Source organism: Streptomyces sp. NPDC052109 (assembly GCF_040680195.1).
In the GTDB taxonomy this organism is placed as follows: Bacteria; Actinomycetota; Actinomycetes; order Streptomycetales; family Streptomycetaceae; genus Streptomyces.
Genome location: NZ_JBFAWF010000007.1, coordinates 219492 through 277162, shown reverse-complemented (window position 1 = coordinate 277162; position 57671 = coordinate 219492). Strand labels below are relative to the sequence as shown.

The following is a 57671-nucleotide window of genomic DNA, read 5'->3' as shown; positions in this document are numbered from 1 at the left end:
CGCGTACAGCATGCCGTCCGGGCCGAACGCGATCCGGCCGCCGTTGTGGATGACGCCCTTCGGTATGCCCTTGAACACCGTGTCCGGCGCGCCCAGTTGCTCACCGGCCGGCTTGTGCTCGTCGTAGAGCACGCGGACGATGCGGTTGTCCGAGGCGGAGGTGAAGTAGGCGTAGATCATGTGGTCCGAGGCGTAGCCGGGAGAGAGGGCGATGCCCAGCAGACCGCCCTCGCCGGCCGGGAGGACCCCGGAGACCTTGCCCAGCACGGTCTTGCGGCCCGTCTTCCCGTCGATCCGGACGATCGTGCCGTCGTCGCGGGAGGAGACCAGCAGACCCCCGCCGGGCAGCGGCGCCAGCCCCCACGGTGTCTTCAGGCCCTCGGCCACGGTGCGCAGCACCGTCACCGATCCCCTGGCAGGCGGGGCCGGCTCGGTGGCCCGGCCGGCGGGGGCCGTGCCCGGCGCCGCCCCCGTGGACGTCCCGATGCCGCTCGGGGATCCGCCTCCCTCGGCGGAGCAGCCGGCCGTCAGCAGGAGGGCGGCCGCGGCCAACACGGCCGACACAGCTCGTCGTTGCACGATCATGATCCCTTCGAAGCGGCGATCCACCGGCATGTGCTACTTCTCCCCACACCGCCCGTCCCGCCCGGGTTCCCGATCCGCCGGAACCGACCCGGAAACCCCTCGGTCCCGCCGTCCCGGGCCGTCGGTCCGGTGCCGCTCCGCCGTCGGTCGGACCGTCCGGACGCCGCGCGACGTCAGTCCCACGACCCCTGCGCCGCCGGCAGCCCGGCCACCTCCGCCAGGTCCTGCTCGGTCAGCCGCAGGCCGGCCGCCGCAGCGTTCTCCACGGCCCAGCGTTGCCGCTTCGTGCCCGGGAGGGCGACGACATGGCGGCCCTGGGCCAGGACCCAGGCCAGCGCCACCTGGGCCGGGGTGACGTGCTCTCCGTGGCGGCGCGCGATCCGGCGCAGGCCCGCGACGATCGGTTGGTTGGCCGCCATCATCTCCGCCGTGAAGCGGGGGTGGCGGGCCCGGACGTCGTCCGGTTCGAAGCCTTCGCCCGGAGTCTGCGTGCCGGTCAGGAAGCCGTTGCCCAGCGGCATCGCCGCGAGGAAACCCACGCCCCGCGCCGCGCACCACGGCAGCAGCGCCCGCTGTGCCTCCGGCGACCACACCGACAGCTCGGCCTCCACCGCGGCCACCGGGAACACCTGCTGCACCCGCTGCAGCTGGCGCAGGGTCCCGTCGTGCAGTCCGGCCCCGGATCGGCGGCCGCCGCGCGCCCCCACCGCGCACAGGCCCAGCGCCCGCACCTTGCCGGCCTGCACCAGCTCCGCCATCGCGCCCCAGGTCTCCTCGACGGGGACCTCGGGGTCGGCGCGGTGCAGTTGGTAGAGGTCGATCACATCCGTCTGCAGGCGCCGCAGCGACGCGTCGCAGGCCCGCCTCACGTACCCGGGACGGCCGTTGGCCACGATGTGCTGCTCGCCCACCAGAAGCCCCACCTTCGTGGACACGAAGGCGTCCGCGCGCCGTTCCTTCAGCACCCGGCCCAGCAGCAGCTCGTTGGTGAAGGGGCCGTACATGTCCGCCGTGTCCAGGAGGTCGGAGCCCAGGTCCAGCGCCCGGTGCACGGTCCTGAGCGACTCGTCGCCCCGCTGCCGCGACCCGCTGTACGCCCAGCTCATCGGCATGCACCCGAGTCCGACGGCCCCCACCGCGAGCGCCCCCGCGCCGATCGTCCTGCGCTCCACCTGCTCGTGAACCTCCCTCTGCCCGGCCCCCAACCTAACCTCTGCACGCGCGCGTACCTGACATAGCCTCCATGCCATGAGTACTGATGTGTGGCTTCCCGTAGCGCCGGAAGAGATCGAAGGGCTGCCCGAGGGGCCCCGGTACCTGTTCTGGGACGGGGGCGAGGACGGTGACCAGCCCTTTCCCGGCGACCCGGCGGACTGCGTCGTGTACGTGGTGCCGTACATGAAGCCCCTGCCGGTGCGGGTGCGTCCGCTGGAGCAGCTGACCGGCGTTCAGGTCATCCAGACCCTCACGGCCGGCGTCGACGACGTCACGGCGCGGCTGTCCGACATCAGGCCGGGCGTGCGGCTGTGCAACGCGCGCGGGGTGCACGAGGCGAGCACGGCCGAGCTCGCGCTCACCCTGACCCTCGCCTCCCTGCGCGGTGTCCCCGGGTTCGTCCGCGCCCAGCAGCAGGAGCGCTGGCAGAGCGCGTTCCATCCCGCCCTCGCCGACAAGTCCGTCCTCATCGTCGGCTACGGCTCCATCGGCGCCGCCATCGAAGACCGGCTCGCGCCCTTCGAGGTTGCGCGGGTGGCGCGCGTCGCGCGCTCTGAGCGCACCACGGCGCGCGGTCCGGTGCACCCGCTCACCGAATTGCCCTCTCTGCTTCCGCACGCGGATGTCGTGATCCTCTCCACGCCTTTGACGGAGCAGACGCGGGGCCTGGTGGACGCCGAATTCCTGGCGCGGATGAGGGACGGGGCGCTGCTCGTGAACGTGGCGCGCGGGCCCGTGGTGGACACCAAGGCGCTGCTCGCGGAGCTGGAGAGCGGCCGGCTCGCCGCGGCCCTGGACGTCACCGATCCCGAGCCGCTGCCGCCCGGACACCCGCTCTGGCAGGCCCCCGGCGTGCTCATCAGCCCCCATGTGGGCGGGCCGAGCTCGGCCTTCCTGCCGCGCGCGAAGCGGCTGCTGGTCGACCAGCTGACCCGGTTCGTGAACCAGGAGCCCCTGCGCAACGTGATCCTGACGACGGGGGCGTGACCCTCCCCCGGCACCCTCCGCAACCCCCCGGACGCGGCGCGTATCCCCACCCCCGCCGCTCGTCACGGAGCGTAGAGAAGCTATGTCCCTGAGTGACGATCCTGGTGTATCGTCCCGACAGGGGCTGCGCCGCCGACCCGTTCGGCGCCGGGGATGGACATTTCAGATTTGTGAGGGGGGCGACGGGCGATGCACGGCCTATGGACGAACGATCCGACGCGGCGGAGCCGCCGACGGCGACCCTGGCGCACGGCCGCGCGCAGACGCGGCCACCACACCAGCCACCACAACCACCACCAGCGCAGGCACAGCGGCCGCAGGAGGCATGCACACCCAGCGCACCGGGACCGTCGGGACCCGGGAGCGACGCAGTCCGGGAGGCCCCGGTGAGTGCGCCGCCCTCGGTGACGACCGCCCTCGACGGAGCGGTGCGCGCACCGCATCCGCAGCAGGTGCCGCCGCCCCGTCGGCGGGCCGCCGGAGAGGGCACCCGCACGATGGAGCAACTCGTCCTCGCCCTGGTCTGCGCGGCCTACGCCGTCGGAGCCGCGTTCGACTGGGGTGCGAACGAAGTGGCGCTGTTCATGGGGGACTTCGGGCTGAGCGCCGCGGCGGGCGCCGCCGCCGTCTCCTGTTTCCTGTACGCCCGCAGTCCCTGCGTCCGCTTCCGCTCCGCATGGCTGCTGTTCGCCCTCTCCTCGGCGATGGCGGCACTCGGCAACGCGGTCTGGGGGTGGTACGAGGTGGTCCTCGGACGGCCCGTGCCCAGCCCCTCCTACGCCGACCTGTTCTTCCTGTGCTTCGCGCCACCCGCCATCGTGGGCCTGCTCGTGCTCGCCAAACGTCCCGTGACCAAGGCCGGCTGGATCTGTCTGGCGCTGGACGCCTGGCTGATCGGCGGCTCGCTGCTGACCCTGTCGTGGAGTCTCGCGCTCGCCCAGGCGGCCCGGTTCGACGGACCGAGCGTGGCGCACACCGCGCTGTCGCTGGCGTACCCGCTGCTCGACATCGCGCTCGTCAGCATGGTGCTCGCGCTGCACTTCCGCCGCACTCCGGGCAACCGCACCGCGGTGAACACGGCGATCGGCGCGCTCGCGCTCACCGTGATGTGCGACGCGCTGTTCACCTCGCCGCTGCTGCACAGCAGCTACCGGTCCGGCCAGCTGCTGGACGCCGGCTGGTTCGCCGGTTCGCTGCTGCTCGCCTACGCCCCCTGGGCCGCACCCCGGCGCAAGGGCGCGCAGGAGGCGCACGTACCCGACGGGCACACGCGCGTGGTCCACGAGCACCTGCCCGGACAGCGCGGCGCGAGCCATCACCACGTGCCCGTACCCGCCCCCGCGGGTGAGCACAGCCGGTACCCGGCCGGCCGGCCGCTCACCGGCTCCCTCGCCGCCCTCACCCCGTACCTCGCCGCCGCCGTGTGCACCCTGGGCATCCTGTACAACGTCCTCAACGGCCGCCGACCCGACCACGTCGTGCTGATCACCGCGGGCGCCGTCGTGCTCGCGCTCGTCATCCGCCAGGGCATCATGCTGCTGGACAACATCACCCTCACCCAGGAGCTGGCGCAGAAGGAGAACCACTTCCGCTCCCTGGTGCAGGGCTCCAGCGACGTGATCATGATCGCCGCGCCCAACGGCGTCCTGCGGTACGTCTCCCCGGCCGCCGCCGGGGTCTACGGCCGGCCCGCCGAGGACCTGGTGGGCAGCGAACTGGCCGGCCTCATCCACCCGGAGGACCTGGGCTGCGTGGTGCACGAGGTGCGCCGTTTCCTCGCCGCCAGCCCCCTGGAGGAACCCACCACCCGCATCGAGTGCCGCTTCCGCTCCGGCGGCGGCGGTTGGCTCAACGTGGAGTCGACCGTCAACCGTCACCACGGCGGCCTGATCTTCAACAGCCGGGACGTGACCGAGCGGGTGCGCCTGCAGGCGCAGCTGCAGCACAACGCCGAGCACGACCCGCTGACCGACCTGCCCAACCGCGCGCTGTTCACCCGGCGCGTGCAGCAGGCCCTCTCCGGCCGCCGCGCCACCGACCGGGGCGCCGCCCTGCTGGGCACGGCCGTGCTCTTCATCGACCTGGACGGCTTCAAGGCCGTCAACGACACGATCGGGCACCAGGCCGGGGACGAGCTGCTCGTCCAGGCCGCCCGCAGACTCCAGGACGCGGTCCGGCAGTCGGACACCGCGTCCCGGCTGGGCGGCGACGAGTTCGCGGCCCTGATCGTCGGGGACGGCACGCGCGACCGTGCCGCCCGGGAGCGGAACATCCTGGAGCTCGCCGACCGCCTCAGGGTGACCCTCTCCCAGCCGTACGCCATCGACGGCAGCGACGTCCGGGTCAACGCCTCCATCGGCGTCGCCTTCGCCGATCCGGGCCTCGGTGCGGGCGAGCTGCTGCGCAACGCCGACCTAGCCATGTACCGCGCGAAGGCGGCGGGCAAGGGCCGCGTCGAGCTGTACAAGCCGCAGATGCAGCAGGACGTCGTACGCAAGGCGGAGCTGGCCACCCGGCTGCGTGCCGCCCTGCACGACGGCGAGTTCGCGCTGCTGCACCAGCCGGTGGTGTCCCTGGACGGCGGCCGGATCACGGCGGTGTCGGCGCAGGCGCGCTGGCGCTCCTCGCAGGGGGTGCTGTTCACCCCGGCCGAGTTCCTGCGGATGGCCGAGGACGGCGACAAGACCGCCGAGCTGGACCGCTGGATCCTGCAGGAGGCCGTCCAGCAGGCCGCCGAGCGGGCCGCGACCGGGACCGTCGTGCCGGTGGCGGTGCGAATCGGCGCTCGTCGACTTCTGGACCGCTCGATGCCGCTCGGCCCGGTGGAGGCGCTGCTGACCCGGCACGGGCTGCCGCCCGGCGGGCTGGTCCTGGAGCTGTCCGACACCGATCCGCGGATCTCCCTGGACGAGCTGGAGCGGCGGCTGACCGCCCTGAGCCGGCTCGGGGTGCGCATCGCGCTGGACGGCTTCGGCAGCGGCTACGCGGCCATCACGGCGCTCAGACGGCTCCCCGTGGACATCCTGAAGCTCGACCGCACCCTGGTCGAGGGCGTCGTGGAGTCCGCGCGGCTGCACAAGATCACCAGCGGTCTGCTGCGGATCGCCGGCGATCTCGGGCTGCAGTCCGTGGCCGAGGGCGTGGACCTGCCGGAGCAGGTCGTCGCGCTGCGCGCGATGGGCTGCACGCACGGGCAGGGCATGGCGTTCGCGGGGGCGCTGGACGAGTACCGGCTGCGCCGGGCCCTCGGATCCGGCCACTACCCGGTGCCGCACGCCCCCGCCGAACCGGCGTTCGCGGGGAGTGTGAGCGAGTCCCAGGGGCGCTCAGGGGTGTACACAGGGGGTGTTACGGCTGTCTTCGGAGGCGGCGGTGCCCTTCGTTCACATTCTGAGACTCCCGTCCCACCTACTTGACACGTGGTGCGCGTCGGGGGGAGGGTCAGTGCCATGCGCACCCGAATTCTCGTACTTGGACAGCGCGTCGGCTGAGCTGGGACCCACCGGAGGAGATCCGGAATCCCCAGCGACCTCACCGGCGCGCTCCCCTCGCTTGCCTTGCGGCACGAGGGGTTTTTTGTTGCACGAGCGCCTTTCGTGCAGCGCTCGAACTCCGTACAAACCTCGCAAAAACCCTCAGCATCGAGAAGAGAATGCCGATGACCGAGCAGGCCACCGGGGCCCATCCGCAGCCGCGGCCCCGATCCGGAGGACAGCAGTCCGCCCCCGTCGAGCACGTCACGGGTGCGCAGTCCCTCATCCGCTCCCTCGAGGAGGTCGGCGCTGACACGGTATTCGGCATTCCCGGCGGCGCGATCCTGCCGGCGTACGACCCCCTGATGGACTCCACCCGGGTGCGCCACGTCCTCGTCCGGCACGAGCAGGGCGCCGGCCACGCGGCCACCGGCTACGCGCAGGCCACCGGCAAGGTCGGCGTCTGCATGGCGACGAGCGGCCCCGGTGCGACGAACCTGGTCACGCCGATCGCCGACGCGCACATGGACTCGGTGCCGCTGGTCGCGATCACCGGCCAGGTGGCCTCCAAGGCGATCGGCACGGACGCCTTCCAGGAGGCGGACATCGTCGGCATCACCATGCCGGTCACCAAGCACAACTTCCTGGTCACCAAGGCCGAGGACATCCCGCGGGTCATCGCGCAGGCGTTCCACATCGCCTCCACCGGCCGCCCGGGTCCGGTCCTGGTCGACATCGCCAAGGACGCGCTGCAGGCCAGGACGACCTTCACCTGGCCGCCCACCATGGACCTGCCGGGCTACCGCCCGGTGACCAAGCCGCACGCCAAGCAGATCCGCGAGGCGGCCAAGCTGATCACCTCCGCCAGGCGTCCCGTCCTCTACGTCGGCGGCGGCGTCATCAAGGCCGGGGCCACCGCCGAGCTGAAGGTCCTCGCCGAACTCACCGGAGCGCCCGTCACCACCACCCTGATGGCGCTCGGCGCGTTCCCCGACAGCCACCCGCTGCACGTGGGAATGCCGGGCATGCACGGTGCGGTCACCGCCGTCACCGCGCTGCAGAAGGCCGACCTGATCGTCGCCCTCGGAGCCCGTTTCGACGACCGAGTCACCGGCAAGCTGGACAGCTTCGCCCCGTACGCCAAGATCGTCCACGCCGACATCGACCCGGCCGAGATCGGCAAGAACCGCGCCGCCGACGTCCCGATCGTCGGCGACGCCCGCGAGGTCATCGCCGACCTGGTCCAGGCCGTGCAGAAGGAGCACAGCGAGGGTCACAAGGGCGACTACACCGCCTGGTGGAGCGACCTCAACCGCTGGCGCGAGACCTACCCGCTCGGCTACGACCTGCCGGACGACGGCTCGCTCTCCCCGCAGCAGGTCATCGAGCGCGTCGGTCAACTCGCGCCCGAGGGCACGATCTTCGCGGCGGGCGTCGGCCAGCACCAGATGTGGTCCGCGCACTTCATCCAGTACGAGAAGCCGGCCACCTGGCTGAACTCCGGCGGCGCCGGGACGATGGGCTACGCGGTCCCGGCCGCGATGGGCGCCAAGGCCGGCCGGCCGGACCGCACGGTCTGGGCGATCGACGGCGACGGCTGCTTCCAGATGACCAATCAGGAGCTCACCACCTGTGCCCTGAACAACATCCCGATCAAGGTCGCCATCATCAACAACGGCGCCCTCGGGATGGTCCGCCAGTGGCAGACCCTGTTCTACAACCAGCGCTACTCCAACACCGTGCTGCACAGCGGCCCGGACGACATCAACCCGGAGGCGAAGGGCACGCGCGTGCCGGACTTCGTGAAGCTCTCCGAGGCGATGGGCTGCGTGGGCCTGCGCTGCGAGCGCCCGGAGGACCTGGACAAGGTCATCGAAGAGGCGAACTCCATCAACGACCGCCCGGTCGTCGTCGACTTCATCGTCCACGAGGACGCGATGGTGTGGCCGATGGTCGCCGCCGGCACCTCCAACGACGAGATCATGGCCGCCCGGGACGTCCGCCCCGACTTCGGCGACAGCGAAGACGACTGAGCGAGGAAGAGCAGAGAAACATGTCCAAGCACACGCTCTCCGTCCTGGTGGAGAACACTCCGGGCATCCTGGCCCGGATCGCCGCCCTCTTCTCGCGGCGCGGCTTCAACATCGACTCCCTCGCGGTCGGTGTCACCGAGCACCCCGACATCTCCCGCATCACCATCGTGGTGGGCGTCGAGGACCTGCCGCTGGAACAGGTGACCAAGCAGCTCAACAAGCTCGTCAACGTGCTGAAGATCGTCGAGCTGGAGCCCGGCCAGGCCGTGCAGCGCGAACTCGTCCTGGTGAAGGTCCGCGCCGACAACGAGACCCGCTCCCAGATCGTGGAGATCGTCCAGCTCTTCCGGGCCAAGACCGTCGACGTCTCTCCCGAGGCCGTGACCATCGAGGCCACCGGATCCGGCGAGAAGCTGTCCGCCATGCTCAAGATGCTGGAGCCGTTCGGCATCAAGGAGCTGGTGCAGTCCGGCACGATCGCGATCGGCCGTGGCGCCCGTTCGATCACCGACCGTTCGCTGCGCGCTCTCGACCGATCCGCGTAAAGCTGAAGTGCGGCTGAATCCGGGCGGTCGGCGACACACCGTCCGCCCGGATGCCGAGACCCCGAGACTTCCCTTCCCCTCACCGGCATACGGTGGGACGCACAACCTGCACACCAAGGAGAGAACCCAAAGTGGCCGAGCTGTTCTACGACGCTGACGCCGACCTGTCCATCATCCAGGGCCGCAAGGTCGCGGTCATCGGCTACGGCAGCCAGGGCCACGCCCACGCGCTGTCGCTGCGCGACTCCGGTGTCGACGTCCGCGTCGGTCTGCACGAGGGCTCCAAGTCCAAGGCCAAGGCCGAGGAGCAGGGCCTGCGCGTGGTGACGCCGGCGGAGGCCGCCGCCGAGGCCGACGTCATCATGATCCTGGTCCCGGACCCGATCCAGGCCCAGGTCTACGAGGAGTCCATCGCCCCGAACCTGAAGGACGGCGACGCGCTGTTCTTCGGCCACGGCTTCAACATCCGCTTCGGCTTCATCAAGCCCCCGGCCGGCGTGGACGTCTGCATGGTCGCCCCGAAGGGCCCGGGCCACCTGGTCCGCCGCCAGTACGAGGAGGGCCGCGGCGTTCCGTGCATCGTCGCCGTCGAGCAGGACGCCTCCGGCAACGCCTTCGCGCTCGCGCTGTCCTACGCCAAGGGCATCGGCGGCACCCGCGCCGGCGTCATCAAGACGACCTTCACCGAGGAGACCGAGACCGACCTGTTCGGTGAGCAGGCCGTCCTCTGCGGTGGCACCGCCGCGCTGGTCAAGGCGGGCTTCGAGACCCTGACCGAGGCCGGTTACCAGCCGGAGATCGCCTACTTCGAGTGCCTGCACGAGCTGAAGCTGATCGTGGACCTCATGTACGAGGGCGGCCTGGAGAAGATGCGCTGGTCCATCTCCGAGACCGCCGAGTGGGGCGACTACGTCACCGGCCCGCGCATCATCACCGACGCCACCAAGGCCGAGATGAAGAAGGTCCTCGCCGAGATCCAGGACGGCTCCTTCGCCCAGAACTGGATGGACGAGTACCACGGCGGCCTGAAGAAGTACAACGAGTACAAGAAGCAGGACTCCGAGCACCTGCTGGAGACCACCGGCAAGCAGCTCCGCAAGCTGATGAGCTGGGTGAACGAGGAGGCGTAAGCCTCACGTCAGGGGGTCGGGGCAGGCTGCTCCGGCCCCCGTCGTCCATTTCGCGGGAAGCCTCCATACAAAATGGAGTTTCCCGTCCGGGTGATCCTTCCGCGGAGGCGCATGACGCCCTCCGTCTCGCCACTAGACTGCTGCACAACACGCGTCAGGCCCACAGCGTCGTGCGTCTTCCGCGGCTAGCCCCCTCCACCGCCTGCGGCCGTCGGGACGGCCGTCCGCATTGGACTTGTGAGGACTCACGTGAGCTCGAAACCCGTCGTACTCATCGCTGAAGAGCTGTCGCCCGCGACCGTCGACGCGCTCGGCCCGGACTTCGAGATCCGGCACACCAACGGAGCCGACCGAGCAGAACTGCTCCCCGCCATCGCCGACGTCGACGCGATCCTGATCCGCTCCGCCACCAAGGTCGACGCCGAGGCCATCGCCGCGGCCAGGAAGCTCAAGGTCGTCGCGCGCGCCGGCGTCGGCCTGGACAACGTCGACGTCTCCGCCGCCACCAAGGCCGGCGTGATGGTCGTCAACGCCCCGACCTCCAACATCGTGACCGCCGCCGAGCTGGCCTGCGGTCTGATCCTCGCCTCAGCCCGCAACATCCCGCAGGCCAACGCCGCGCTGAAGAACGGCGAGTGGAAGCGCAGCAAGTACACGGGTGTCGAGCTGGCCGAGAAGACCCTCGGCGTCGTCGGCCTCGGCCGCATCGGCGCCCTGGTCGCCCAGCGCATGTCCGCCTTCGGCATGAAGGTCGTCGCCTACGACCCCTACGTCCAGCCCGCCCGGGCCGCGCAGATGGGCGTCAAGGTGCTGTCCCTGGACGAGCTGCTGGAGGTCTCCGACTTCATCACCGTCCACCTGCCCAAGACCCCCGAGACCCTCGGCCTCATCGGCGACGAGGCGCTGCGCAAGGTGAAGCCGAGCGTGCGCATCGTCAACGCCGCGCGCGGCGGCATCGTGGACGAGGCGGCGCTGTACGCGGCGCTGAAGGAGGGCCGGGTCGCCGGCGCCGGCCTCGACGTGTACGCCAAGGAGCCGTGCACCGACTCGCCGCTGTTCGAGCTGGACCAGGTCGTGTGCACCCCGCACCTCGGCGCCTCCACGGACGAGGCCCAGGAGAAGGCGGGCATCGCGGTCGCCAAGTCGGTGCGCCTCGCGCTCGCCGGCGAGCTGGTGCCGGACGCGGTGAACGTCCAGGGCGGTGTCATCGCCGAGGACGTCAAGCCCGGTCTGCCGCTCGCCGAGCGCCTCGGCCGGATCTTCACCGCACTCGCCGGCGAGGTCGCGCACCGCCTCGACGTCGAGGTCTACGGCGAGATCACCCAGCACGACGTGAAGGTGCTGGAGCTGTCCGCGCTCAAGGGCGTCTTCGAGGACGTCGTCGACGAGACCGTGTCGTACGTCAACGCGCCGCTGTTCGCGCAGGAGCGTGGCGTCGAGGTCCGGCTGACCACCAGCTCCGAGTCGGCCGAGCACCGCAACGTCGTCACCGTGCGCGGCACGCTCGCGGACGGCGAGGAGGTGTCGGTCTCCGGCACGCTGGCCGGTCCGAAGCACGTCCAGAAGATCGTCGCGGTCGGCGACTACGACGTCGACCTCGCGCTCGCCGATCACATGGTCGTCCTGCGCTACGAGGACCGTCCCGGTGTCGTCGGCACCGTCGGCCGCATCCTCGGCGAGGCGGGCATCAACATCGCCGGCATGCAGGTCGCTCGCGCGGCGCAGGGCGGCGAGGCGCTGGCGGTGCTGACCGTCGACGACACGGTGACCGCCGGCGTGCTGGCCGAGGTGGCCGCCGAGATCGGGGCGACGTCCGCCCGCTCGGTGAACCTGGTCTGAGAACATCCGGGAACGCCGGACGGGCCGACGAAAGTCGGCCCGTCCGGCGTTCTTCGTGCTGCCCTACTTCTCGTCCGTGACCTCGATCTTCCGCAGGCTCACCGCCGCGCCCACCGCCGCCAGGGCGACCAGTGCCGCCCCGGCGATCGCGGCGCCCTGGAACCCGCTGGTGAAAGCCTCCCGGGCCGTGGCGAGGAGGGACTCACCGGCCGGGCCGGGCAGGTGCGCGGCCGTGGCGAGGGCGTCGCCCAGGGTCTCGCGGGCCGCGGCGGGAGCGTCGGCCGGCATCTCGTGGCGGTAGATCGCCGTGCCGATGGAGCCGAGAACGGCCATGCCGAGCGCGCCGCCGAACTCGGTGCCGGTCTCCAGCAGAGAGGAGGCCGTGCCCGCCCGCTCCACCGGAGCGCTGCTCATGGCCAGGTCGACCAGCTGGGACGTGATCGCGACCATCCCGCAGGCCAGGACACCGGCCCCGGCCAGGGCCAGCCACAGCGAGTCGGTGCCGACGAGGGCGAGCATCGAGAATCCGGCCGCCATGGCCGCGAAGCCGCCGGCGACCACATAGCCGCGGTTCGCGCCGCGCTGGACGAGCTGGGCGGTGACCGGACCGGCGAGGCCGATGAACACCGAGGGAAGCAGGCTCCACAGGGCCGCCGCCAGCGGGCCCTTGCCGAGGACCGACTGCAGGTACTGAGTGGTGAAGATGGCCGAGCCCAGCATGGCGAGGGCGGCGACGAGGTTCAGGACCAGTGCCGGGGCGAAGCCGCGGCCCTTCAGCAGGGCCGGCGGGATGAACGGGGAGGCGCTGGTGCGCTGGCGGTGGACGAAGAGGGCCGCGAAGAGCAGGCCGACCGCGATCGAGACGACGTACAGCGGGTGCCAGCCCTCAGACGGGATCTCCTTCAGACCGTAGATCACGGGGAACACGGCGGCCATCGACAGCGGGACGCTCACCCAGTCGAAGCGGCCCGGGTCCGGGTCCTTCGACTCCGGCAGCAGCACCGGGCCGAGGAGCAGGAGCAGGACCATCGCGGGCAGGTTGACCAGGAAGACCGAGCCCCACCAGAAGTGCTCGACCAGGAGCCCGCTCATCACCGAGCCGAGCGCGATGCCGCCGGTCATCACGCCGGACCACAGGCCGATCGCCTTCGTCCGCTGGCCGGGGTCGGTGAACATCGTGCGCACCAGCGCCATCGTGGACGGCATCAGGGTCGCGCCGCCGATACCGAGGACCGCGCGGGCCGCGATCAGGGTCTCGGCGCTGCCCGCGTATGCCGCGAGGAGCGAGGCGCCGCCGAAGGCCGCGGCACCCATCAGGAGCAGCTTGCGGCGGCCGATGCGGTCGCCGAGCGAGCCCATCGTCATCAGCAGGCCGGCCAGGACGAAGCCGTAGACGTCGAAGATCCACAGCTGCTGGGTGCCGCTCGGGTGCAGGTCTGCGCTGATCGCGGGGGTCGCGAAGTACAGGACGGAGACGTCCATGGAGACCAGCAGCAGCGGCAGCATCAGCACGCCGAGAGCGGTCCACTCGCGTCGCCCCGCGCGGGCGGGGCCGGTGCTTCCGGCGCCGACGGAGGCGGTCGTGCTCGTCGAGTTCGTCATGCCAGTGACTGTACGGGCGTATTAAACGTCTGTCTAGAACGCATGTATAATTCATCCGTCTAGGACGTTCGTATGGATCGGCGGTAGGCTGGCCGGCATGGGACACCGTGAGGATCTGCTCGAAGGCGCCAAGCGCTGCCTGCTGGAGAAGGGGTTCGCGCGTACGACGGCGCGTGACATCGTCAAGGCCTCTGGCACCAACCTGGCCTCGATCGGCTACCACTACGGCTCGAAGGACGCGCTGCTGGCGCAGGCGTACATCGGACTGGTGGAGAACATGTCGGACTCCTTCGACGGAAGCGACGGGTCCCGGATCGAGGGTGCGCCCGGTTCGCTGGAGCGCTTCCGCTGGGTGTGGTCGAACATCGTCGCCACCATGCGGGAGCCGGGCTCCGTCTGGCGGCTCAGCATGGAGGTCATGACCATCGAACTGCCCGAGGTGCGCGAGCACCTGGGGCGTGCGCAGCGGGAGGGCGCGCGTGGTCTCGTGGCCCTCCTGCAGGGCGTGCCGGAGGAGGAGATCTCCGACGAGACGGCGGACACCCTCGGCCGCTTCTACATGACGCTGATGACCGGGCTCATCGCCCAGTGGTCGTTCGATCCCGGCAACGCTCCGGACGGCGACGCGCTCACCGAGGGGCTCCGGCAGATCGTCGAGGCGGCCAAGGTCGTCAGAACGGGCTGACCGAGCGGTTCCCTGGAGCATCGTCCAGCCCACGCGGAGGCGGCGGGCCGAGGTCTGTGTGGTTCACCCGAAGCGGCCGGGGGTGTGATCGGCGAGTATCTGCTCGCCCCGCAGCCCGCGTTCGGAGAGGCACGACTGATGAAGAAGAGACGCGGCAACTCGCCGTGGGAGAGCCCCTGTTCATCGCCGCCACACTCGCCCTGACGGCCCCCGGCGCCGCGTACGCGAACACCGCCGCGGTCACCGTGCGGACCCCCGGCGCCACGGCCGGCCCGGCCGCCACCTTCTCCGAGCCGAGTCGTCGAAGGTGGGGAAGCTCGCGATCGACTTGAGGCTGCCGATGCTCGCGGGCGTGCTGCGGGCGCCGCCGCCGAGCAGCCGGGTGCCCGCGGGGCAGGTCGCGGTGACCAGGCCGACCGTGGCGCTGCTGGTCGGACCGGCGAGCTTGTTCATCACCACCTGGGTGTGGTTGATGACGCCGCTGGTGAGGCAGAGGGCGTACGGGGTGCTGGAGAAGGAGGAGTTGACCGCTCCCCCGCTGCCGCCGATGCCGAGCCAGTGGGTGACGCCGGTGCCGACCACGCCGGTGGAGCCGGTGTACTCGGTGCTGCCGTCGGGGCTGGGTGAGGTGCCGTTGACGTGGTTGCCGTGCGGCCGACGGCGAGACCGACCCCGACTCCTGGAGCGCGGTCGGCTGGAACGGCGGTGGCGGCGACAGCGGCAACACCACCTACGCCTACGCCGTCTGTTCCGGCTCCGGCGTCGACGTCGGCGGTGCGACCGTCAAGGTGCGCTTCGGCGACGTCAGCGGGCCCACCTCAGCCACCAGCGGGCAGACCGCGACCGTCGGCTGCGGCGGCGGTGACGGCACGCTCGTCGGCGGTGGCGCCGCGATCAGCGGGGGCGGCGTCACCACCACCGACTTCACCGGGCCGGGCAGCGGCGGCGACCACCTCGTCGGCAGCTACCCCAGCGGCTCCGGCGGCACCCCCGTCGCGGACGGCACCACCACGGCCGCGTACTGGACCGCCGTCGGCCACACCGGCGGCGCCGAAAGGTCACTGTGCGGCCCGGCGGATCGCTCGCCGTCTCGGAGGCCCGGATCACCGGCACCCTCACCGCCGGCGGAGCCCTCGCCCTCGCCGTGTGCGGATCGACGCTCACCGGTCCCGTCGGCGTCAGCCGCGCCGGCGGCTGCCTGAGTATCGGCGGCGACCCGGCGACCTGCCCGGGCAACACCGTCCGGGGCCCGCTGACCCTGACCGCCGGAACCGGCGGCCTCCGCGCCGACGGCAACGCGGTGACCGGGCCCGTGCGGATCACCGGCAACAGCGGCAGCGGCCTGCCGCCCGGCGAGGCCACACCCGCCTTTCAGGGCAACCGGGTCGAGGGACCGCTGTCCTGCGACGGCAACGAACCGGAGCTGCGGCAGGGCGGCACCACCGTGAGCGGGCCCCGGTCCGGACAGTGCGCGTGACTCGCCGACGCCGCCGGGGACTTGGCCCCGGCGGCGGTCAGCGGGGTTCCTCGGTGTGCAGGGGAACCCGGCGGTTTTCCGGGCGCCGGCCCTCCTGCGCCCGACGGTCGCGCACCGCCGGTCCCCACGCGCCCAGCATCAGCACAGCTGTGAGCGCGAACCCCCACGCGTACCCCGTGTGCGCCGTGAGGAGGCCGTAGCCCGCGGCCCCCACGCCCATGCCCCCGTCGTAGGCGAGGTTCCACAGCGCGGTGACCGTGCCGTACGACGGGCGGGAGACGCGGCTGTACAGCAGGGCGAGGGTGGCGTTCTGGGTGACGCCGAACCCGGTGCCGAAGACCGCCGCACCCGCCAGTACGGCCACCGGCCGCGAGGTCGCCGCCATGGCCGACAGCCCGGCCGCCGACGCCAGCAGCCCCGGCGCGACCAGCCGCGAGGAGCCCCGGCGGTCGCCGTACCGCCCCGCCGCCCAGCGCGCCGCGGTCGCGGCGGCGCTCTGCACCAGCAGCGCCACCGTCACGACACCGGCCGACGCCCGCGGCACCGCCAGCGGCAGAAACGTGACCAGGATCCCGGCGGCGAGCGCGGTGGCGGCGAACACCACCGTGGGGCGCCGCAGCCCCGCGTCACGCATGGCCGCCACCATGCCGAGGGCACGCCCCTCGCTGCCGGGGTCCTGCGCTCCGCCGCCGAGGGCCCGTGTCCCGCCGTCGGTGGCCCGGTCGCGGTCACCGGTCGCGGTCGCCGGGTCTCCGGACATCTCCTCGCGGACCCCGGTCACCTCCCACGCACCGGCGGGCTGTCCCGCACCGCCACCGGACACCCCCTGCTCCCGGAGCCCCGGCACGGTCGGGATCGTCGCCAGGGCCGCCAGGCCCGCGGCCACGGTGACCGGGGTGTAGCCGATGGTGCCGGTCAGCCAGACGCCCAGGGGCAGGGCGACCAGTGAGGGCACGCCTCCGGCCACGCCGACGAGGGCCAGGCCCTCGGCCCTGCGCTCCGGTGGGATCAGGGCCGCGGTCAGGGCGCCACCGGCGACGAGCGTGAGGGCGAAGCCCAGACCGCGTGCCAGGCACATCGCCGCCGTCCAGGCCGGGGCGCCGGAGACCGGCAGCGCGAGCGCGGGCGCGCCCAGCAGGAACAGGCCGGCCGCCAGCGGGCCCCGGTTGCCGTACCGGGCGAGGATCCGGGGGCCGGACAGTTCGCCGAGCACCGTGGACAGCATCAGCGCCCCCGTCGCGAGGCCCGCCCCGCCCGGGCCGGCGTGCGCGGGCACCGCCGACAGCAGCAGGAAGAAGCTCACCGACGCGCCCACCATGCTCACGAACCGCAGCAGCAGAGCGCGGTTCAGCAGGGGCGGTCGAGGAGCGGAAGGGGCCGACGGCCGTGGGGAGTCCATGCCTCGACGCTAGGGAGCCACCGGCCCCCCGGTAAGCTCCAATTCCATGGCTGTGCAGTGGGCCGGTCTGTCCCCCGAACTGCTGCTGACCGTCGACCGCAGCAGCGGCGAACTGCTGCGCGCCCAGCTGGAACGCCAGCTGCGGGACGCGATCCGCACCGGACGGCTGCGAGCCGGCGAACGCCTCCCCTCCTCCCGCGAACTGGCCCGCTCGCTCGGCCTGTCCCGCGGCCTGGTCCAGGACTGCTACGCCCAGTTGCAGGCCGAGGGCTACCTGGTCACCCGCGTCGGCTCGGCCACCCGCGTGGCCCCCTGCGCGCCCACCGCCCCGGCCGGGCCGCCGGCGGAGCGGACCCCCGAAGCCCCGCGGCTGATCGCCGACTTCCGGCACGGCGTGCCCGACCTGGCCTCCTTTCCGCGCGCCGACTGGCTGTGGGCGGTCCGGGAGGCGGCTCACCGGATGCCGACCGCCGACCTCGGCTACGGCGACCCGCGCGGCAGCCGGGACCTGCGCACGGTCCTCGCCGCCTATCTGCGCCGCATCCGCGCGGCCGCCGCCGACCCGGACCACACCCTCGTCTGCTCCGGCTACGCCCAGGGGCTCGCCCTCACCCTCCAGGCCCTGGCGAGCGCCGGTGTCCGGGCCGTCGCCCACGAGGATCCCGGCAGCCCCGCCACCGCGACCGGGTCGATCCGCGGGGCGGGCCTCACCCCGGTGCCCGTCCCGGTCGACGCGCACGGCATCGACGTGGCGGCCCTGGAGGGGACCGGCGCCCGCGCGGTGATCGTCACCCCCGCCCACCAGTGGCCCACCGGGGTCCTCCTCGCCCCCGAACGCCGGCACGCGCTGCTCGCCTGGGCGCGGCGAACGGGCGCGTACGTCATCGAGGACGACTACGACGCCGAGTTCCGCTACGACAGGGAGCCGGTCGGCGCGCTCCAGGGCCTCGCGGCCGACCGTGTCGTGTCGATCGGCACGGTCAGCAAGTCCCTGGCCCCCGCCCTGCGCATCGGCTGGCTGCTCAGCCCGCCCGCGCTCACGGCACAGCTCACCGAGCTGAAACGGATCGCCGACCGAGGCACCCCCACGCTCGACCAGCTGGCCCTCGCCCTGCTGATCGAGTCCGGCCGGCACGACCGCCATCTGCGCCGGATGCGCACCCTGTACGCGGCCCGCTGCAAGGCGCTGCGCGCGGCCCTCGCCGAGCACGCCCCGGCGCTACGGCTGACCGGTCTCGCGGCCGGATTCCACGCCGTGGTCCACCTGCCGGAGGGGGCGGACGAACAGGCGGTGATCGTCGGGGCGCGCGCCCGTCGCGTCGGTCTCTACGGCATGAGCGCGTTGCGCGCCTCACGCGCCACGGAGCCGCCCCAACTCGTCCTCGGTTTCGGCGATGTGGCGGAGCGGGCGATCTCGCAGGGGATCGCGGCGGTGGGCGAGGTGCTGCAGCGGTGACGTGCTGATCGTCCTTAGGGGTCCCACGGCGGCGGTGCGTGGCCGGCCGGGCTCACCGCTCGAGCGCTGCCGGCACGCCGGGGCGTGCGGGCCCTGTTGGCGGAGAAGCACCGGGAGCCGTCACCGTTCCCCCGGTCCCGTCTGGTCAACGTCCGCACGACGGAGATACTTCGCCTTGTTCACCGCGGACCCCGCGGCCGGGACGCAGGACGGCGCCGTACCCGTGCCGCTGCGCATCGAACCCCTGCCCGGCGAGCACACCGGGCCGTACGGCCTCGGCCCGCACGGCGCCCCGCTGGTCCGGCCCGGCGGCCACATCGCCGCCCGCACCGACCGCCCCGGCCCCCCGAAGCCCCCGGCGGCCACATCGCCGCCCGCACCGACCGCCCCGGCCCCCCGAAGCCCTGAGCACCCTCACCGGCCGCCCCTGACACCGGGCACGGCTCCCACCTCGCCCGCTCCGGCGCGCGGACCGGAGGGTCGTCGGGGCCCGCTACAACCGTGCCCGCTTCAGCGCCATGTGCAGCAGCAGCCGGTCCTCGCCGTCGTCCAGGTCCAGCCCCGTCAGTTTCTCGACCCGGGACAGGCGGTAGTAGAGGGTCTGCCGGTGGATGCCCAGCTCGGCGGCCGTGCGGCCGGCCTGGCCCGCGCAGTCCAGGTAGACCTCGGCGGTGTGGGCCAGTTCGCGCTGGGCGGGGGTGAGGAGCGCGCCGACCACGGGGTCGTGCGCGGCCTGCGACGGCAGCGCGGTCAGCAGCCGGTACGGTCCGATGCCCGCCCATTGCGCCACCGGTCCGAGCCGCGGCTCGGCCAGCGCGGCGCGCGCGGCGGCGGAGGCCTCCTGCCAGACCGTGCCCAGTTCGGCGAGGCCGGTGCGGGGATCGCCGACCCCGGCGGCGCATCCGGCGCCCGAGGCGGCGGCCCGGGCCGCTCCGGCGAGGCCCGCGGCGGCCGCCGCCGCCACCCGGGCCCCGGCCCCGCGTGCCGCGCCTCCCCGGGCGCCGCGCACCCCCTCGGCCTCCTTCAGCAGCCGCGCGGCCGCCGCCAGTGCGGGCGTGTCGACCTCCGTGGTCCGCAGCCGTATCAGCAGCGCGAGGCTCTGTCCCGACGCGCCCCACGCAAGCGTGCACAGCGCCGCGGCGTGGGGGATCGTACGGGCGGCGGGGGCGTCGTCCGGGTCGGCCGACGGCCAGGGGGCGACGCACACCAGGGTGAGGGGGCCGTCGGCGCGGGGACCGAGGGCGGTGCGCAGCTCGGCCACCGCCATGTCCCGCTGCCAGCCGCGTTCGGCGGTGAGCACCGCGCGCAGCTCCCGGCTCAGCCCGGCCCCGGCCTCCGCCTCGTCCGCGAGCAGCGCGCCGATCCGGCCGGCCACCTCCATCGCGGCGGCGAGCTGCGCGTCCGTCGGCCCGGGGTCGCCGTCCAGCAACCAGACGTAGCCGAGGACGACACCCCGATGGCGTACCGGCAGACAGATCCGGCCGCGGTAGACCCCCGCCTCCGGGCTCGGAGGGATCCGGACCGGGCCGGTCGCGCGGGTGATGCCGAAGCCCTCGAACCACGAGCGGACCGTGGCCGTGGAGCGCCGGGTCAGGATCGAGCGGGTGCGCACCGGGTCCAGCGCCGAGGGATCCAGCTCCTCGTCGCTGTCGTACGCGCCGAAGGCGATCAGCTCGAAGTCGCGGTTCTCCAGGGTCGCCGGGACGCCCAGCAGCTCCGAGATCTCGTCGACCAGCTCCTGGTAGTCGCCCTTGAAAGCCTTGAAATCCGCCGCCACTCGGGCATTCTCTCTCATTTTCCGGATGCCTTCATACATCTGTCTGAGATCCAGTGCACGGATGCGTGACAGCTGTCGATGGCCCACGATCGGAGAGATCCTTAGGTTTCACGGTGGTTCTCCGTGCCGTACCCGAATCGTTGGGTGATGGCCGATTTGGTGCTTGTCTGTGGAGGTGCCCCGTGCTGGGTCCCGTGATTCTCGCCGCGTCGCGCAGCGACCGGATGCGACGCCTGATCTCGGCGGCCCCGGTGACCAAGCAGGTCGTCGACCGCTTCATCCCCGGCGAGACCGTCGACGACATCGTGCCGATCGTCAAGGACCTGACGGACAAGGGCCTGGAGCTGACGATGGACGTCGTCGGCGAGGACATCACCACCCCCGAGCAGGCCACCGCCGCCCGGGACGCGTACCTGAAGCTGATCGACCACCTCGAGGAGCTGCGGCTCGGCGCGAAGGTCGAGATGTCGGTCAAGCTGTCCATGTTCGGCCAGGCCCTCCCCGGCGGCCACGAGCTGGCGCTCGCCAACGTCCGCCCGGTCGTCGAGGCCGCCGCGGCCATCGGGACGACCGTGACGCTGGACGCCGAGGACCACACCACCCTCGACTCGATGTTCGCCATCCACGAGGAGCTGCGGAAGGACTTCCCGCAGACCGGCTGTGTCATCCAGGCCTACCTCTTCCGCACCGAGGCCGACGCCCGCCGCCTGGCCGCGTCCGGCAGCCGCGTCCGCCTCGTCAAGGGCGCCTACAAGGAGCCCGCCGAGGTCGCCTACCAGCAGAAGCACGAGATCGACAAGGCGTACGTCCGGGTCCTGCGGATCCTGATGGAGGGCGAGGGCTACCCGATGATCGGGTCGCACGACCCGCGTCTGATCGCCATCGCCCAGGAGCTGGCCCACAAGGCCGGCCGCAAGCTGGACGAGTACGAGTTCCAGATGCTGTACGGCATCCGCGGCGACGAGCACCTGCGGCTGGCCGCCGAGGGCCACCGCATGCGCGTCTACACCGCCTACGGCACCGACTGGTACGGCTACTTCATGCGGAGGCTGGCCGAGAAGCCGGCGAACCTCCGGTTCTTCCTCCGCAGCATGGTCAGCAAGGGCTGAGCCCGCAACACCCGCTCACGTACAAGGAGTTCGGATCTCATGGACGCTGTGACCCAGGTCCCCACCCCCGTCAACGAGCCGGTGCACGGCTACGCCCCCGGCTCGCCCGAGCGCGCCCGGCTGGAGGCCAAGCTCAAGGAGCTGGCCGAGAACCCGATCGAGCTGCCGATGACCATCGGCGGCGAGAAGCGGCTGGGCGGCGGCGAGCCGTTCGAGGTCGTGCAGCCGCACAACCACAAGGCCGTCATCGGCACCGGCCGCCACGCCACCCAGCAGGACGCCAAGGACGCCATCGACGCGGCCCTCGCCGCCGCGCCCGCCTGGCGCGCCATGTCCTTCGACGACCGCGCCGCGATCATTCTGCGCGCCGCCGAGCTGCTGTCCGGCCCGTGGCGCGAGACGATCGCCGCCTCCACCATGCTGGGCCAGTCCAAGACCGCCCAGCAGGCCGAGATCGACAGCCCCTGTGAGCTGGTCGACTTCTGGCGCTTCAACGTCCACTACGCCCGCCAGATCCTCGCCGAGCAGCCCCCGGCGAACTCCCCGGGTGTGTGGAACCGCATGGACCACCGCCCGCTGGAGGGCTTCGTCTACGCGATCACGCCGTTCAACTTCAGCGCGATCGCCGCGAACCTCCCCACCGCCCCCGCCCTGATGGGCAACGTGGTGGTCTGGAAGCCTTCCCCGACGCAGACCCACGCGGCCGTCCTCCTCATGCAGCTGCTGGAGGAGGCGGGTCTGCCCAAGGGCGTCATCAACCTCGTCACCGGCGACGGCATCGAGGTGTCCCAGGTCGCCCTGGAGCACCGGGACCTCGCGGGCATCCACTTCACCGGCTCCACCAAGACCTTCCAGTACCTGTGGAAGACGGTCGGCAACAACATCGAGAAGTACCGCTCCTACCCGCGTCTGGTCGGCGAGACCGGCGGCAAGGACTTCCTCGTCGCCCACCCGAGCGCCGACCGCGCGGTCCTGAAGACCGCCCTCACCCGGGGCGCCTTCGAGTACCAGGGCCAGAAGTGCAGCGCCACCTCCCGCGCCTACATCCCGGCCTCCATCTGGAACTCGGGCTTCAAGGAGGAGTTCGCGGCCGAGGTCGACTACCTCACCATGGGTGACGTCACCGACCTGTCGAACTTCATCGGCGCCGTGATCGACGACCGTGCCTTCGCCAAGAACAAGGCCGCCATCGACCGCGCCAAGCAGGACCCGGCCTGCACGATCGTCGCGGGCGGCACCTACGACGACTCGGTCGGCTACTTCGTCCGCCCGACCGTCGTCGAGTGCTCCGACCCGGAGAACGAGGTCTTCACCACCGAGTACTTCGGGCCCTTCCTCGCCGTGTACGTCTACGAGGACGACCAGTACGACGAGATGCTGACCCAGATGGAGTCGGTGGCCGACTACGCGCTGACCGGTTCGGTCATCGCGAACGACCGCGCCGCGGCCGCGTACACGATGGAGAAGCTGCGCTACGCGGCCGGCAACTTCTACATCAACGACAAGTCGACCGGCGCCGTCGTCGGCCAGCAGCCCTTCGGCGGCGGCCGCGCCTCCGGCACCAACGACAAGGCCGGCGCCCCGCAGAACCTGCTGCGCTGGACCCTGACCCGCGCCATCAAGGAGACGCTGGTCCCGCCGACCGACTACACCTACCCGCACATGGGCTGATCAGCCCCCATGAGCGACGGGCCGGGAAGCCTGACACCGAGCAGGCTTCCCGGCCCGTTTCCAATCCTGCGGCTCCCCTCGGGCACACCGGCTCCAAGACGGTGACGACAGACGACGTCGTACGGCTGTGGGCGGCCCGCTCCGGTGGCGCGGGCGACCCGCTGGTGCTGTGTCACGGCGGACCGGGCCTGTGGGACATGTTCGGCGACGTCGGCGAGCCGCTGACCGGTGTCACCCCGGTCGTGCGCTGGGACCAGCACGGCTGCGGCCGCTCCGAGCGCTGCGACGGCCCCTGGACGACCCGGCGTTCCGTGGCCGATCTCGACGCCGTACGCCGGCACTTCGGGCTCGGCAGGATGGCCCTGCTCGGCCACTCCTGGGGCGCGCGGCTCGCGTAGGGCTACGCGCCGGCCCACCCGGACCGGGTGAGCACGCTGGTCTACGTCTCCGGCACGGGCGTCGGTCCGGATGCCGACTGGCGCCCCGGCTTCCTCGCGAACCTCCACGCGCGGCTCGGCGAGACACCCGAACGGCTCGCCCGCCGGCGGGAGCCGAGTGGCGACCCGGACGTGGAGCGTGAGTGTGCCGTGCTCCAGTGGTCGGCCGAGTTCGAGGACCGCGAGCACGCCCTGGACCACGCCGGACGGATGGCCGAGCCCTGGTTCGGGATCGACCAGGCCTGCAGCAGGGCCCTGAACGACGAGCGTGAGCGGACTTGGGGCACGCCGGACCTGCGGGCCGCCTGTGCGGCCCTCGACGTTCCCGTCCTGATCATCGACGGCGCCCGTGACCTGCGCCCCCGCACGGCCGTCGACTCCCTCGCCGAGGCGCTGCCACGCGTCCGCCGGGTGATCCTGCCGGAGGCCGGGCACCTGCCGTGGGCGGAGGATCCGGACGGATTTCGGGAGGCGATCGCGGGCTGGGTCGCGCGATAGTGGTCCCCATGGCCGTCCGACTGCGTCTCGCCCACACCGCCGACCTCGAACCAGCCGAACTCCGCCGCGCCCGAGCCCTCTTGGACGCGGCCTTCGACGGCGACTTCTCCGCAGAGGACTGGGATCACGGGCTCGGGGGGATCCATGTGCTGCTCCAGGACGGGGCCGGCCTCGCCGCGCACGGCTCCGTGGTGATGCGGCGGATCCGGCACCGGGGGCGCTGGCTGCGCACCGGGTACGTCGAGGCCGTCGCCGTCCGTGCCGATGCGCGGCGCACCGGGCTGGGTGGCCGGGTGATGGCCGAGCTGGAGCGGGTGATCGACCGGGCCTACGACCTCGGCGCGCTGGCCGCGAGCGACGAGGGCGCCCTGCTGTACGCCGCCCGGGGCTGGCAGCGGTGGGGCGGGCAGGTGCACGCCCTGTCCCCGGACGGCGTCGTACGGCTGCCGGAGGCGGAAGGAGGCGTCTGGCTGCGCCCCGGGCTCGCCGGCCCCCTCGACCCGGCCCGCGAGCTGGTCTTCGACTGGCGGGAAGGCGACGTGACCTGACGGTGGCTCAGGCCGCTCGCACCAGCGTCTTGCCGGTGTTGCCGCCGCGCAGCATCATCAGGAACGCCGCCACGATCCGCTCGAACCCGTCGACCACCGTCTCGTCCGCCGTCAGCGCCCCGCTGCGCAGATGCGGTACGGCGAAGTCGTACAACTCGTCCTGCACGTCCCGGTAGTGCTTCACCAGGAAGCCCTCGATGCGCAGGCTCTTCTCCACGACGGCCGCGTGGTCGAAGAGGACGGGTGGAGCGGCCGGGGTGTTGTACTGGCTGATCGTGCCCACCCGCACCGCCCGGCCCCGCTCGCGCAGGGCGCCGATCGCCGCGCCGAGGTGGTCACCACCGACGTTGTCCACGAAGACGTCGATGCCGGTGGGCGCCGCCTCGCCCAGCAGGCCGGCGACCGGGCCGGCGCGGTAGTCGAAGGCGGTGTCGAAACCGGCCTGTCCCGTCAGGTACTTCACCTTCTCCTCGGTGCCCGTGCTGCCGATCACGCGCCCCGCGCCGAGCAGCCGGGCGAAGCGGCCGGTGGCCGTGCCGACCCCGCCCGCCGCCCCGGAGACGAACACGTCCTCGCCCTCGCGCAGCCGCGCGACGCGGGTCAGGGCGATGTACGCCGTCAGGCCCGTGCCGCCCAGCACGCTCAGGTACGCCGACAACGGCACCCCCGGGTGGTGCGGGAGCCGCCGGACCTCCGCCGGGCCCACCACGGCGTGGGTGCGCCAGCCCCGGCGGTGGAAGACGATCTCACCCTCGGGCAGCTCCGGCGTGCGGGAGGCGACGACCCGGCCGAGGGCGCGGCCCTCCAGCGGGGCGTTCAGCGCGAAGTCGCCGTCCATCATCTCGCGGTGGTACGGGTCCACGGACCACAAGAGGTTCTCCACCAGCGCCGTGCCGGACTCGGGTACGGGCACCGGGGACTCGGCGAAGCGGAAGTGGTCCGCGGTGGGGAAGCCGGTGGGGCGGGCGGTCTGCTGCACGGTGAGCGCGATCTCGGTCATGGCAGGGGACGCTAGGAGGGAATGCACCACGCGGGCAGGGGGTTGGGCTCATGGAACGCGCCGGTCCATGAAGCCGTCTCATACACGCAGGTGGGAGCCCTCGAGTGAGCGCAGTCGACCTTGCCCCGCAGGAGCTCAGGATCCTGGTCGCCGTGGCCGACGAGGGCGGGTTCTCCGCCGCGGCCGCCCGACTCGGGACCACCCAGTCCGCGGTCTCCCACGCCGTGCGCGGCATCGAGGGCAAGCTGGGTGCGGTTCTCTTCGAGCGCGGCCGGTTCGGGGCCCGGCCGACGGCCGCCGGGGAGCGTGCCGCCGCCCATGCGCGGCGGGTGCTGCGCATGCTCCGGGCCCTCGCCGCCGATGTCCGCGGCGCCGGCGCCGGCGAGGTGTCGGGACCCCTCAGGATCGCCGCGTTCCGCAGTGCCGCCCTGCATCTGCTGCCGCCCGCCCTGCAACGGCTCGCCGCCCGGCACCCCGGCATCGAGGTGAGCGTCACCGTCGTACGGGAACTGGGCGCCGGCACCGCGGGAGAGGTCGCCGCCGGGCGGGCCGACCTCGGGATCGCCACCCTGAGCGGGCCGCCGCCGGCCGGGCTGGTCGGCGGGGTGCTGCTGGAGGAGCCGTACTCCCTGGTGCATCCGGCGGGACACCCGGACCCGCGCGCGCTGCCCCTCGTCGACTGGGCGGAGAACTGCGGCTCCTACACCCGCAGCTGGTGGGCCGCCCAGGACTGGATCCCGGCGGCGACCGTCAGCGCCGAGGACGACGGGGCGGTGCTGTCCATGGTGGGCAGCGGGCTCGGCATGGCCATCATGCCCGCGCTCTCCCTCACCGGGGCGCCGCCCGCCGTCGGGATCACCGACCTCGGGCCCGAACGGCCGTACCGCCGCGTCGGTTACGTCACCACCCCGGAACTGGCCGCCACCACCGCCGTACGGGCCCTGATCCGCACCCTGCGTTCCCTCGGACAGTCCACCCCCGAACGCACGAATGCCCAGCTCAGAACGGTGTGAGGCGGCTCGCCGTCTCAGATAGTAGGAAGTCCGAGTAATTGTGCAGACAGAAGCGGGCCGCTCCCTTAGTTTTGTAGGAGCCGAACGTTCTCGCTCGATCCAGCGAACGGCGGTCGTGAGCCGGGCCCCGTGCAGGCAACCCCTGCGGCCCAGCGCTCCCCGCCCCTTCCGGCGTCTCGCAATCCGTCATTGCCGTACTCCACGTTGGATGAAGGAGTCGATTCCCATGGCCGAGACGACCGTCCGCCGCCGAGTCCGCCACGTGTCCCGCGCGAGCGAGTCCGACCGCAAGAACGCCGCCGACGCGCTGCAGCGCGCCCTCGACCGCCGCGACAACGGCGGCGAGACCGGCCACTGAGCCGGCGCCCGTCGCGCACACCCGTCCGGGTGTCCGTATGGCGGACGCGTCATGTCATTCCCTGGGACGAGGAGTAGGGTGCCCGCATGTCTCGCAGCATCGATCTCGCAGTGATTCCCGGGGACGGCATCGGGCAGGAAGTCGTGTCCGAGGGTCTCAAGGTCCTCTCCGCCGTCCTGCCGCAGGATGTGAAGCTGGAGACCAAGGAGTACGACTTCGGCGCCAGGCGCTACCACGTCACCGGTGAGACCCTCACCGACGACGACCTCGAGGCGCTCAAGCAGCACGACGCGATCCTGCTCGGCGCCATCGGCGACCCGTCGGTGCCGTCCGGCGTCCTGGAGCGCGGCTTCCTGCTCAAGCTCCGCTTCGCCTTCGACCACCACGTCAACCTGCGCCCCTCCAAGCTCCTGCCCGGCGTCGCCACCCCGCTCGCCGGCCAGCCGGAGATCGACTTCGTCGTCGTCCGCGAGGGCACCGAGGGCCCGTACACCGGCAACGGCGGCACGATCCGCAAGGGCACCGAGCACGAGGTCGCCACCGAGGTCTCCGTCAACACCGCCTTCGGCGTCGAGCGCGTGGTCCGCGACGCCTTCGCCCGCGCCCAGGCCCGCCCGCGCAAGAAGCTCACGCTGGTCCACAAGAACAACGTGCTGACCTTCGCCGGTCACCTGTGGACGAACATCTTCACCAAGGTGGCCCAGGAGTTCCCCGAGGTCACCACCGACTACATCCACGTCGACGCGGCCACCATCTACCTGGTCACCGACCCGGCCCGGTTCGACGTGATCGTCACCGACAACCTCTTCGGCGACATCATCACCGACCTCGCCGCGGCCGTCTCCGGCGGCATCGGCGTCGCCGCGAGCGGGAACATCAACCCCTCGCGCGAGTTCCCCTCGATGTTCGAGCCGGTCCACGGTTCCGCGCCCGACATCGCCGGACAGGGCAAGGCCGACCCCACCGCCACGGTCCTGTCCGTCGCCCTCCTGCTGCGCCACCTCGGCTACGACGGCGAGGCCGACCGCATCGACGCGGCCGTCGCCGCCGACCTGACCGAGCGCGCCGCGCTCGGGGCGCGCAGCACCGCGCAGATCGGCGACGCGCTCGCCGCCCGAGTAGCCGGCTGACCCGGCGCTCCACCACGAGAAGCCGCCGGGTCGGACGCCACCCGGCGGCTTTCGCATGTCCCCGCCGGGTGCCACCATCGACCCCTGGGCCGCTTTCACCCGCATTCCTTCCGCCGAGACCTCCGCGCGATAATCGAACGCGGAGCCGCGGTATGAGGGAAAGCTCGGACGTCCACGCACTGGCAAGCCGCAGTGCGGGGACATGAGCGCGGCCCGTCACGACAACCGGTGAAGGACACATCATCCATGACGACGCCCACGATCGAGCTCAAGCCCTCCGCCAGCCCCCTCGCCGCCGCCGAACGCGAGGCGATCCTGGCCAACCCCGGGTTCGGCCGCCACTTCACCGACCACATGGTGACGATCAAGTGGACCGAGGGACGCGGCTGGCACGACGCGCAGCTCGTCCCGTACGGCCCGATCTCCCTCGACCCCTCCACGCACGTCCTGCACTACGGCCAGGAGATCTTCGAGGGGCTGAAGGCCTACCGCCAGTCCGACGGCTCGATCGCGCTCTTCCGTCCCGAGGCGAACGCCCGCCGCTTCCGCAGCTCCGCCCGCCGCATGGCCATGGCCGAGCTGCCCGAGGAGCTGTTCATCGCCGCACTGGACGCGCTGCTCGCGCAGGACGCCGACTGGGTCCCCCCGCACGGCGGCGAGGAGTCCCTCTACCTGCGTCCGTTCATGTTCGCCTCGGAGACCGGGCTCGGCGTGCACCCGGCGAACGAGTACCTGTTCATGCTCATCGCCTCGCCCTCCGGCGCGTACTTCGCCGGCGGCGTGAAGCCGGTCACCATCTGGGTCTCCGAGGACCACGTCCGCGCCGTTCCCGGCGGCACCGGCGACGCCAAGACCGGCGGCAACTACGCCGCGTCCCTGCTGCCGCAGGCCGAGGCCGCCGCGCACGGCTGCGACCAGGTCGTCTACCTCGACGCGGTCACCCGCACCAAGGTCGAGGAGAGCGGCAGCATGAACGTCGCCTTCGTCTACGGCGACCGGATCGTCACCCCCGCCCTGACCGGCTCGATCCTGGAGGGCATCACCCGCGACTCCCTGCTCCAGGTCGCCCGCGACCTCGGCTACACCGCCGAGGAAGGCGTGATCACCCTGGAGCAGTGGCGTGCGGACGCGGCCTCCGGCGCCCTCACCGAGGTCTTCGCCTGCGGCACCGCCGCCGTGGTCACCCCGATCGGCCACGTCAAGACCAAGACCGACGCGTGGACCCACGGCGACGGCACCCCCGGCGAGGTCACTCTCCGCCTGCGCCAGGCTCTCCTCGACCTCCAGCGCGGTACGGCGGAGGACAAGCACGGCTGGATGCACAAGATCGGCTGAGGTCCGCTTCACCGGCTGTCCGACGGGAGTGAATGGTGCGCGCGTTCGAGGCGTACCACCACTCCCGCCCGGGTATCCACCCCTTCCGCGGGGGCGGGTGCCCCCTGCGGACACGCATCCGGGGGTGAGCACCCGACACGGGGGAGGGGCGCACGTGAACGCATGGTCGCCGGTGCCACGACTGCGCTGGTTATGGCGTGCCCTGCGCACCCCGCGCCGGCCGCAGAGCCTCACCGCGCTGCTGGCGCTGGCGGGCTGTGCCGGGCTGCTGCTGTGGCGGGCCTCCGGCATGGACGCCTACCAGCAGAACCTCTTCCTCAACCTGGGCACCGACCTGGTCGGCGTGGTCATCACCGTGTTCGTGATAGGCCCGCTGATCTCCCGGGCCCAGGAAGGCCGGGTCCGGGAGCACACCCGGCTCGACTACGAGTGGTTCGCCTCCCAGGTGCACGGGGCGACGGCCTGCGTGAAGGTGCTCGACACCTTCTCCAACCTGTTCGGGCCGCAGTTCTCCGAGCGGCTCTTCCGGGGAGTCAGAGCGGCCACCGCACACGGGGCACGGGTGCAGATCCTGCTGCTGGACCCCGACTCGCTCGCGGTGATCCTGCGCGGCCGTGAACTCGGCGAGCAGAGCGCCGACATCCGTCGCGACATCATGCGCAACCTGCGCACGCTGGACCGCTTCGCGCGCCGCCTTGACGACACCTCCCGGGCCCTGCTCGAGGTCCGGCTGTGCCAGACGTCCCCCGGTGTGACGCTCTACCGCTGGGACGAGCGCTGTCTGGTCTCCTTCCTCACGGTGGGCCGCCTCTCCGGCGAGGGTGTCCAGCTGGAGGTCGCCGTCCGCTCCCCGCTCGGCACCTTCGTCGAACAGCGCTTCGACGAGCTGTGGGGGCAGAGCAAGCCGATGGAGCACTTCGCCCGGCTGCCGCTCACCCTGGTCGACGCCACCGACGGCCGCCGGGACTTCCGCTGCGCCTTCGTGTCCGTCGAGGACCGCCTGTATGTCGCCGGGTCCGACCTGGTGTCGTACATGGCCCGGCACCGCCTCGACCAATTGTCCGCCTACAGCACGTCCTTGACCGTACCGGGTGCGCACGAGCTGATCGTGGTGGACGACGAAAGTCCACTGCACGCCTTGCTCATCCAGCACTTCGCCGAGAAGTACGATGCGTCGGCGACCGCCTTCGTGGAGTTGCGGCCGCCGGTCCTGGTCACGGAATAGCGGACCTGGCACAGAATAGAGGCACTGGCACAGATGAGTTCAGCGCTCCGCCCCGTTTCGCACGCGCAACCCCGGTATCGCGCCTTCACCCCCCGTGACCTGGACGGCCTGCTGGGCCGGGTGTCCCTGCCGCCCGCCGAACGGCTGGCCCTGCGGGCCGTCTCGGCGGTCCTGCCCTTCCGCACCAACTCCTATGTGGTGGACGAACTGATCGACTGGTCGGCCGTCCCCGAGGACCCGGTCTTCCGGCTGACCTTCCCGCAGAGCGGCATGCTTCCCGCGCACGACCTGCGCCGGATGGCGGACCTGCTGGCGCGGGACGCGCCCCAGTCCGAGGTCCGGCGCGCCGCCCACGAGATCCGGATGCGGCTCAACCCGCACCCCTCCGGCCAGCTCGACGCCAACGTCCCCGTGCACGAGGGCCGACGCCTGACGGGGCTTCAGCACAAGTACCCCGAGACGGTGCTGATCTTCCCGCGGCAGGGCCAGACCTGCCACGCCTACTGCACGTACTGTTTCCGCTGGCCGCAGTTCGTCGGCGAGTCCGAGCTGCGCATCGCCACCGACGACATCGCCACCACCGGCGCCTATCTGCGCGCTCACCCCGAGGTGAGCGGCACGCTCATCACCGGCGGCGACCCGCTGGTGATGAGCACCGAGGTGCTGCGCCGCTACGTGGAGCCGCTGCTGGAGATCGACACCGTCCGCGCGGTCCGGATCGGCACCAAGTCGCTCGCCTTCTGGCCGTACCGCTTCCTCACCGACCGGGACGCCGACGACCTTCTGCGGCTCTTCGAGAAGGTCGTCGCGAGCGGCCGCCACCTGGCGCTCATGGCCCATTTCACGCACCCGCGGGAACTGCGCCCGCCGGTGGTCCGGGAGGCGATGCGCCGAGTGCGGGACACCGGGGCGGTGATCCGCTGCCAGGGCCCGCTGGTCGCCGGGATCAACGACAGCGCCGAGGCGTGGGCCGAGCTGTGGGAGGAGACGACCGCGCTGGGGGCGGTGCCGTACTACCAGTTCGTGGAGCGGGACACCGGCCCGCAGGGCTACTTCGGGGTGCCGCTGGCGCGTGGCCACGCGATCTTCCGGGACGCCTACGCCCGGGTCTCCGGGCTCGCCCGTACCGTGCGCGGTCCGGTGATGTCGGCGATGCCGGGCAAGGTGTGCGTGGACGGCGTCGCCGAGGTGGCGGGCGAGAAGGTCTTCGTGCTGCACCTCATCCAGGCCCGCGACCCCGAGCTGGTCGACCGGCCGTTCTTCGCCGCGTACGACGAGGGCGCGACCTGGTTCACCGACCTGAAGCCGGCGTTCGGCGCCGACCGTTTCCTGCCGGGACTGGAGGTGGGGTGAAGTCATGGCGCGACGACGAGGGATCCCGTCGTGAGGCGCGACGTCTGCTGACGGCCAGGGCCCGAGCGGTGGCCCTCGCCGTCGAGCCCAGCGCGGTCCGGACGCACCTGTACGTGCCGTACCAGCCGGCTCGTCCCCTCACCTCGCACCGCCACACGCTCAGGAGCACCGCGGGATCGGGGACATGCCGCTGCCGGGACGATCGCCGCACGGCGGCACGGCGTGCGGCCTCCGACCAGCCGACTGCCGCAAAGGCGTGACCGGGTGCACCTAGAGCCGGCTCTCGGCGCCGACCGGTTCCCGTTCGGGCTCGGCGTGCGCCGGTGCCGGGCGGAGGGTGAGGAGCAGGTGGGTCAGGCCGCCCACCGCCCCCGACAGCAGGAAGCTGCAGTCCACCCCGCCGGTCAGGTGCAGCAGGGGTCCCTGGTACGACGGCAGGGACACCGCCAGCAGACCGACCCCGGCGCCGAGAGCCCAGGAGACGGTCGCCCGTACGTTCCAGCCGGCCCGGTACCAGTAGATCCCGCCACGAGAACGGCGGTTGAAGACCTGCAGGGCGTCGGCGTCGTACACGCCGCGGCAGCGGGCGAAGCCGATGAGGGTGATCACCGCCCACGGGGTGCCGATGGCGGTGAGCAGCAGCACGAAGGACGTCATCGCGGACTGCGCGTTCCACGCGTAGTGGCCGACGAAGACACAGACCGTGGCCACGATCGCGACCGTGTAGGTGGCGCGGGCGCGGGACGCCCTGGGCAGGATCGCGTCCAGGTCCAGACCCATCGAGTACAGCATCAGACCGGCGTTGCCGACCGACCCGGCCGAGGCGGACAGCAGCAGCGGGATCAGGTACCAGGCGGGGGAGGCCGCCACCAGGGACCCGGCGTAGTCGAGTGCCGCGTGGGCGCCGTACGCCGTGAACGTGCCGAACAGTTGCGGCACCAGCAGGCCCAGGATCAGGCCCGCCCAGGTGGCCCGCAGGACCCGGCGGTCGGAGTGGCGGGCGGGGGAGATGTAGCGGGTGTAGTCGCCGAGCAGGGTGATGAAGGCGACGGGACCGGACAGGCCCGCGGCCACGGCGGACAGGAACCAGGTCGGCCAGAACGAGCCCAGCAGATAGCCGCCCGTCTGGGGCATCGCCGCGGTGCCGAAGTGCGGGGCGTAGGCGAAGACGCCGAGGACCAGCAGGACGGTCATGCCGATGGCCAGGACCTTGGACATGTTCAGCAGCACCCGGTAGCCGTACACCGCGCCCGCGACCGTGGCGCCGGCGAGCACCGCGTAGACGACGGCGTACGACACCCCGTCGGCGGGCAGTCCGAACATCCGGCCGAGCACACCGATCATCACGTCTCCGCCGATCCACACCGTCAGCGCGGTGTAGCCGAGGGCGAGGAGCAGGCCGACGACCGAGCCGACCAGCCGGCCCCGGACGCCGAACTGGGCGCCGGAGGAGGTGGAGAGGTTGGTGGCGGTGCGCAGCGAGATCAGTGCCAGCGGCGCCGTCACGGCCGTACCGACGAGGGTGCCCGCCACGATCGCGCTCACCGACGCCCACCAGCCGAGTCCGAAGGACGGCGGCAGCCAGCCGAAGATGATCACCCCGAGGCAGAGGTTGGAGCCGAGCAGGATCGAGACGAGGTCGCGCGGACCACTGGTCCGCTCCTCGTCCGGGATGGTGTCGACTCCGCGCTGTTCCATCGGCATGGCCAGGTCTCCTTCGACTATCGCCAGAGAGTTAGAGCGACGTTCAATGTCAAGGAAGCTTCGCCTGGAGTCAATGCTTCTGTTTCATGAATTCTGCGTTTAGAGTGATGCTCTAATCTCAGGATGGCAAGGAGGTGCCGCGAGGTGAGACTGACCCCCACGGAACGTGACCGGCTGCTGCTCTTCGGAGCCGCCGAGCTGGCCCGGGCCCGCCGGGCGCGCGGTCTGAGGCTGAACGTGCCGGAGGCGACCGCGCTGATCGCGGACACCGTCTGCGAAGCCGCCCGTGACGGCCGGCGGCTCGCCGAGGCCATCGAGGCGGCCCGCTCGGTGCTCGGCCCCGAGGACGTGCTGCCGGGCGTCGCCGACGTCGTCACCGAGGTGATGGTCGAGGCGGTCTTCGACGACGGCTCCCGGCTCGCGGTGGTCTCCGACCCCATCGGCGGGGGCCTCGGCGAGCGGGCCCCGGGCGCGCTGCTGCCCGGGCCCCAGCACACCGACCCCGAGCCGGCCGTCCGGGTCACGGTCACCAACACCGCGACCGTGCCGGTCTCCGTCACCTCCCACTTCCACTTCTTCGAGGCCAACCCGCGCCTCGACTTCGACCGCGCGGCCGCCTACGGCATGCGGCTCGCCGTGCCCGCCGGGTCCTCCGTCCGCTTCGGGCCGGGGGCGAGCGAGGAGGTCGGCCTGGTGCCGATCGGCGGCGAGCGGATCGCCATCGGCTTCGCCGGACTGGTCGACGGGCCGCTGGACGTGCCCGGAGCGAAGGAGGAGGCCCTGCGCCGGGCCGCCGCATGCGGCTACCTCGGCGTCACGAACGCCGTCACGAACGCCGTCACGCCGGAAGGAGGCGAGGACCGATGAGCCGCTCGAAGGGACGAGAGGTGAGCCGGGCGATCCACGTCGACCCGCACGCCTACGCCGCCACCCACGGTCCGCGCGCCGGCGACCGCATCCGCCTCGGCGACTGCGGTCTCACCGTCCGCGTGGAGTCCGACTCCCAGCGCTACGGCGACGAGTTCCTGGCGGGCTTCGGCAAGACCGCCCGCGACGGACTGCACCTGAAGGCCGCCGCCGTCCGCGAGACCTGCGACGTGGTCATCAGCAACGTCGTGGTGATCGACCCGGTGCAGGGGATCAGGAAGGTCTCCATCGGCATCCGGGAGGGCCGCATCTGCGCCGTCGGCCGGGCCGGCAACCCCGACACCCTCGACGGCGTGGACGTCGTCGTCGGCACGGGCACGTCGATCGTCTCCGGCGAGGGGCTCATCGCCACCGCCGGCGCCGTCGACACTCACGTCCACCTGCTGTCGCCGCGCATCATGGAGGCCTCCCTCGCCTCCGGCGTGACCACGATCATCGGGCAGGAGTTCGGCCCGGTGTGGGGCGTGGGCGTCAACTCGCCCTGGGCGCTGCGCCATGCCTTCAACGCCTTCGACGCCTGGCCGGTCAACATCGGGTTCCTGGGCCGGGGTTCGTCCTCCTCGGACGCCCCGCTGATCGAGGCGCTCGCCGAGGGCGGCGCGTCCGGCTTCAAGGTGCACGAGGACATGGGCGCCCACACCAGGGCCCTCGACACGGCGCTGCGGGTCGCCGAGGAGCACGACGTCCAGGTGGCCCTGCACAGCGACGGTCTGAACGAGTGCCTGTCGGTCGAGGACACCCTGCGTGTCCTGGAGGGCCGGACCATCCACGCCTTCCACATCGAAGGCTGCGGCGGCGGACACGTCCCCAACGTGCTGAAGATGGCCGGCGTCCCGAACGTCATCGGCTCCTCCACCAACCCCACCCTGCCCTTCGGCCGGGACGCGGTCGCCGAGCACTACGGCATGATCGTCTCCGTCCACGACCTCAAGCCCGACCTGCCCGGCGACGCCGCCATGGCCCGCGACCGCATCCGGGCCGGCACCATGGGCGCCGAGGACGTGCTGCACGACCTGGGCGCGATCGGCATCACCTCCTCCGACGCCCAGGGCATGGGCCGCGCCGGTGAGACCGTCCGCCGCACCTTCGCCATGGCCGGCAAGATGAAGGCCGAGCTCGGGCCGATGGAGGGCGACGGCGAGGGCGACGACAACGCGCGCGTCCTGCGCTACATGGCCAAGCTGACCATCAACCCGGCCATCGCGCACGGCCTCGCGCACGAGGTCGGCTCGATCGAGGCCGGCAAGCTCGCCGACATCGTGCTCTGGCGCCCGGAGTACTTCGGCGCCAAGCCGCAGCTGGTCCTCAAGGCCGGCTTCCCGGCGTACGGCGTGGTCGGCGACCCCAACGCGGCCACCGACACCTGCGAACCGCTCGTGCTGGGACCGCAGTTCGGCTCGTACGGCGCCACCGCGGCCGACCTCTCGGTCGCGTTCGTCGCCCGGGCCGCCGTCGACCAGGGGGGCGACCGCATGCCCTCGCGCCGGCGCCGGGTCGCCGTGCGCGGCACCCGCGGCATCGGCCCGGCCGACCTGCGGCTGAACGCCCGGATCGGCGCGGTCGACGTCGACCAGCGCACCGGCCTCGTGACCCTCGACGGCGACCCGCTGCGCTCCGAGCCCGCCGACTCCGTCTCCCTCAACCGCCTCTACTTCCTGTAAGGATCCGGGACTCCCATGACCACCCCCGCCGCCGACGGCTTCCGTATGCCCGCCGAGTGGGCCCCGCACGAGCGCACCTGGATGGCGTGGCCGGGCCCCAACCCCACCTTCGAGGACCCGGACGACCTCGCCGCCTCCCGGACCGCCTGGGCGACCGTGGCCCGCGCCGTCCGCCGCTTCGAGCCCGTGACCGTGGTCTGCGGCCCCGGCCAGTCCGCCGAGGCGCGGGCGCTGCTCGGCCCGGACGTCGACACCGTCGAGCGGGATCTGGACGACGCCTGGATGCGCGACATCGGCCCCACCTTCGTCACCGACGGCCGCGGGCGACTGGCCGCCGTGGACTGGACGTTCAACGGCTGGGGTGCCCAGGACTGGGCCCGCTGGGAGCACGACTCCAAGATCGCCGCACATGTTTCCGACCTCGCGGGCGCCAAGACGTACGCCTCGAAGCTGGTCAACGAGGGCGGCGCGATCCACGTCGACGGTGCGGGCACGGTCCTGCTGACGGAGACGGTGCAGCTCGGCCCCGAGCGCAACCCGCACTGGTCGAAGGAGGAGGTCGAGGCCGAGATCCACGCCCACCTCGGCACGGAGAAGGCGATCTGGCTGCCGCGCGGTCTCACCGGCGACTACCCTCCCTACGGTTTCGGCACGCTGGGCCACGTGGACATCGTGGCCGCCTTCGCCGGACCGGGCGTCGTCGTCGCCCACCACCAGCCGGACCCGGCCCACCCCGACCACGAGGTCACCCAGGAGGTCATCGGCATCCTGAGGTCGGCGACCGACGCCCGGGGCCGCAAGCTGGAGGTGGTCGAGGTCCCCGCGCCGACCGTCCTGGAGGCCGACGGCCACTGGGCCGACTACTCCTACATCAACCACTACATCTGCAACGGCGGACTGGTGCTGTGCGGCTTCGACGACCCGCGCGACGAGATCGCCGCAGGGATCTTCCGCCGACTCTTCCCCGAGCGCACGGTGACCCTGGTGGACGCGCGTCAGATCTTCGCGGGCGGGGGCGGCATCCACTGCATCACCCAGCAGCAGCCGAAGGTCCGGTGACGGCCCGCTTCCGGTAGAACATACGGGTGAACGTCCTCGTCTGCGCGGCCCGCGGCCGCCGTCTCAGCGAGCCGCTGCGTCTGCTGCCCGGGCTGCCCGAGCGCCCGGCGTACAGCGGGCTGAAGAACCCCGACGGCTCCCGGCACGCGCCGTCCACCGTGCCCCGGGGCGCGTCCGCGGTGGATCCGGCGCCGTCCGGGGCGCCGTTCGTGCCCCATCCGGACCCGGAGCGGATGGGGTACGCCATCCCCGGCGTGTGCCTCGGCGACGCCGACGGCCGGTCCCTGATGCCGGCCGGACCACATGACACATGGGTGGTCCATCCCGAGGACACCCGGGACTTCCTGGCCTCCAACGACGCCTGCCGGGAGACCGGGTGCTGCGGTGCCTCGGGAACGCACGGGCCGAACCTCGTGTGCCCGGGGTGCCGAGCCGAGGTGGCGACCCTGTTCGCCGACTGCTCCGGACCCTACGAGACCCACCTCCTCCCGGCAGCGGTACGGGCGGTTCCGGCATGACCGAGACACCGTCCCCCCGCCGCCGCACCCCCGCCCCGCCCCGCGAGGACGTCCTCGTCGCCGCCATGGACATGATCGCCGAGCGCGGTCTGGAGAAGCTCACCATGGCGGCGCTGGGCCGTGAGGTCGGCATGAGCAGCGGTCACCTGCTCTACTACTTCCGCTCCAAGGACGAGCTGCTGCTGCGGACCCTGGAGTGGAGCGAGGGGCGGCTCGGCGCCGAGCGCGGCCGGCTGCTCACCGGCCCCGGAACGGCGAGCGAGCGGTTGGCGGCCTACGTCGACCTCTACGTCCCCGACGGCCACCGCGATCCGCACTGGACGCTGTGGCTGGAGGTCTGGAACCGCTCGCAGAACGCCGACGACGACGCGCGTGCCCGGCAGGCCGCGATCGAGGGGGCGTGGCACCGCGACCTGGTCGCGCTGATCGCCGAGGGGATTTCGCGGGGCGAGTTCCGGCGGGTGGACGCGGACCGCTTCGCGGCGCGGCTGCGTGCGCTGCTCGACGGGTTCTCCATCCATGTGGCCATCGGGCTGCGCGGCACCGACCGAGAGCAAGTGCTCGCCCACGTAAGGGAGTTCATCAACGAGGCGCTGCTGCCGTGAGGGCCGGCCCCATGTACGACGTGCCCGGCGGCCTGACGCGACGAGCGCGGATGCTCGTCGCCACGCACGGCGCCAGGGTCGATGTCCGGCCTGTCGAGAGCCACAGACAGTACGACGGAGGACCCAGGCGGTAAAGGAATCGTTTCCTCCGCCACCGGGCATGTACCGGCCCATGGGACGACAACACTGGAAGAAGATCTGGGTCGGGTCCGCGGGCAACATGGTCGAGTGGTTCGACTGGTTCGTGTACGCGAGCTTCGCCACGTACTTCGCCGGCGCGTTCTTCCCGAGCGGGGACCCCACCGCCCAACTGATGAACACCGCCGGCATCTTCGCGGTCGGCTTCTTCATGCGCCCCGTGGGCGGCTGGCTGCTCGGCCGGGTCGGTGACCGCAGGGGCCGCAAGGCGGCGCTGACCCTGACCGTCACACTGATGTCGGCGTCGGCGATCCTCATCGCCGTCGCCCCGACCTACGCGGTCGCCGGCTACGGCGGCGCGGTCGTGCTGCTCGTCGCCCGCCTGCTGCAGGGCCTGTCGGTCGGCGGCGAGTACGCCGCCAGCGCCACGTATCTGACCGAGGCCTCGGACCCGAAGCGGCGCGGATTCGCCTCCAGCTTCCAGTACGTCTCCATGACCACCGGCCAGATCGCCGGCCTCGGCCTGCAGATCATCCTGCAGCGCACCATGTCCGACAGCGCGCTGCACAGCTACGGCTGGCGCATCCCCTTCGTCGTGGGTGCGCTCGGCGCGGCGATCATCTTCTACCTGCGCCGCAGCATGCTGGAGACCGAGGTGTACGAGGAGGACGCCTCCCACGCCGAGGAGCGCGGCACCCTGCGCGCCCTGTGGCAGCACAGGCGGGAGGCGTTCCTGGTGATCGCCCTCACCATGGGCGGCACGGTCGCGTACTACACGTACACCACCTATCTGACCAAGTACCTGTCCAACTCGGCGGGTCTGTCCAAGGAGACGGCGACGCTCGTCTCCTTCACCGCGCTGATCGTCTTCGCCTGCCTCCAGCCGCTCGCGGGCGCCCTCTCCGACCGCATCGGCCGTCGCCCCCTGCTGATCACCTTCGCGGTCGGCTCCACCGTCCTCACCGTGCCGATCATGACCCTGCTGCGGCACGCGGACGGCTACTGGCCGGCCCTCGGGCTCGCCCTGCTCGCGCTGGTCGTCGTCACCGGTTACACCTCGATCAACGCCTGTGTGAAGGCCGAGCTGTTCCCGACCGGCGTCCGCGCCCTCGGCGTGGCCCTCCCGTACGCCATCGGCAACGCCCTCTTCGGCGGGACGGCCGAATACGTCGCCCTGTGGTTCAAGAACGCCGGGATCGAGTCCGGCTTCTACTGGTACGTGGCCGGCTGTGCCGCCGTGTCCCTCGTTGTCTACGTCACCATGCGCGAGACGAAGGATCTGGATCTGGCCCGGGTGAAGGCCGTTCAGGGAGCCGGGGAGGGATCCGGGGAGTCCAGTCTGACGACCGCATCCTGAGACGGTCGGCGAGCCGGGGGCGGGTTTGTGCCAGACTGCCCCCGTGCTCTCGTTCGCCATGATTATTGGCAGCAGGCGCGCCGGTCCGCAGTGACCACCTCGTACGACCAGGTGCGGGTGGCCACCGTCGTCCTCGACCCGCGCGCAGACCTCTCGCACCCGCGAGGGGTTTTTTCGTTTTCCGGCCCACCTGCAGCCGGCGGCGATGCGCGAGGGACCATTGGGGGGACGGTGGAGCCGGTCATTCCGGTAAGACCGAAGATCCACAACAGGAGCCTTGAGACCATGACCGAGACGGCAACCAGCGAGCTCGACGACTCGTTCCACGTCTTCGACACCACGCTGCGCGACGGCGCGCAGCGCGAGGGCATCAACCTCACCGTCGCGGACAAGCTCGCCATCGCACGGCACCTGGACGACTTCGGCGTGGGCTTCATCGAGGGCGGCTGGCCCGGCGCGAACCCCCGCGACACCGAGTTCTTCGCCCGCGCGCAGGCGGAGATCGACTTCCGCCACGCGCAGCTGGTCGCTTTCGGCGCCACCCGCCGCGCAGGCGCGAAGGCAGCCGAGGACCCGCAGGTCAGAGCGCTCCTCGAGTCCGGAGCCCCGGTGATCACCCTGGTCGCCAAGTCGCACGACCGGCACGTGGAGCTGGCGCTGCGCACCACGCTGGACGAGAACCTGGAGATGGTCCGCGACACGGTGTCGTACCTGAAGGACCAGGGCCGCCGGGTCTTCGTCGACTGCGAGCACTTCTTCGACGGCTACCGCGCCAATCCCGAGTACGCCAAGGCCGTCGTCCGTACGGCCGCCGAGGCCGGCGCCGACGTCGTCGTGCTGTGCGACACCAACGGCGGCATGCTGCCCGCCCAGGTCCACGCGGTCGTCGCCACCGTCCTCGCCGACACCGGCGCCCGGCTCGGCATCCACGCCCAGGACGACACCGGCTGCGCGGTCGCCAACACGCTCGCCGCCGTCGACGCGGGCGTCACCCACGTCCAGTGCACGGCCAACGGCTACGGCGAGCGGGTCGGCAACGCCAACCTCTTCCCGGTCGTCGCCGCCCTGGAACTGAAGTACGGCAAGAAGGTGCTGCCCGAGGGCAGGCTCCGCGAGACCACCCGGATCTCGCACGCCATCGCCGAGGTGGTCAACCTCACGCCGTCCACCCACCAGCCGTACGTGGGTGTGTCGGCCTTCGCCCACAAGGCCGGCCTGCACGCCTCCGCGATCAAGGTCGACCCGGACCTGTACCAGCACATCGACCCCGAACTGGTCGGCAACACCATGCGCATGCTGGTCTCCGACATGGCGGGCCGCGCCTCCATCGAGCTGAAGGGCAAGGAGCTCGGCATCGACCTGGGCGGCGACCGCGAGCTGGTCGGCCGGGTGGTCGAGCGGGTGAAGGAGCGTGAGCTCAAGGGCTACACCTACGAGGCGGCCGACGCCTCCTTCGAACTGCTCCTGCGCGCCGAGGTCGAGGGCAGGCCGCTGCAGTACTTCGACGTGGAGTCCTGGCGGGCCATCGTCGAGGACCGCCCCGACGGCACCCACGCCAACGAGGCCACGGTGAAGCTGTGGGCCAAGAGCGAGCGGATCGTCGCCACGGCGGAGGGCAACGGCCCGGTCAACGCCCTCGACCGCGCGCTGCGCGTGGCCCTGGAGAAGATCTACCCGCAGCTCGCCAAGCTGGAACTGGTCGACTACAAGGTCCGCATCCTGGAGGGCAAGCACGGCACCCAGTCCACGACCCGGGTGCTGATCTCCACCTCGGACGGCTCCGGCGAGTGGTCCACGGTAGGCGTGGCGGACAACGTCATCGCCGCGTCCTGGCAGGCCCTGGAGGACGCGTACACCTACGGGCTGCTGCGGGCGGGCGTGGAGCCGGCGGAGTAGTCACAGTGGAGGCATGACCAACGCTGATGTGCTGTCCCGGGCCCGCGTGGCGCCCCGGCTGCCCGCCGGTGACCTGGAGCGGGCCCGGCGCTTCTACGCCGAGAAGCTCGGCCTGGAGCCCCTCGACGAGCGCCCCGGCGGGCTGCTGTACCGGTGCGGCGGAATCGACTTCGTCGTGTTCCGCTCCACCGGAGTCTCGCCCGGCACCTTCACCCAGATGGCGTTCGAGGTCGACGACCTGGAGTCGGTGGTGGCGGAGCTGAGGCGGCGCGGGGTGGTGTTCGAGGACGTGGACGCCCCCGGCTTCCGCACCCGGGACGGCATCGCCGATATCGAGGGCAACTACCCGAGCAGGGGAGCGCGCGGGGAGCGGGCCGCCTGGTTCCGGGACAGCGAGGGCAACCTCATGGGCATCGGCCAGCCGGTCCACTGAGGCTCAGGGCGCGCGCCAGATGTTGTCGAAGGCCACGTTCTCGATGCGGCGCCGCTCGCGCACGGCCACCAGTTCGGTCACCGCGTCACCGACCGCCACCAGGACGGTGACGACCGCCTCGTCCTCGGGCTCGGGTGGGGCCGGGCGGTCGTCCGGGACACCCAGGGTGGAGGCGAGCCCCGCCAGGACGGGTTCGTGGGACCACCACCGGTCGGCCGCGTGCCGGCGGGCAGGGGTGTCGGCCTTGGGGCCGTCCCGGTCGCGCAGTGCCAGCCAGTGCCGGCGCCTGCCGGTGAGCTGCCCGTCGGACTCCAGGACGTCCCGGTAGGCCGTGGCCAGCCCCTGCCCGCGCCGCCACAGCCAGTCCTCGACCGTCTCGTACGGCTCCTGGCGGACCAGCGCGGCGCCCGCCTCGTCCAGCAGCCGGTCGCCCGTGGTCAGCACCGGGCCCGGCACGATCCGCCCCTCCTCCAGGGTGAGCGCCCGGGCGCCGAGGAGGTCGATCAGCTCGGCCCCGGCCAGCGCCAGTGACAGATCCCCCTGCTCGACGGGCTGCTCGCGGGGAATGTCCAGGCTGACGAGGAACAGATCCTGCGGTGTGGTCATACCCCTACCATGGGCCGGTGAGCGCCGGAGCGCAGCACGGCGGCGCTCACCTTTGCGCGCTTTTCAGCCGGCTGAGCCGGTGGACGCCCACGCCCGGCCGGCCGAGCCGGTCCGCGCCCGCCCACCGGCCGAGCCGAGTCGCGTGGTGGGCGGGCGCCGGGGATCCAGGGGACGGAACCCCTGGCAGAGCGCCCTACCGAAGGTTCCACTTCTGGTTCGCGGCCCCGGTGCACGACCAGATCTGCGCCCGCGCCCCGTTCGCCGACGAGTTGTCCGTCACGTCCAGGCACTTGTCGGCCGCCGTGTTCACCACATCACCGGTCGAGGCGTTGTACGACCATTGCTGGGCCCCGGTTCCGTTGCAGTCGTACAACTGCACCTTGGCGCCGTCGGCGGTCGAACCCGACGTCACGTCCAGGCACTTGCCGAGCGCCTGGACGGATCCGTCGGTCTGGACGGTCCACTGCTGGGCGGAGCTGCCGTTGCAGTCGTAGAGCTGCACGGCGGTGCCGTTGGCGCTGGAACCGCCCGCGACGTCCAGGCACTTGCCGGCCAGGCCGACGAAGGAGCCGGTCTGCGCGCCGCCGCCGGACTGGGTGCCGGACCAGGTGAAGGTGGCCGAGGTCTTGCCGGGAAGTGAGTAGGTAGCGTGCTGCCCGCCCCAGTCGATGGTGACGGTCTGGGCCGAGGAGGAGCCGTTGTAGGCGATCAGCGCCTTGCTGCCGTCGGGGTTGCGCCAGGCCACGTTCGGCACGGTGGTGGACGCCGTGGAGGCGATCCGCTGGGCGCCCGGCCGGACGAACTTGGTCAGCTGGCCCATGTCGTAGTACTCGACGGTGTAGTCCACGGTGCCGCTCGCACCGTCCCCGTCGTGCACCGTGATCAGGCCGGTGCAGGTGCCGCAACCGCCGTTGTGCGGCCCGCCGTTCTGGTCCACGGCCAGCGACCACTTGGTCACCGACTTCGCCCAGTTGCGGGTGTAGTCGATGATGTTGGACATGTCCTCGTGCTGCTGGTCGGCGATCCACGTGCCGCCGGAGTGCTCGGTGCCGAAGGCGTCCAGCGAGGGGTACTGGTTGTGCACGGTGGTCTGCTTGGAGACGTCACCGCCGTAGCCGTGCCAGGCGATCCCGCCGAAGTTGGGGTGGTTGCGGATCGCCGCGTCGTCGACGCTCTGGGCCGCGTAGGAGTCGTAGGTGTCCCAGTTCCAGTCGTGCGCGAGGACCTTGGTGGAAAGCCCCGCCGACTGCAGCTGCGGCAGCAGGTCGTTCTTGAGGAAGTAGTCGAGACCGCTCGCGTTCCAGCTCATCGACGGGTAGCCGGAACAACAGGTGGGCTCGTTCTGCGGGGTGACGTAGGAGACGTTGATCCCCTGGTTCCTGTACGCCTGGAGGTACTTCACGAAGTAGGCGGCGTACGCCCCGTAGTCCTCGGCCTTCAGCCAGCCGCCGTTGAGCGAGCCGCTGTCCTTCATCCAGGCCGGAGCCGTCCATGGCGAGGCCATGACAGTCAGCGACGGGTTGAGCTGGAGCGCCTGCTTGGTGAGCGGCACGACGTCCGCGAGGTCGTGCGCGATGGAGAAGCTGTTCAGGTTCGGGTCCGTCTGCCCGGACGGCACGTCGTCGTACGTGTAGCCGTACCGCGCGAGGTCCGAGGCGCCCATCGGATTGCGCAGGAACGACAGCCCGATGCCGTCCGTCGGCGAGAACAGCTTCTTCATGGTCGCGTCCCGGGTGGCCTGCGACAGCGCTCCGCTGCTGTTCATCAGCCAGGCCGCGGTGTCCGTGAACGACGCGCCGCCGCCGGTGAAGGTCTGGTAGCGGGTGTTCTCGTCGACGGTGATGTTCTCGCCGCCGCCGCCCGTGCCGGACTGGAAGGCGAACGGCGTCTGTGCCTGCAGACCGCGTACGACATGCCGTCCGGCGGAGTCGTCGGTGGTGGTCAGCCAGGCCGTGACCTGCTCACCGGCCGCGTGCGCGGGGGGTACGGCGGCGGTGAAGCCGGCGGCGGAGAGCAGCCCGGCGAGCAGCAGCCGGACCGTGCGGGGGGTTCTCCTCATGGGGCGTCGCCCTTCCTCTCGGGTCGACAGAGCGGTTGTCGAAGGGGGTCGGCAACTGACGTGCCATCTTGACGGGTTGAAATGCCGTCAGTTAACTCACGGCGTGAGCTAAGTCATGAGTGAACCATGAGAGCCGAGGGAAGGTCTATGCCAAGAACCGCCCTGCTCGTCTCCGGGGCCCTGCTCGCCACCCTGGTGCCCCTGTCCGCCGCCGCCCACGCCGCCGACGACCCCGCTCCGACCCCCGTCGACCGCTTCGAGGGCGAGGTCCCCTTCGCCGCCCAGCCCGCCGACGGCATCTTCACCTGGGGAAGCGACTCCGACGACCCGCCCGCCCTCCACCTCGCCGACCGCGCCGACGCCCCCGAGGGCGCCAAGGTCCTCGCCGGCACCTACGACATCAGCGGCTACGGCGGCTTCACCCACGACTTCGCCGCCGGGCAACCCGCCCACGACTGGTCCGCCCACAAGGGCATCCGCTTCTGGTGGGAGGGGCGGGACAACGGCCGGAAGATCGCCTTCGAGATCAAGGACGGCGGCGGCAACGGGGAGGCGTCGGAACTCTGGACGACCTCCTTCACCGACGACTTCACCGGCTGGAAGCAGATCGAGATCCCCTTCACCGACTTCCAGTACCGCACGGACTACCAGCCGGTCGGCGGCATCGACCACGTCCTCGGGCTCACCCGGATGTGGGGGTACGCGGTCACGCTCCCGGCCGGCACCAAGGGCGACTTCGCCATGGACGACGTCGAGCTGTACGGAAAGGCCGACCAAGCCCTGCGCGCCTCCGTCACCACGGACGCGCCCGTGTACCCGGTCGAGCAGGGCCGCACCGCCAAGGTCGGGGTCACCCTGGCCACGACCGGCGACCGGCCCGTCGACGACCCCGTGACCGTCACCTACACGACGGAGGGCGGCACCGCCACCGCCGGCCAGGACTACACCCCCGTCTCCGGCACCCTCACCTTCCCGGCCGGCACCGCCTCGGGGACGACGCGGACCGTCGAGGTGCCCACGCGGGCGGTCAAGGCCGCCTCGTCCGCGAAGACCATCCCGCTCAAGCTCACGGTCACCGGCGCCAAGGCTCCCGCCGAGACCCCGCAGATCGTCATCGACGCGCACGGACTGCCGTACCTGAACGCCAAGTTGCCGGTGCGGAAGCGCGTCGCGGACCTGCTGTCCCGCATGTCCCTGCAGGAGAAGGCCGGGCAGATGACCCAGGCCGAGCGCGGGGCCGTCGGGGGCGGGGGCGACATCGCGGCCTACGGCCTCGGCTCGCTGCTCTCCGGCGGCGGCTCCACGCCCACGCCCAACACCCCCGAGGCCTGGGCGAAGATGATCGACGGCTTCCAGTTGCGGACGCAGGCGACCCGTCTCCAGATCCCGTTGATCTACGGCGTCGACGCGGTCCACGGCCACAACAACCTGGCCGGCGCCACGATCATGCCGCACAACATCGGCATCGGCGCGAGCCGGGACCCGCAACTCGCCTACGACACCGGCTCGGTGACGGCCGCCGAGGTCCGCGCCACCGGCATCCCGTGGGACTTCGCGCCCTGCCTGTGCGTGAGCCGTGACGAACGCTGGGGCCGCTCCTACGAGTCCTTCGGCGAGGATCCCGCCCTCGTCCAGTCCATGGAGACCATGATCCAGGGCCTCCAGGGCCGGGCCGACGGCCGGGACCTGAGCCGGAACGACAAGGTGCTCGCCACCGCCAAGCACTTCGTCGGCGACGGCGGTACGGCCTACGGCTCCTCCACCACCGGCACCTACACGACCGACCAGGGCGTCACCACCGTCACCCGGCAGCAGCTTCAGGACATCCACCTGGCGCCCTTCGAGACGGCCGTCCAACGGGGCATCGGCACGGTCATGCCGTCGTACTCCTCGCTCGACATCGTCGGCGACGGCAAGGGCGCCGTGAAGATGCACGCCCGCGGCGACATGATCAACGGCGAGCTGAAGGACCGGATGGGCTTCGACGGCTTCGTCATCAGCGACTGGAACGCCATCGACCAGCTCCCCGGCGACTACGCGACCCACGTCCGTACGGCCGTGAACGCCGGCGTCGACATGATGATGGTGCCGTACACCTACAAGGACTTCGGCTCCACGCTCGTCGACGAGGTCAAGGCCGGCCGGATCAGCGAGAAGCGGATCGACGACGCCGTCTCCCGCATTCTCACCCAGAAGTTCAGGCTGGGCCTCTTCGAGCACCCCTACGCCGACACCAGTGGCGCCGCCGCCATCGGCTCCCCGGCCCACCGCGCGGTCGCCCGCAAGGCCGCCGCCGAGTCGCAGGTGCTGCTGAAGAACAGCGGCGGGCTGCTGCCGCTGAAGAAGAGCGAGAAGGTGTACGTCGCCGGGTCCAACGCCGACGACCTCGGCAACCAGACCGGCGGCTGGACCATCACCTGGCAGGGCGCGTCCGGCACGCACACCCAGGGCACGACCATCCTGCAGGGCATGCGCGAGGCCGGCGGGGACGTCACCTACTCCAAGGACGCCTCCGCGCCGACCGACGGCTATGACGTCGGCGTGGTCGTCGTCGGTGAGACCCCGTACGCCGAGGGCGTCGGCGACGTGGGCAACGGCCACAGCCTCCAGTTGTCGGCGGCCGACCAGGCGGCCGTGGACAAGGTGTGCGCGGCCATGAAGTGCGCGGTGCTGATCGTCTCGGGGCGCCCGCAGCTCATCGGCGACCGGCTGGGCAAGATCGACGCGCTCGTGGCGTCCTGGCTGCCCGGCACCGAGGGCGAGGGCGTCGCCGACGTCCTCTACGGCAAGCGCCCCTTCACCGGACAGCTCCCCGTCACCTGGCCCACGTCCGAGTCCCAGCTCCCGATCAACGTCGGCGACGCGTCGTACGACCCCCAGTTCCCCTACGGCTGGGGTCTGACCACGCTCACCGATGTGCCGGGGGGCGGTACGGCCACCCTGCACGCCCTCGCCGTGGCGGCCGCCGCGGCCGAGCGGAAGGGCGCCGACCGGGCCGGGCGCGAACTGGTGGCCAAGGCGCGGCTGCTGGTCCAGGACCGGGTGGGGGAACGGATGACGCAGGCGGTGGCGAAGCCCTTCGCCGACGCCGACCACCTGCTGCTGACCGGCCGCTACGGGAAGGCGGTGGAGAAGCTGACGGAGGCGTACCGGGCCGCCTAGGTCCTGCCCGATGTCCGGGTATGGGAGGCTTCGGGTAGCTTCGAAGCATGAAGGCCGTCCCGCGGACCCGAAGCCTCCCCGCCCTGCTGCTGGCCGTCCTCGCGCTGGCCGTCGCGACCACGTTCGCGCCCAGGGCGAGCGCGGACACGAGCGTCTCCACCATCGCGCGGGCCCTCCGCAGCGGCCCGGTCTACGTCGACCCGGCCGCCTCGGCCCAACTGCCGAGAGCGGACGCCGACGCGCTCGCCAAACGCATCAAGGACGCGGACAAACCGCTGTTCATCGCCGTGCTCCCGGCCGGCTACCGCACCGCGAACCTCTTCTCCGACCTGCGCGCGGCCACCGGCATCACCGGCCTGTACGGCATCCGGCTCGGCGACCGCTTCGACGCCCGCGCCGACTCCTCCGTCATGTCGGCGACGGCCCGGCAGAACCTGGTGACGAGCGTCCAGGGGGAACCGGCCAAGGCCCAGCTCACCGACTTCACCGACCGCGCGCTGGCCGCCATGGGCGGCCATGCCCCCAAGAGCTGGGGCGGCTCGAGCGGCTCCAGCGGCGGGGCGCCCACGGCGGCGCTGATCGCGGTCGGCGCGTTGGTGGTGGCCGGCGGCGCGGGCGCGTACGCGCTGGTGCGCCGCAACCGACGTCGCCACGAGGAGGAACAGCGGGCCGCGCTGGACCGGCTGCGGGTGGTCGTGGACGACGACATCACCGCGTTCGGAGAGGAGCTGGACCGTCTCGACTTCCAGCCGGCCGAACCCGGCGCCGACGACGCGATGCGCGCCGACTACGAGCACGCCCTGGACGCCTACGAGACCGCCAAGCAGCGCATGGCCGCCGCGACCCGGCCGGAGGACGTCCGCGCGGTCACCGAGGCACTGGAGGACGGCCGCTTCTCCCTGGCGCGTCTCGCAGCCCGCCGCGGGGGCCGCCCCCTGCCCGAGCGCCGCCCGCCCTGCTTCTTCGACCCGCGCCACGGCCCCTCGGTGACCGACGCCGACTGGACGCCGCCCGGCGGCGCCCCGCGCCAGGTCCCCGTCTGCGCGGCCGACGCCACCCGTCTCGCCGACGGCCGCGACCCGGTGATCCGCGAGGTCGACACGGACCACGGCCGCCGCCCCTACTGGGACGCGGGTCCCGCCTACGGCCCCTGGGCGGGCGGTTACTTCGGCGGCGGCATCCTGCCCGGCCTGCTCGTCGGCACCCTCCTCGGCAGCATGATGGCCACCCCGTCGTACGCCGCCGACTACGGCACCGGGTACGGGGACTTCGGCCCCGGCCAGGGCGGTGACTTCGGGGGCGGCTACGAGGGCGGCGACGTCTCCGGCACGGACTTCGACCCAGGGGACTTCGGGGGCGGCTTCGGGGACGGCGGAGGGTTCGACGGGGGAGGCGGGGACGGCGGTGGCGGCGACTTCGGCGGGGGGTTCTGAGCGCCGGGCCTGCCCGTCCGTCAGCGGCGCTCGGCCTCGTCGTCCGTCTCCACCGAGCCCAGCCGCTCCATCACCCCGGCCGCCGGCCCCAGCACCCCGCGCTCCGTCTCGCCGAGAGCCCCGAGCGCCTCGGCGAGCCACGCGTCCCGCTCGGCCATGTCCCGCTCCAGCGCGCGTCGCCCGGAGCCGGTGAGCGACAGGACGGACTGGCGGCGTTCGCCTGCGGCCCGCTGCTCTTCGACGACCACTGGCCGTGGGCGGTGCTCACCGTGTACGTCGTGGCCGGTGGCAACCGGGGCCGAACGGACGTGCTGCGCAAGGAGTCGAGCGCTTCGCCGGGGCGACCGCGGGCACGCTCCCGGCCACCGGCGTGGCGGCCACCGGTATCACGGGCGAGGCGTCGGTCGCGGTGATGTTCGTCATCCTCACCGTCGCCCTGTGGCTGCGCCCGCTCAACTACGCCTACTGGGCGGCCGGCATGACCACGGCCCTGTCCCTGCTCCTCGGCTACTTCGGCCAGAACGCGACGGAACTGCTGCCGGCCCGCCTGGCCGGGACAGCCGTGGGGGCCGGCCGGTGTGCAGGCCGGGCCGCCACGGCGTCCGGGCGATCGTCCGGCGGCGTCCCGCGGACTCCCCGCTCCCGCGGTCAACCGACCAGCACCCGCCGGCCTCGGAACACCCCGGGACGTTCTCGTACGAGGCGACGCGGACCCGGTCGGTCCGTGCGCACTTCTCGTAGGCCGATGTCATGGGGCCGTCCCGGCAGGACGCGCGAGCGCCCGCCTCCCGTTCCCGGGGGCGGGCGCGCTCGTGGAAGGGCCGGCCTGCGCAGGCTCAGCCGTTCTTGATCGCCGAGATGTCGAAGTTCAGCTTGATCTTGTCGGAGACGAGCATTCCACCGGTCTCCAGCGCCGCGTTCCAGGTGAGGCCCCACTCGGAGCGCAGGATCTCGGCCTTGCCCTCGAATCCGACGCGCTCGTTGCCGAACGGGTCCTTGGCGGCGCCGTTGAACTCCAGGTCGATGGTGATCGACTTGGTCACGCCGAGGAGCGAGAGGTCGCCGGTGATGCGGTAGTCGTCGCCGCCCAGGGCCTCCGCCTTGGTGGAGCGGAAGGTCATGGTCGGGAACTCGTCGATCTTGAAGAAGTCGGAGGACTTCAGGTGACCGTCACGGTCCTCGCTGCCGGTGTCGATGCTCGACATCTTGACGTCGAGCGTGGCCGTGGAGCGGCTCGGGTCCGTGCCGTCCAGGTGCAGGGCGCCGGTGAAGTCGTGGAAGCTGCCCTTGACGTTGGTGACCATGGCGTGCCGGGCGGTGAAGCCGATCGTGGTGTGCGCGGGGTCGATGGTGTAGTCGCCGGAAAGCGCGGCCAGGTCGGGACCCGCGGTGGCGGTCGCGGGGGTGGTGTCCTTGCGGCTGAAGATGCCCATGTCCTGCTCCAGGAAAAGTGTCTGTTGAACGTTAAACGAACTCCGTACTCCGAAGGTAGACCCATACGGTTCAGTTTTCAACATCATCCGCAGCGTGTTTTCGTGATCGCACCGTGTAACGGTGTACGCCCTCTGGCGGACGCGCGTAGAGCTCGGGCACCATCTGGGTGCACCACCTGCACAGCCGTCCCACAGGAAACCCGGCCCACCGCAGGAAAGGTCCCCATGAAGCTCGCGAAAGCCGTGCGGCTCCGCTCCGTCCTGACCGCGCTCGCCCTCGTCGTCGCCCCCGGCGTCGCCGTCGTCGGCACCGCCACCGACGCCTTCGCCGTCACCAAGATCAGCCAGGCCACCGCCGAGTCGATGTTCCGGCAGGTCGGCATCACGTGGTCGTCGTCCGGCAACTGCACCGACCGGAACAACTCCACGTGTACGTCGTTCGACCAGCTCAACCTCGCCACCGCCCAGGGCGCCCAGACCCTGAAGCGGGCCAGCGGCTGCGCCCTGAACATCACCGGCGGCACCGAGACCGGCCACGCCTCCGGCACCTACTCGCACTGGAACGGCTACAAGCTCGACTACTCCAAGAACACCTGCGTGACGTCGTACATCAAGAACAACTTCTCCTACATCGGCCTGCGTGGTGACGGCTACCCGCAGTGGCAGTCCGCCTCCGGCAACGTCTACGCCGACGAGGGCAACCACTGGGACGCGCTGTACTACAACTGCGGCGGCTGCTGAGCCGCGGCACGGGAGGGCGGCGACCGGCCCGGCGGGCTGCCCTGCGCCGCCCTCCCCCCGGCCCCGCTGACCTGGGGCTGACCGGCGGCAACGCCGGGCGGGCCGGTACGGTGGGGCCTCGGCGGGCGCGAACCCGCTCCTCGCGTCAGGGGCAGTACGGCCGTCTCCGTGTCGGTGGGCCACCTGCGCGGGTGAATCGCCGGAGATCGTCCGCGACCGTCCGGCGCGGGCGGGGAGGTCCTGTCGGCGGACCGCCGTCCGAGGCTGTCTGTCACCCCGGGGTGGCATGGGCCGGCCACGAATGTGAGGCGGCTCTCAGGTGTCGTCTTTGTGGCGCCCCTACAACGCCGACGCCCATTGAGCAGTCGAAACGGCTGCACGCGGCCATGGTTCTGTTCACTGGTACCAGGAAAACGGGCCGGAGACTGTACGGAGTCAACGGCTCGCTTTCCTTGGTGTCCTTCGTAAGGTCGCTACATGACCGTTTTGGAAGAGACGACGGGTGAGCCGACCGGTGAGCCGACGGACGCGCGCGGACGGGTCGCCGAGCTGCACGGCATTCGTGCCCAGGCCGTGGCGGGCCCCAGCGAGAAGGCGACCGAGGCGCAGCACGCCAAGGGCAAGCTGACGGCGCGGGAGCGGATCGAGCTGCTCCTGGACCCCGGGTCCTTCCAGGAGGTCGAGCAGCTGCGCCGGCACCGCGCGCAGGGCTTCGGTCTGGAGGCGAAGAAGCCGTACACCGACGGTGTCATCACCGGCTGGGGCACGGTCGAGGGCCGCACGGTCTTCGTCTACGCGCACGACTTCCGGATCTTCGGCGGCGCGCTCGGCGAGGCCCACGCCACCAAGATCCACAAGATCATGGACATGGCCATCGCGGCCGGCGCGCCCCTGGTCTCCCTGAACGACGGCGCGGGCGCCCGCATCCAGGAGGGCGTCTCGGCCCTCGCCGGCTACGGCGGCATCTTCCAGCGCAACACCAAGGCGTCCGGGGTGATCCCGCAGATCTCGGTGATGCTCGGCCCGTGCGCGGGCGGTGCGGCCTACAGCCCCGCCCTGACGGACTTCGTCTTCATGGTCCGCGAGACCTCGCAGATGTTCATCACCGGCCCGGACGTGGTCAAGGCGGTCACCGGCGAGGAGATCACCCAGAACGGCCTGGGCGGCGCCGACGTCCACGCGGAGACCTCCGGCGTCTGCCACTTCGCGTACGACGACGAGGAGACCTGCATCGCCGAGGTGCGGTACCTGCTGTCGCTCCTCCCGCAGAACAACCGCGAGAACCCCCCGCGGGTCGACTCGTCCGACCCGGTGGACCGCCGCGGCGACGTCCTGCTCGACCTGGTCCCGGCCGACGGCAACCGGCCGTACGACATGGCCAAGGTCATCGAGGAGATCGTCGACGACGGCGAGTACCTGGAGGTCCACGAGCGCTGGGCGCGGAACATCATCTGCGCGCTGGCCCGCCTGGACGGCCAGGTGGTCGGCATCATCGCCAACCAGCCGCAGGTCCTCGCCGGCGTGCTGGACATCGAGGCCAGCGAAAAAGCTGCGCGCTTTGTCCAGATGTGTGACGCTTTCAATATCCCGATCGTCACCTTCCTGGACGTGCCGGGGTTCCTCCCCGGTGTCGACCAGGAGCACGGCGGAATCATCCGCCACGGCGCGAAGCTGCTGTACGCCTACTGCAACGCGACCGTGCCGAGGATTTCGCTGATCCTGCGCAAGGCGTACGGAGGTGCCTACATCGTCATGGACTCCCAGTCGATCGGCGCCGATCTCACCTACGCCTGGCCGACCAACGAGATCGCCGTGATGGGCGCCGAAGGCGCCGCGAACGTCATCTTCCGCCGGCAGATCGCCCAGGCGGAGGACCCCGAGGCCATGCGCCAGAAGATGGTCAAGGAGTACAAGGCCGAGCTGATGCACCCGTACTACGCGGCCGAACGCGGCCTCGTGGACGACGTCATCGACCCCGCCGAGACCCGCGAGGTCCTGGTCAAGTCCCTGGCGATGCTCCATTCCAAGCACGCCGACCTGCCCTCCCGCAAGCACGGCAACCCGCCGCAGTAACCCAGCGGACCCGCCGCGGCAACCCCGCGGACCTCTCTCTCACGGAGACTGACACCCATGAGCACTCCTGACATCCGCGTCGAGAAGGGCCACGCCGAGCCCGAGGAAGTCGCCGCCATCACGGCCGTCCTCCTGGCCCGCGCGGCCGCCCGCACCGAGCCCGCGCCCCAGACCCACCGCGGCCGTCCCAAGGCCGGCTGGCGCCGCCTCGAGCGCGAGGGCGGCTTCCGGGCACCGCACAGCTGGCACTGAGTTCTACCGCGTGAGCTACGGCCCCGCCGCTCCCTTGGGAGGGCGGGGCCGTGGTGTGCTCAGCGGACGGTGACGGTGACGCCGGGCAGATCCGGTGCGGTGAGCGGGCCTTCGCCGGCTTCGCAGCTCTCCAGTTCCAGCCGCCTCAGCCGGGGCAACGCGCGCAGGACGTCGAGTCCGTCGGACAGGAGGCAGTTGTACATGCTGAGATCGACGAGTTGGGGGCAGGCCGAGACGAGCCGCCGGGGCACGTCTGAGGCGTCGAAGTTGTACAGCGTCAGGCTGCGCAGGCCGGTCAGCGTGGACAGGGGGCCGAATTCGGGCAGGCGGCTGCGCCAGACGCCGACGAGATGCAGGTACTCGATACCGGCGTACGGGGCCACAAAGCCCAGCCTGGTGGCTTTCGTGACGCCGGAGAAGGACAGCAGGATGAGTTCAGGAAGGACCGGGAGTCCCTCGATACCGTCCGGGCCGGCGAGCGGCAGCTGCAGGAAGCGCAGTGCGGGCAGATCTGTCAGGGCTTCCGGATGCCGGAGCGACGCACCGCCGAACACCTGGAGGAATTCCAGTTCAGGGTGCTCCTTCAGCAGGGACAGGTCGGCCGTGCCCCTGACGGTGCACATCAGCTGCTGGAGCGGGGGGAGTTCCGTGAGAACGGACAGGTCCTGGAGCGCGAACCTGATTCTCAGTGTGGTCAGTGACCTCAGCCGCACCGCCGCCCGTAGCTGGGCCGAGTGCGTCAGGCCCACCCAGTGCCGCTCCAAGGGGAGCCCAGCCATCACCCGGTCGGCGTAAGCATCGGCGTCGAAGTACGCCCAGGCCTCGATGAGCGCGGCGACCACGTCAGAACGCTCGTCCCGCGCGTACCCCTCCAGCAGCCCCAACGCCTCCTCCCCGCCGATCAGCGCAGCGGTCCGCACCGTCTCCACCGCCGCCTTCGACGTCAGTTCGTCCAGTGAGCGGGGCAGTCTCCGCAGCAGGCTCGGGCCGACCGAGGCCAGCGCGGGCGGGTCCGTCCGCCGGCGCGGCGGCAGCAGCGCGGACACCGCCTCCTCCAGCCGCCCGGCGAGCCCGTCGGAGACCTCCGGCACCGTCTCCTGGCAAGCAGCCGCCAGCAGCCGGAGCTTGCGTGCGTACCGGGATTCCCCCCTCGCCCGGTCCAGGATGCCGCCCAGCAGTTCCTCCCGCTGCGGCCGGTTCGCATGGCCCGCCGCCATGATGATGGTCTCCCGCCACAGATCCAGATGAGCGCGCTCGACCAGGTTGCCGATGCGGTCCTCCTCCGTGGCCTCCTCGGCGGCCAGGTACTCCTGGAAGCTCCGGTGGACGAAGTCCAGGCGGCCCTCGGCCGGGGAGCGGAGGATCCCCGAGCGGTCGCGGAGCTGCTCCAGGACCTTTCCGCCGTCCTGCTCCTCCAGGTGCCGCATCCCGGCGAGCTTCTTGCCGAGGTGCACGGCCGCCTGCTCCAGCGTGATGTCACTGCGGTTGTTGTCGGACAGCCGCCAGGCCAGGTCCCGCAGCAGGACCAGCTTGTCGTTCAGGCTCAGCCGGCTGTCCACCGCGCTCGGCACGTTCCGGTCCGCGTCCCGTTCGTGGACCAGGGCGTGCAGGGCGTTGCGGTACAGCTCCATCCGGTCGCGCGGGAGCTGGCTGCCCCGGTTGAGGTGCATCGCGCACAGCATCGCCGCCAGCAGCGGGGTGCCCGCCAGCGACTGCAGGTGCGGGCGGTCCTTCAGGCTGGTCAGCAACGACTGTTCGTAGCGCGGCAGTTCCTCCGCCGTGCAGGGAAGGTCCTCGCCCAGTTCCCGTACCGCCTGGTGCCACTGCCGCACGAAGGCCGCCAGGTCGGGCGGGGCCATGCGGTCCAGGTGGAGCGCCGTGAACTCCTCGCGGCGCAGCCAGTCGGCACGTGCCGCGGCGGGACGCGACGTGACTACGACACGCACGGTGCCGTACGCCGTCAGCAGCTTGCGCAGCCACTCCCGTACCCCCCGCCGCTCGCTGTCCAACAGCTCGTCCACACCGTCGATCAGGAGCAGGGCGTTGCCCTCGGCGAGTTGGCGTTCCACCCACGCCTTGGGCATCACTCCGGTGAGGTGCCCGGCCACCGAGTCCAGCATCGCCTCCGGCCTCGGCAGTTCCCGCCCGCTGTACTCGCGCAGCTTGACGAACGCCGGAGTCAGGCCGTTCCAGGCGGCCAGTTCGCCGGTGAAGGCGCCTCGTGCCGCGGTGATCGCCAGCCAGCGCAGCAGCGTTGTCTTGCCCGAGCCCGCCTCGCCGCGCAGCAGCACCCGGGTGGCTCCGCCGAGGGCCGCCTCCACCCGCATGCCGGCGCTCTCGCCGGGCTCCTCCCAGTCGCTCATGTCGGGCCGGAGCACGGGCAGTGAGCGCGTCGGGCGGCGGCTCCCGTCGTCGCCCGTGGCACGCAGGCTCACGTACGCGACCGACAGCCGCACCTGCGCTCCCGCCCGGTCGGACGTGCGCCGGAACAGCTCCACCTCGTCCAGGCACGTGCTGACCAGTTCCAGATAGCGGCGCCGGAATTCGGCGTCCCGGTCCGTCCCCTCCGGCGCGAAGAGCGACCGGTCCGGCAGCCGCTCCAGCACCCGCGCGATCTCCGCGCCCAAGGACGTCGTACGGGCCAGCAACTCGCTCAGCGCCCGCTCCTCGAAGACCGGCAGGCCCTGCACGATCCGCACGTAGTACTCGACGCACTCCGCGAACAGCACCTCGTACAGCCGGCTCTCCGCCTCACCGAGGCCCACCGGCGGTCGTACCGCCCCGGTCACCCGCCGCACGATCTCCGCCGGTCGCGCATCCGCCGCCAGAATCGCCCCGTCCGACAGGTCCGCCGCCGCGAACGTGTCGCACACCCCGTCGATCACGGCCTGTCTGCCGCTCTCCTCCAGCCCCGGGAACTCCCGGTCCAGGAAGGGCGCCAGCCGGTCGTAGACCGCGTCCGCGATCTCCTCGAACTGGCGCTGCACGCCCCGCTGGTAGCGGAGCCCGGACACCCGCAGCCGGATCAGCTCGGACATGTCCATGCGGCGTTCCTGCTCCCGCCGCTTCCCCCCGAGCCATGTCTGGGCCGCCGCCTTCGCCACGGTCGTCCCCAGCCGTAATGCGGCCGCCTCAGCGCTCATGAAATGCCCCCTCGACGCGACGATCGAGGGCATTGTCACCCGGTGCGCCGGGCCTCGTCCCGCTTTCGCAGCCACAGGCCCATCGGGACGGACAGCGTCGGCACGACGACCGCCGGCCACAGCCCCGACGGCGGATCTCGATCACGACCATCCCCCGGTGCCTATGACAAAGGCTCCCGTCCCTCGGGAAGAGAGACAGGAGCCCACGTCGGTTGCCCGGAGCGGCAGCGTTACCGCAGGCGCGCCATCAGGGCGTGCTCCACCAGCGTGATCAGGGCCGACTTGGCGTCCGCGCGGTGGCGGGCGTCGGTGGTGATGATCGGGGTGTCGGGGCCGATCTGCAGCGCTTCGCGGACCTCGTCCGGGTTGTACGGCTGGTTGCCGTCGAAGCCGTTCAGGGCGATGACGAACGGCAGGCCGCTGTTCTCGAAGTAGTCGACCGCGGGGAAGCAGTCGGCGAGGCGCCGGGTGTCGACCAGGACGATCGCGCCGATCGCGCCGCGTACCAGGTCGTCCCACATGAACCAGAAGCGGTCCTGGCCGGGGGTGCCGAACAGGTACAGGATGAGGTCCTGGTCCAGGGTGATGCGG

At 71.8% G+C, this 57671-nt stretch carries 48 protein-coding genes and 1 pseudogene (2 of these 49 cut by a window edge); 35 read left to right on the top strand and 14 right to left on the bottom strand.

All coding sequences use genetic code 11. The features are described 5' to 3' along the window. Positions 1-585 carry the 5' portion of a PQQ-dependent sugar dehydrogenase gene (locus AB0L59_RS17715; RefSeq protein ID WP_365584373.1) on the bottom strand. It extends 579 nt beyond the left edge of the window, so 585 of the gene's 1164 nt are visible here — the first part of the coding sequence; it begins with the start codon at positions 583-585; its stop codon lies off the left edge, out of view. A gap of 173 nt (positions 586-758) precedes the next feature. Next, a complete protein-coding gene (locus AB0L59_RS17710) occupies positions 759-1757 on the bottom strand; it encodes an aldo/keto reductase (protein WP_365584132.1) in 999 nt (332 codons plus the stop codon). 76 nt (positions 1758-1833) lie between these two features. Between AB0L59_RS17710 and AB0L59_RS17705 the strand changes: the two genes are divergently transcribed. The 6 genes from AB0L59_RS17705 to serA all read left to right on the top strand — a co-directional run bounded on the left by AB0L59_RS17705 (position 1834) and on the right by serA (position 11807). Further along, a complete protein-coding gene (locus AB0L59_RS17705) occupies positions 1834-2787 on the top strand; it encodes a 2-hydroxyacid dehydrogenase (protein WP_365584129.1) in 954 nt (317 codons plus the stop codon). A gap of 386 nt (positions 2788-3173) precedes the next feature. Next, positions 3174-6203, top strand: coding sequence for an EAL domain-containing protein (locus AB0L59_RS17700; RefSeq protein ID WP_365584128.1), 3030 nt, complete (start codon positions 3174-3176; stop codon positions 6201-6203). A gap of 242 nt (positions 6204-6445) precedes the next feature. Further along, positions 6446-8293, top strand: coding sequence for an acetolactate synthase large subunit (locus tag AB0L59_RS17695; protein ID WP_365584126.1), 1848 nt, complete (start codon positions 6446-6448; stop codon positions 8291-8293). Positions 8294-8313: 20 nt separating this feature from the next. After that, positions 8314-8838, top strand: coding sequence for an acetolactate synthase small subunit (gene ilvN / locus AB0L59_RS17690; protein WP_018544678.1), 525 nt, complete (start codon positions 8314-8316; stop codon positions 8836-8838). 131 nt (positions 8839-8969) lie between these two features. Beyond that, the gene (gene ilvC / locus AB0L59_RS17685) at positions 8970-9968 is read left to right on the top strand and encodes a ketol-acid reductoisomerase (RefSeq protein WP_365584124.1); all 999 of its coding nucleotides are present in this window, start codon (positions 8970-8972) and stop codon (positions 9966-9968) included. A gap of 249 nt (positions 9969-10217) precedes the next feature. Further along, a complete protein-coding gene (serA, locus tag AB0L59_RS17680) occupies positions 10218-11807 on the top strand; it encodes a phosphoglycerate dehydrogenase (protein WP_365584122.1) in 1590 nt (529 codons plus the stop codon). Positions 11808-11870: 63 nt separating this feature from the next. Here serA and AB0L59_RS17675 read toward each other — a convergent pair whose 3' ends face one another. Then, entirely contained in the window at positions 11871-13409 is a 1539-nt protein-coding gene (locus AB0L59_RS17675; RefSeq protein ID WP_365584119.1) for an MFS transporter, read from the bottom strand. Between the two features lie 97 nt (positions 13410-13506). On the opposite strand from AB0L59_RS17675, the gene AB0L59_RS17670 reads away from it, so the two are divergent. Next, a complete protein-coding gene (locus AB0L59_RS17670; RefSeq protein ID WP_365584116.1) occupies positions 13507-14094 on the top strand; it encodes a TetR/AcrR family transcriptional regulator in 588 nt (195 codons plus the stop codon). Between the two features lie 240 nt (positions 14095-14334). On the opposite strand, the gene AB0L59_RS17665 is transcribed toward AB0L59_RS17670, so the two are convergent. Next, positions 14335-14676 (bottom strand): hypothetical protein, encoded by a 342-nt coding sequence (locus tag AB0L59_RS17665; protein ID WP_365584113.1) that lies wholly within the window; start codon positions 14674-14676, stop codon positions 14335-14337. 481 nt (positions 14677-15157) lie between these two features. Between AB0L59_RS17665 and AB0L59_RS17660 the strand changes: the two genes are divergently transcribed. Further along, complete coding sequence (locus AB0L59_RS17660; RefSeq protein ID WP_365584111.1) at positions 15158-15571, top strand: hypothetical protein; 414 nt, start codon at positions 15158-15160, stop codon at positions 15569-15571. A gap of 37 nt (positions 15572-15608) precedes the next feature. Here AB0L59_RS17660 and AB0L59_RS17655 read toward each other — a convergent pair whose 3' ends face one another. Continuing rightward, positions 15609-16970 carry an MFS transporter gene (locus tag AB0L59_RS17655; RefSeq protein ID WP_365584108.1) on the bottom strand — a complete coding sequence of 454 codons (1362 nt, stop codon included), beginning with the start codon at positions 16968-16970 and terminating at the stop codon, positions 15609-15611. Between the two features lie 46 nt (positions 16971-17016). Here AB0L59_RS17655 and AB0L59_RS17650 point away from each other — a divergent pair, with 46 nt between their 5' ends. Both AB0L59_RS17650 and AB0L59_RS17645 read left to right on the top strand, forming a co-directional pair. After that, positions 17017-18426, top strand: a complete 1410-nt coding sequence (locus AB0L59_RS17650) for a PLP-dependent aminotransferase family protein (RefSeq protein ID WP_365584106.1) — start codon at positions 17017-17019, stop codon at positions 18424-18426. Between the two features lie 45 nt (positions 18427-18471). After that, positions 18472-18834, top strand: a pseudogene (locus AB0L59_RS17645) (FAD-dependent monooxygenase); the annotation flags it as partial. A gap of 85 nt (positions 18835-18919) precedes the next feature. Here AB0L59_RS17645 and AB0L59_RS17640 read toward each other — a convergent pair. Then, on the bottom strand, positions 18920-20221 hold the full coding sequence (locus tag AB0L59_RS17640; RefSeq protein WP_365584103.1) for a helix-turn-helix domain-containing protein: 1302 nt from the start codon (positions 20219-20221) through the stop codon (positions 18920-18922). A gap of 164 nt (positions 20222-20385) precedes the next feature. Between AB0L59_RS17640 and AB0L59_RS17635 the strand changes: the two genes are divergently transcribed. From AB0L59_RS17635 to AB0L59_RS17615, 5 genes are all read left to right on the top strand, one after another. Further along, the gene (locus AB0L59_RS17635; RefSeq protein ID WP_365584101.1) at positions 20386-21312 is read left to right on the top strand and encodes a proline dehydrogenase family protein; all 927 of its coding nucleotides are present in this window, start codon (positions 20386-20388) and stop codon (positions 21310-21312) included. A 39-nt stretch (positions 21313-21351) separates the two neighbouring features. Continuing rightward, a complete protein-coding gene (gene pruA / locus AB0L59_RS17630; RefSeq protein WP_365584098.1) occupies positions 21352-22983 on the top strand; it encodes an L-glutamate gamma-semialdehyde dehydrogenase in 1632 nt (543 codons plus the stop codon). Positions 22984-23084: 101 nt separating this feature from the next. Continuing rightward, positions 23085-23381 carry an alpha/beta fold hydrolase gene (locus AB0L59_RS17625; RefSeq protein ID WP_365584096.1) on the top strand — a complete coding sequence of 99 codons (297 nt, stop codon included), beginning with the start codon at positions 23085-23087 and terminating at the stop codon, positions 23379-23381. Positions 23382-23408: 27 nt separating this feature from the next. Then, a complete protein-coding gene (locus AB0L59_RS17620) occupies positions 23409-23918 on the top strand; it encodes an alpha/beta hydrolase (protein WP_365584093.1) in 510 nt (169 codons plus the stop codon). 8 nt (positions 23919-23926) lie between these two features. After that, complete coding sequence (locus AB0L59_RS17615) at positions 23927-24466, top strand: GNAT family N-acetyltransferase (protein WP_365584090.1); 540 nt, start codon at positions 23927-23929, stop codon at positions 24464-24466. Positions 24467-24473: 7 nt separating this feature from the next. On the opposite strand, the gene AB0L59_RS17610 is transcribed toward AB0L59_RS17615, so the two are convergent. Further along, the gene (locus AB0L59_RS17610; RefSeq protein ID WP_365584088.1) at positions 24474-25466 is read right to left on the bottom strand and encodes an NADP-dependent oxidoreductase; all 993 of its coding nucleotides are present in this window, start codon (positions 25464-25466) and stop codon (positions 24474-24476) included. A 104-nt stretch (positions 25467-25570) separates the two neighbouring features. On the opposite strand from AB0L59_RS17610, the gene AB0L59_RS17605 reads away from it, so the two are divergent. The 6 genes from AB0L59_RS17605 (at position 25571) to AB0L59_RS17580 (ending at position 31880) form a co-directional block, all read left to right on the top strand. Continuing rightward, complete coding sequence (locus AB0L59_RS17605) at positions 25571-26479, top strand: LysR family transcriptional regulator (RefSeq protein WP_365584085.1); 909 nt, start codon at positions 25571-25573, stop codon at positions 26477-26479. A gap of 226 nt (positions 26480-26705) precedes the next feature. After that, positions 26706-26837, top strand: coding sequence for a hypothetical protein (locus AB0L59_RS17600; RefSeq protein WP_365584084.1), 132 nt, complete (start codon positions 26706-26708; stop codon positions 26835-26837). An 86-nt stretch (positions 26838-26923) separates the two neighbouring features. Beyond that, positions 26924-27967, top strand: coding sequence for a 3-isopropylmalate dehydrogenase (locus tag AB0L59_RS17595; RefSeq protein WP_365584081.1), 1044 nt, complete (start codon positions 26924-26926; stop codon positions 27965-27967). 246 nt (positions 27968-28213) lie between these two features. Continuing rightward, positions 28214-29302, top strand: coding sequence for a branched-chain amino acid aminotransferase (locus tag AB0L59_RS17590; RefSeq protein ID WP_365584078.1), 1089 nt, complete (start codon positions 28214-28216; stop codon positions 29300-29302). A gap of 154 nt (positions 29303-29456) precedes the next feature. After that, the gene (locus AB0L59_RS17585) at positions 29457-30527 is read left to right on the top strand and encodes a hypothetical protein (protein ID WP_365584075.1); all 1071 of its coding nucleotides are present in this window, start codon (positions 29457-29459) and stop codon (positions 30525-30527) included. A 33-nt stretch (positions 30528-30560) separates the two neighbouring features. Further along, positions 30561-31880, top strand: a complete 1320-nt coding sequence (locus AB0L59_RS17580) for a lysine 2,3-aminomutase (RefSeq protein ID WP_365584073.1) — start codon at positions 30561-30563, stop codon at positions 31878-31880. Positions 31881-32150: 270 nt separating this feature from the next. On the opposite strand, the gene AB0L59_RS17575 is transcribed toward AB0L59_RS17580, so the two are convergent. Next, positions 32151-33584 carry a cytosine permease gene (locus AB0L59_RS17575; RefSeq protein WP_365584070.1) on the bottom strand — a complete coding sequence of 478 codons (1434 nt, stop codon included), beginning with the start codon at positions 33582-33584 and terminating at the stop codon, positions 32151-32153. Between the two features lie 144 nt (positions 33585-33728). On the opposite strand from AB0L59_RS17575, the gene ureA reads away from it, so the two are divergent. The 8 genes from ureA (at position 33729) to AB0L59_RS17535 (ending at position 42178) form a co-directional block, all read left to right on the top strand. Then, positions 33729-34451 carry an urease subunit gamma gene (gene ureA / locus AB0L59_RS17570; RefSeq protein WP_365584067.1) on the top strand — a complete coding sequence of 241 codons (723 nt, stop codon included), beginning with the start codon at positions 33729-33731 and terminating at the stop codon, positions 34449-34451. Further along, positions 34448-36172 carry an urease subunit alpha gene (locus tag AB0L59_RS17565; RefSeq protein WP_365584065.1) on the top strand — a complete coding sequence of 575 codons (1725 nt, stop codon included), beginning with the start codon at positions 34448-34450 and terminating at the stop codon, positions 36170-36172. Before ureA ends, AB0L59_RS17565 begins: the two co-directional genes overlap by 4 nt. Before the next feature lie 15 nt (positions 36173-36187). After that, positions 36188-37231, top strand: coding sequence for an agmatine deiminase family protein (locus tag AB0L59_RS17560; protein ID WP_365584062.1), 1044 nt, complete (start codon positions 36188-36190; stop codon positions 37229-37231). A gap of 26 nt (positions 37232-37257) precedes the next feature. Continuing rightward, positions 37258-37749 carry a hypothetical protein gene (locus tag AB0L59_RS17555; protein WP_365584060.1) on the top strand — a complete coding sequence of 164 codons (492 nt, stop codon included), beginning with the start codon at positions 37258-37260 and terminating at the stop codon, positions 37747-37749. After that, a complete protein-coding gene (locus AB0L59_RS17550; RefSeq protein WP_365584057.1) occupies positions 37746-38354 on the top strand; it encodes a TetR/AcrR family transcriptional regulator in 609 nt (202 codons plus the stop codon). The genes AB0L59_RS17555 and AB0L59_RS17550 overlap by 4 nt, the downstream gene beginning before the upstream one ends. Before the next feature lie 172 nt (positions 38355-38526). Beyond that, the gene (locus AB0L59_RS17545) at positions 38527-39849 is read left to right on the top strand and encodes an MFS transporter (RefSeq protein WP_365584054.1); all 1323 of its coding nucleotides are present in this window, start codon (positions 38527-38529) and stop codon (positions 39847-39849) included. A gap of 285 nt (positions 39850-40134) precedes the next feature. Further along, on the top strand, positions 40135-41745 hold the full coding sequence (cimA, locus tag AB0L59_RS17540) for a citramalate synthase (protein ID WP_365584051.1): 1611 nt from the start codon (positions 40135-40137) through the stop codon (positions 41743-41745). A gap of 13 nt (positions 41746-41758) precedes the next feature. Continuing rightward, positions 41759-42178, top strand: a complete 420-nt coding sequence (locus AB0L59_RS17535) for a VOC family protein (protein WP_365584049.1) — start codon at positions 41759-41761, stop codon at positions 42176-42178. 3 nt (positions 42179-42181) lie between these two features. Here the strand turns inward: AB0L59_RS17535 and AB0L59_RS17530 are convergent, their stop codons facing one another. Beyond that, positions 42182-42784: a GPP34 family phosphoprotein gene (locus AB0L59_RS17530; protein ID WP_365584047.1), complete on the bottom strand. Its 603-nt coding sequence runs from the start codon at positions 42782-42784 to the stop codon at positions 42182-42184. A gap of 193 nt (positions 42785-42977) precedes the next feature. Continuing rightward, a complete protein-coding gene (locus AB0L59_RS17525; protein WP_365584044.1) occupies positions 42978-44843 on the bottom strand; it encodes a ricin-type beta-trefoil lectin domain protein in 1866 nt (621 codons plus the stop codon). A 147-nt stretch (positions 44844-44990) separates the two neighbouring features. Between AB0L59_RS17525 and AB0L59_RS17520 the strand changes: the two genes are divergently transcribed. Both AB0L59_RS17520 and AB0L59_RS17515 read left to right on the top strand, forming a co-directional pair. Further along, complete coding sequence (locus tag AB0L59_RS17520) at positions 44991-48005, top strand: glycoside hydrolase family 3 N-terminal domain-containing protein (RefSeq protein WP_365584041.1); 3015 nt, start codon at positions 44991-44993, stop codon at positions 48003-48005. A 47-nt stretch (positions 48006-48052) separates the two neighbouring features. Then, positions 48053-49438, top strand: coding sequence for a hypothetical protein (locus AB0L59_RS17515; protein WP_365584039.1), 1386 nt, complete (start codon positions 48053-48055; stop codon positions 49436-49438). Positions 49439-49458: 20 nt separating this feature from the next. Here the strand turns inward: AB0L59_RS17515 and AB0L59_RS17510 are convergent, their stop codons facing one another. Next, positions 49459-49686 (bottom strand): hypothetical protein, encoded by a 228-nt coding sequence (locus AB0L59_RS17510; protein ID WP_365584036.1) that lies wholly within the window; start codon positions 49684-49686, stop codon positions 49459-49461. A 5-nt stretch (positions 49687-49691) separates the two neighbouring features. Here AB0L59_RS17510 and AB0L59_RS17505 point away from each other — a divergent pair, with 5 nt between their 5' ends. Then, positions 49692-50288: an FUSC family protein gene (locus tag AB0L59_RS17505; RefSeq protein WP_365584033.1), complete on the top strand. Its 597-nt coding sequence runs from the start codon at positions 49692-49694 to the stop codon at positions 50286-50288. On the opposite strand, the gene AB0L59_RS17500 is transcribed toward AB0L59_RS17505, so the two are convergent. Further along, positions 50275-50871, bottom strand: a complete 597-nt coding sequence (locus tag AB0L59_RS17500; protein WP_365584030.1) for a YceI family protein — start codon at positions 50869-50871, stop codon at positions 50275-50277. The two genes, AB0L59_RS17505 and AB0L59_RS17500, sit on opposite strands and share 14 nt — an antisense overlap. A 225-nt stretch (positions 50872-51096) precedes the next feature. Here AB0L59_RS17500 and AB0L59_RS17495 point away from each other — a divergent pair, with 225 nt between their 5' ends. The 3 genes from AB0L59_RS17495 to AB0L59_RS17485 all read left to right on the top strand — a co-directional run bounded on the left by AB0L59_RS17495 (position 51097) and on the right by AB0L59_RS17485 (position 53937). Further along, positions 51097-51612, top strand: a complete 516-nt coding sequence (locus tag AB0L59_RS17495; RefSeq protein WP_365584027.1) for a hypothetical protein — start codon at positions 51097-51099, stop codon at positions 51610-51612. A 477-nt stretch (positions 51613-52089) separates the two neighbouring features. Continuing rightward, positions 52090-53685, top strand: coding sequence for an acyl-CoA carboxylase subunit beta (locus AB0L59_RS17490; RefSeq protein ID WP_365584024.1), 1596 nt, complete (start codon positions 52090-52092; stop codon positions 53683-53685). 57 nt (positions 53686-53742) lie between these two features. Then, positions 53743-53937, top strand: a complete 195-nt coding sequence (locus tag AB0L59_RS17485; protein ID WP_365584022.1) for an acyl-CoA carboxylase subunit epsilon — start codon at positions 53743-53745, stop codon at positions 53935-53937. A 59-nt stretch (positions 53938-53996) separates the two neighbouring features. Here the strand turns inward: AB0L59_RS17485 and AB0L59_RS17480 are convergent, their stop codons facing one another. Beyond that, positions 53997-57080, bottom strand: coding sequence for an NACHT domain-containing protein (locus AB0L59_RS17480; RefSeq protein ID WP_365584019.1), 3084 nt, complete (start codon positions 57078-57080; stop codon positions 53997-53999). 230 nt (positions 57081-57310) lie between these two features. Beyond that, on the bottom strand, positions 57311-57671 hold the 3' portion of the coding sequence (locus AB0L59_RS17475; protein WP_026248371.1) for an ATP/GTP-binding protein. The gene runs 221 nt beyond the window's last position; the window shows 361 of its 582 coding nt (coding positions 222-582); its start codon lies off the right edge, out of view; its stop codon occupies positions 57311-57313.

Excerpts from the sequence above, each read along its gene's own strand:
- AB0L59_RS17705 (WP_365584129.1), top strand. The coding sequence starts at position 1,834 with ATGAGTACTGATGTGTGGCTTCCCGTAGCGCCGGAAGAGATCGAAGGG.
- AB0L59_RS17695 (WP_365584126.1), top strand. The coding sequence starts at position 6,446 with ATGACCGAGCAGGCCACCGGGGCCCATCCGCAGCCGCGGCCCCGATCC.
- ilvN (WP_018544678.1), top strand. The coding sequence starts at position 8,314 with ATGTCCAAGCACACGCTCTCCGTCCTGGTGGAGAACACTCCGGGCATC.
- AB0L59_RS17675 (WP_365584119.1), bottom strand. The coding sequence starts at position 13,409 with ATGACGAACTCGACGAGCACGACCGCCTCCGTCGGCGCCGGAAGCACC.
- AB0L59_RS17670 (WP_365584116.1), top strand. The coding sequence starts at position 13,507 with ATGGGACACCGTGAGGATCTGCTCGAAGGCGCCAAGCGCTGCCTGCTG.
- AB0L59_RS17655 (WP_365584108.1), bottom strand. The coding sequence starts at position 16,970 with ATGGACTCCCCACGGCCGTCGGCCCCTTCCGCTCCTCGACCGCCCCTG.
- AB0L59_RS17650 (WP_365584106.1), top strand. The coding sequence starts at position 17,017 with ATGGCTGTGCAGTGGGCCGGTCTGTCCCCCGAACTGCTGCTGACCGTC.
- AB0L59_RS17640 (WP_365584103.1), bottom strand. The coding sequence starts at position 20,221 with ATGAGAGAGAATGCCCGAGTGGCGGCGGATTTCAAGGCTTTCAAGGGC.
- pruA (WP_365584098.1), top strand. The coding sequence starts at position 21,352 with ATGGACGCTGTGACCCAGGTCCCCACCCCCGTCAACGAGCCGGTGCAC.
- AB0L59_RS17615 (WP_365584090.1), top strand. The coding sequence starts at position 23,927 with ATGGCCGTCCGACTGCGTCTCGCCCACACCGCCGACCTCGAACCAGCC.
- AB0L59_RS17610 (WP_365584088.1), bottom strand. The coding sequence starts at position 25,466 with ATGACCGAGATCGCGCTCACCGTGCAGCAGACCGCCCGCCCCACCGGC.
- AB0L59_RS17600 (WP_365584084.1), top strand. The coding sequence starts at position 26,706 with ATGGCCGAGACGACCGTCCGCCGCCGAGTCCGCCACGTGTCCCGCGCG.
- AB0L59_RS17595 (WP_365584081.1), top strand. The coding sequence starts at position 26,924 with ATGTCTCGCAGCATCGATCTCGCAGTGATTCCCGGGGACGGCATCGGG.
- AB0L59_RS17590 (WP_365584078.1), top strand. The coding sequence starts at position 28,214 with ATGACGACGCCCACGATCGAGCTCAAGCCCTCCGCCAGCCCCCTCGCC.
- AB0L59_RS17580 (WP_365584073.1), top strand. The coding sequence starts at position 30,561 with ATGAGTTCAGCGCTCCGCCCCGTTTCGCACGCGCAACCCCGGTATCGC.
- AB0L59_RS17575 (WP_365584070.1), bottom strand. The coding sequence starts at position 33,584 with ATGCCGATGGAACAGCGCGGAGTCGACACCATCCCGGACGAGGAGCGG.
- AB0L59_RS17565 (WP_365584065.1), top strand. The coding sequence starts at position 34,448 with ATGAGCCGCTCGAAGGGACGAGAGGTGAGCCGGGCGATCCACGTCGAC.
- AB0L59_RS17560 (WP_365584062.1), top strand. The coding sequence starts at position 36,188 with ATGACCACCCCCGCCGCCGACGGCTTCCGTATGCCCGCCGAGTGGGCC.
- AB0L59_RS17550 (WP_365584057.1), top strand. The coding sequence starts at position 37,746 with ATGACCGAGACACCGTCCCCCCGCCGCCGCACCCCCGCCCCGCCCCGC.
- AB0L59_RS17545 (WP_365584054.1), top strand. The coding sequence starts at position 38,527 with ATGGGACGACAACACTGGAAGAAGATCTGGGTCGGGTCCGCGGGCAAC.
- cimA (WP_365584051.1), top strand. The coding sequence starts at position 40,135 with ATGACCGAGACGGCAACCAGCGAGCTCGACGACTCGTTCCACGTCTTC.
- AB0L59_RS17535 (WP_365584049.1), top strand. The coding sequence starts at position 41,759 with ATGACCAACGCTGATGTGCTGTCCCGGGCCCGCGTGGCGCCCCGGCTG.
- AB0L59_RS17530 (WP_365584047.1), bottom strand. The coding sequence starts at position 42,784 with ATGACCACACCGCAGGATCTGTTCCTCGTCAGCCTGGACATTCCCCGC.
- AB0L59_RS17525 (WP_365584044.1), bottom strand. The coding sequence starts at position 44,843 with ATGAGGAGAACCCCCCGCACGGTCCGGCTGCTGCTCGCCGGGCTGCTC.
- AB0L59_RS17520 (WP_365584041.1), top strand. The coding sequence starts at position 44,991 with ATGCCAAGAACCGCCCTGCTCGTCTCCGGGGCCCTGCTCGCCACCCTG.
- AB0L59_RS17515 (WP_365584039.1), top strand. The coding sequence starts at position 48,053 with ATGAAGGCCGTCCCGCGGACCCGAAGCCTCCCCGCCCTGCTGCTGGCC.
- AB0L59_RS17500 (WP_365584030.1), bottom strand. The coding sequence starts at position 50,871 with ATGGGCATCTTCAGCCGCAAGGACACCACCCCCGCGACCGCCACCGCG.
- AB0L59_RS17495 (WP_365584027.1), top strand. The coding sequence starts at position 51,097 with ATGAAGCTCGCGAAAGCCGTGCGGCTCCGCTCCGTCCTGACCGCGCTC.
- AB0L59_RS17490 (WP_365584024.1), top strand. The coding sequence starts at position 52,090 with ATGACCGTTTTGGAAGAGACGACGGGTGAGCCGACCGGTGAGCCGACG.
- AB0L59_RS17485 (WP_365584022.1), top strand. The coding sequence starts at position 53,743 with ATGAGCACTCCTGACATCCGCGTCGAGAAGGGCCACGCCGAGCCCGAG.
- AB0L59_RS17480 (WP_365584019.1), bottom strand. The coding sequence starts at position 57,080 with ATGAGCGCTGAGGCGGCCGCATTACGGCTGGGGACGACCGTGGCGAAG.